General features: G+C 73.7%; 56 protein-coding genes and 1 pseudogene (1 of these 57 only partly in view). 22 read left to right on the top strand and 35 right to left on the bottom strand.

Translation table 11 applies throughout. The features are described 5' to 3' along the window. From ACH54P_RS49060 to ACH54P_RS49040, 5 genes are all read right to left on the bottom strand, one after another. Window positions 1-988: the 5' portion of an FAD/NAD(P)-dependent oxidoreductase gene (locus ACH54P_RS49060; protein ID WP_489910190.1), read on the bottom strand. Its footprint begins 311 nt before the window's first position; the window shows 988 of its 1,299 coding nt (coding positions 1-988); its start codon is at window positions 986-988; the stop codon falls past the left edge of the window. Continuing rightward, window positions 985-1,251 (bottom strand): (2Fe-2S)-binding protein, encoded by a 267-nt coding sequence (locus tag ACH54P_RS49055; RefSeq protein WP_489910189.1) that lies wholly within the window; start codon window positions 1,249-1,251, stop codon window positions 985-987. Before ACH54P_RS49055 ends, ACH54P_RS49060 begins: the two co-directional genes overlap by 4 nt. Beyond that, window positions 1,248-2,399, bottom strand: coding sequence for an NAD(P)/FAD-dependent oxidoreductase (locus ACH54P_RS49050; protein ID WP_489910188.1), 1,152 nt, complete (start codon window positions 2,397-2,399; stop codon window positions 1,248-1,250). The genes ACH54P_RS49055 and ACH54P_RS49050 overlap by 4 nt, the downstream gene beginning before the upstream one ends. 37 nt (window positions 2,400-2,436) lie before the next feature. Further along, the gene (locus tag ACH54P_RS49045; protein WP_489910187.1) at window positions 2,437-3,084 is read right to left on the bottom strand and encodes a helix-turn-helix domain-containing protein; all 648 of its coding nucleotides are present in this window, start codon (window positions 3,082-3,084) and stop codon (window positions 2,437-2,439) included. A gap of 75 nt (window positions 3,085-3,159) precedes the next feature. Beyond that, window positions 3,160-3,936 carry a DUF4097 family beta strand repeat-containing protein gene (locus ACH54P_RS49040; RefSeq protein WP_489910186.1) on the bottom strand — a complete coding sequence of 259 codons (777 nt, stop codon included), beginning with the start codon at window positions 3,934-3,936 and terminating at the stop codon, window positions 3,160-3,162. Between the two features lie 143 nt (window positions 3,937-4,079). Between ACH54P_RS49040 and ACH54P_RS49035 the strand changes: the two genes are divergently transcribed. Continuing rightward, a complete protein-coding gene (locus tag ACH54P_RS49035) occupies window positions 4,080-5,072 on the top strand; it encodes a methyltransferase (RefSeq protein ID WP_489910185.1) in 993 nt (330 codons plus the stop codon). Between the two features lie 91 nt (window positions 5,073-5,163). Here ACH54P_RS49035 and ACH54P_RS49030 read toward each other — a convergent pair whose 3' ends face one another. Then, complete coding sequence (locus tag ACH54P_RS49030; protein WP_489910184.1) at window positions 5,164-5,460, bottom strand: DUF1540 domain-containing protein; 297 nt, start codon at window positions 5,458-5,460, stop codon at window positions 5,164-5,166. A 213-nt stretch (window positions 5,461-5,673) separates the two neighbouring features. Next, entirely contained in the window at window positions 5,674-7,692 is a 2,019-nt protein-coding gene (locus ACH54P_RS49025; protein WP_489910183.1) for a phosphocholine-specific phospholipase C, read from the bottom strand. 165 nt (window positions 7,693-7,857) lie between these two features. On the opposite strand from ACH54P_RS49025, the gene ACH54P_RS49020 reads away from it, so the two are divergent. Next, on the top strand, window positions 7,858-8,385 hold the full coding sequence (locus ACH54P_RS49020; protein ID WP_489910182.1) for a MarR family winged helix-turn-helix transcriptional regulator: 528 nt from the start codon (window positions 7,858-7,860) through the stop codon (window positions 8,383-8,385). Continuing rightward, a complete protein-coding gene (locus ACH54P_RS49015) occupies window positions 8,382-8,780 on the top strand; it encodes a nuclear transport factor 2-like protein (RefSeq protein ID WP_489910181.1) in 399 nt (132 codons plus the stop codon). Before ACH54P_RS49020 ends, ACH54P_RS49015 begins: the two co-directional genes overlap by 4 nt. 63 nt (window positions 8,781-8,843) lie before the next feature. Here ACH54P_RS49015 and ACH54P_RS49010 read toward each other — a convergent pair whose 3' ends face one another. After that, on the bottom strand, window positions 8,844-9,854 hold the full coding sequence (locus tag ACH54P_RS49010) for a Rieske (2Fe-2S) protein (protein ID WP_489910180.1): 1,011 nt from the start codon (window positions 9,852-9,854) through the stop codon (window positions 8,844-8,846). A gap of 176 nt (window positions 9,855-10,030) precedes the next feature. Here ACH54P_RS49010 and ACH54P_RS49005 point away from each other — a divergent pair, with 176 nt between their 5' ends. The 7 genes from ACH54P_RS49005 to ACH54P_RS48975 are packed head-to-tail and all read left to right on the top strand — an operon-like array spanning window position 10,031 to window position 16,407. Then, entirely contained in the window at window positions 10,031-11,113 is a 1,083-nt protein-coding gene (locus ACH54P_RS49005) for a polyprenyl synthetase family protein (protein WP_489910179.1), read from the top strand. Beyond that, window positions 11,110-12,582: a phytoene desaturase family protein gene (gene crtI / locus ACH54P_RS49000; protein WP_489910178.1), complete on the top strand. Its 1,473-nt coding sequence runs from the start codon at window positions 11,110-11,112 to the stop codon at window positions 12,580-12,582. Before ACH54P_RS49005 ends, crtI begins: the two co-directional genes overlap by 4 nt. After that, on the top strand, window positions 12,579-13,523 hold the full coding sequence (locus tag ACH54P_RS48995; RefSeq protein ID WP_489910177.1) for a phytoene/squalene synthase family protein: 945 nt from the start codon (window positions 12,579-12,581) through the stop codon (window positions 13,521-13,523). Before crtI ends, ACH54P_RS48995 begins: the two co-directional genes overlap by 4 nt. Window position 13,524: 1 nt before the next feature. Then, window positions 13,525-13,878 (top strand): lycopene cyclase domain-containing protein, encoded by a 354-nt coding sequence (locus tag ACH54P_RS48990; RefSeq protein ID WP_489910176.1) that lies wholly within the window; start codon window positions 13,525-13,527, stop codon window positions 13,876-13,878. Next, the gene (locus ACH54P_RS48985; RefSeq protein WP_489910175.1) at window positions 13,878-14,195 is read left to right on the top strand and encodes a lycopene cyclase domain-containing protein; all 318 of its coding nucleotides are present in this window, start codon (window positions 13,878-13,880) and stop codon (window positions 14,193-14,195) included. Before ACH54P_RS48990 ends, ACH54P_RS48985 begins: the two co-directional genes overlap by 1 nt. Beyond that, window positions 14,192-14,899: a class I SAM-dependent methyltransferase gene (locus ACH54P_RS48980; protein ID WP_489910174.1), complete on the top strand. Its 708-nt coding sequence runs from the start codon at window positions 14,192-14,194 to the stop codon at window positions 14,897-14,899. Before ACH54P_RS48985 ends, ACH54P_RS48980 begins: the two co-directional genes overlap by 4 nt. Continuing rightward, window positions 14,896-16,407, top strand: a complete 1,512-nt coding sequence (locus ACH54P_RS48975) for an FAD-dependent oxidoreductase (RefSeq protein ID WP_489910173.1) — start codon at window positions 14,896-14,898, stop codon at window positions 16,405-16,407. Before ACH54P_RS48980 ends, ACH54P_RS48975 begins: the two co-directional genes overlap by 4 nt. Before the next feature lie 2 nt (window positions 16,408-16,409). Here the strand turns inward: ACH54P_RS48975 and ACH54P_RS48970 are convergent, their stop codons facing one another. The 3 genes from ACH54P_RS48970 to ACH54P_RS48960 all read right to left on the bottom strand — a co-directional run bounded on the left by ACH54P_RS48970 (window position 16,410) and on the right by ACH54P_RS48960 (window position 19,813). After that, complete coding sequence (locus ACH54P_RS48970) at window positions 16,410-18,647, bottom strand: hypothetical protein (protein WP_489910172.1); 2,238 nt, start codon at window positions 18,645-18,647, stop codon at window positions 16,410-16,412. Window positions 18,648-18,740: 93 nt separating this feature from the next. Next, on the bottom strand, window positions 18,741-19,100 hold the full coding sequence (locus ACH54P_RS48965; protein ID WP_489910171.1) for a YybH family protein: 360 nt from the start codon (window positions 19,098-19,100) through the stop codon (window positions 18,741-18,743). Window positions 19,101-19,105: 5 nt separating this feature from the next. Further along, a complete protein-coding gene (locus tag ACH54P_RS48960) occupies window positions 19,106-19,813 on the bottom strand; it encodes an SDR family NAD(P)-dependent oxidoreductase (RefSeq protein ID WP_489910170.1) in 708 nt (235 codons plus the stop codon). A 120-nt stretch (window positions 19,814-19,933) separates the two neighbouring features. Between ACH54P_RS48960 and ACH54P_RS48955 the strand changes: the two genes are divergently transcribed. Next, window positions 19,934-20,860: a LysR family transcriptional regulator gene (locus ACH54P_RS48955; RefSeq protein ID WP_489910169.1), complete on the top strand. Its 927-nt coding sequence runs from the start codon at window positions 19,934-19,936 to the stop codon at window positions 20,858-20,860. Window positions 20,861-20,862: 2 nt separating this feature from the next. On the opposite strand, the gene ACH54P_RS48950 is transcribed toward ACH54P_RS48955, so the two are convergent. Further along, window positions 20,863-21,306: a DUF4383 domain-containing protein gene (locus tag ACH54P_RS48950; protein ID WP_489910168.1), complete on the bottom strand. Its 444-nt coding sequence runs from the start codon at window positions 21,304-21,306 to the stop codon at window positions 20,863-20,865. A 22-nt stretch (window positions 21,307-21,328) separates the two neighbouring features. Next, window positions 21,329-21,688 (bottom strand): hypothetical protein, encoded by a 360-nt coding sequence (locus ACH54P_RS48945; RefSeq protein WP_489910167.1) that lies wholly within the window; start codon window positions 21,686-21,688, stop codon window positions 21,329-21,331. A gap of 102 nt (window positions 21,689-21,790) precedes the next feature. Between ACH54P_RS48945 and ACH54P_RS48940 the strand changes: the two genes are divergently transcribed. From ACH54P_RS48940 to ACH54P_RS48930, 3 genes are all read left to right on the top strand, one after another. Further along, window positions 21,791-22,333, top strand: coding sequence for a cysteine hydrolase family protein (locus ACH54P_RS48940; protein ID WP_489910166.1), 543 nt, complete (start codon window positions 21,791-21,793; stop codon window positions 22,331-22,333). 198 nt (window positions 22,334-22,531) lie between these two features. Further along, a complete protein-coding gene (locus ACH54P_RS48935; RefSeq protein WP_489910165.1) occupies window positions 22,532-22,792 on the top strand; it encodes a hypothetical protein in 261 nt (86 codons plus the stop codon). Between the two features lie 106 nt (window positions 22,793-22,898). Next, the gene (locus tag ACH54P_RS48930) at window positions 22,899-23,258 is read left to right on the top strand and encodes a DUF305 domain-containing protein (protein WP_489910164.1); all 360 of its coding nucleotides are present in this window, start codon (window positions 22,899-22,901) and stop codon (window positions 23,256-23,258) included. A gap of 105 nt (window positions 23,259-23,363) precedes the next feature. Here the strand turns inward: ACH54P_RS48930 and ACH54P_RS48925 are convergent, their stop codons facing one another. The 6 genes from ACH54P_RS48925 to ACH54P_RS48900 are packed head-to-tail and all read right to left on the bottom strand — an operon-like array spanning window position 23,364 to window position 28,310. Beyond that, window positions 23,364-25,619 carry a heavy metal translocating P-type ATPase gene (locus tag ACH54P_RS48925; protein WP_489910163.1) on the bottom strand — a complete coding sequence of 752 codons (2,256 nt, stop codon included), beginning with the start codon at window positions 25,617-25,619 and terminating at the stop codon, window positions 23,364-23,366. 18 nt (window positions 25,620-25,637) lie between these two features. After that, a complete protein-coding gene (locus tag ACH54P_RS48920) occupies window positions 25,638-26,558 on the bottom strand; it encodes a DUF8832 domain-containing protein (protein ID WP_489910162.1) in 921 nt (306 codons plus the stop codon). A 31-nt stretch (window positions 26,559-26,589) separates the two neighbouring features. After that, entirely contained in the window at window positions 26,590-26,796 is a 207-nt protein-coding gene (locus ACH54P_RS48915; RefSeq protein ID WP_489910161.1) for a heavy-metal-associated domain-containing protein, read from the bottom strand. Window positions 26,797-26,824: 28 nt separating this feature from the next. Then, window positions 26,825-27,106 carry a metal-sensitive transcriptional regulator gene (locus ACH54P_RS48910; protein WP_489910160.1) on the bottom strand — a complete coding sequence of 94 codons (282 nt, stop codon included), beginning with the start codon at window positions 27,104-27,106 and terminating at the stop codon, window positions 26,825-26,827. A gap of 16 nt (window positions 27,107-27,122) precedes the next feature. Then, entirely contained in the window at window positions 27,123-27,695 is a 573-nt protein-coding gene (locus tag ACH54P_RS48905; protein WP_489910159.1) for a DUF2218 domain-containing protein, read from the bottom strand. A 3-nt stretch (window positions 27,696-27,698) separates the two neighbouring features. Beyond that, the gene (locus ACH54P_RS48900) at window positions 27,699-28,310 is read right to left on the bottom strand and encodes a class I SAM-dependent methyltransferase (protein ID WP_489910158.1); all 612 of its coding nucleotides are present in this window, start codon (window positions 28,308-28,310) and stop codon (window positions 27,699-27,701) included. Window positions 28,311-28,386: 76 nt separating this feature from the next. Between ACH54P_RS48900 and ACH54P_RS48895 the strand changes: the two genes are divergently transcribed. Beyond that, window positions 28,387-28,977: a TetR/AcrR family transcriptional regulator gene (locus ACH54P_RS48895; protein ID WP_489910157.1), complete on the top strand. Its 591-nt coding sequence runs from the start codon at window positions 28,387-28,389 to the stop codon at window positions 28,975-28,977. A 15-nt stretch (window positions 28,978-28,992) separates the two neighbouring features. On the opposite strand, the pseudogene ACH54P_RS48890 reads toward ACH54P_RS48895, so the two are convergent. From ACH54P_RS48890 to ACH54P_RS48865, 6 genes and pseudogenes are all read right to left on the bottom strand, one after another. Further along, window positions 28,993-30,310, bottom strand: a pseudogene (locus ACH54P_RS48890) (MFS transporter). Between the two features lie 131 nt (window positions 30,311-30,441). After that, on the bottom strand, window positions 30,442-32,424 hold the full coding sequence (locus ACH54P_RS48885) for an APC family permease (RefSeq protein ID WP_489910156.1): 1,983 nt from the start codon (window positions 32,422-32,424) through the stop codon (window positions 30,442-30,444). Window positions 32,425-32,724: 300 nt separating this feature from the next. Beyond that, complete coding sequence (locus tag ACH54P_RS48880) at window positions 32,725-33,030, bottom strand: DnaJ domain-containing protein (RefSeq protein ID WP_489910155.1); 306 nt, start codon at window positions 33,028-33,030, stop codon at window positions 32,725-32,727. Between the two features lie 5 nt (window positions 33,031-33,035). Next, on the bottom strand, window positions 33,036-33,467 hold the full coding sequence (locus ACH54P_RS48875; protein ID WP_489910154.1) for an STAS domain-containing protein: 432 nt from the start codon (window positions 33,465-33,467) through the stop codon (window positions 33,036-33,038). Between the two features lie 341 nt (window positions 33,468-33,808). Further along, complete coding sequence (locus ACH54P_RS48870) at window positions 33,809-34,657, bottom strand: NAD-dependent epimerase/dehydratase family protein (protein ID WP_489910153.1); 849 nt, start codon at window positions 34,655-34,657, stop codon at window positions 33,809-33,811. Window positions 34,658-34,758: 101 nt separating this feature from the next. Then, a complete protein-coding gene (locus ACH54P_RS48865; RefSeq protein WP_489910152.1) occupies window positions 34,759-35,445 on the bottom strand; it encodes a methyltransferase domain-containing protein in 687 nt (228 codons plus the stop codon). A gap of 28 nt (window positions 35,446-35,473) precedes the next feature. Between ACH54P_RS48865 and ACH54P_RS48860 the strand changes: the two genes are divergently transcribed. Then, window positions 35,474-35,860 (top strand): MerR family transcriptional regulator, encoded by a 387-nt coding sequence (locus ACH54P_RS48860; RefSeq protein ID WP_489910151.1) that lies wholly within the window; start codon window positions 35,474-35,476, stop codon window positions 35,858-35,860. Between the two features lie 142 nt (window positions 35,861-36,002). Continuing rightward, entirely contained in the window at window positions 36,003-36,875 is an 873-nt protein-coding gene (locus ACH54P_RS48855) for a helix-turn-helix domain-containing protein (RefSeq protein ID WP_489910150.1), read from the top strand. Between the two features lie 211 nt (window positions 36,876-37,086). On the opposite strand, the gene ACH54P_RS48850 is transcribed toward ACH54P_RS48855, so the two are convergent. Then, window positions 37,087-37,446, bottom strand: a complete 360-nt coding sequence (locus tag ACH54P_RS48850) for a hypothetical protein (RefSeq protein WP_489910149.1) — start codon at window positions 37,444-37,446, stop codon at window positions 37,087-37,089. A gap of 392 nt (window positions 37,447-37,838) precedes the next feature. Between ACH54P_RS48850 and ACH54P_RS48845 the strand changes: the two genes are divergently transcribed. Continuing rightward, window positions 37,839-39,536, top strand: a complete 1,698-nt coding sequence (locus ACH54P_RS48845) for an alpha/beta fold hydrolase (protein ID WP_489910148.1) — start codon at window positions 37,839-37,841, stop codon at window positions 39,534-39,536. A 45-nt stretch (window positions 39,537-39,581) separates the two neighbouring features. Here ACH54P_RS48845 and ACH54P_RS48840 read toward each other — a convergent pair whose 3' ends face one another. Continuing rightward, window positions 39,582-40,109 (bottom strand): hypothetical protein, encoded by a 528-nt coding sequence (locus ACH54P_RS48840; RefSeq protein WP_489910147.1) that lies wholly within the window; start codon window positions 40,107-40,109, stop codon window positions 39,582-39,584. A 95-nt stretch (window positions 40,110-40,204) separates the two neighbouring features. Continuing rightward, complete coding sequence (locus ACH54P_RS48835) at window positions 40,205-40,807, bottom strand: TetR/AcrR family transcriptional regulator (protein ID WP_489910146.1); 603 nt, start codon at window positions 40,805-40,807, stop codon at window positions 40,205-40,207. 76 nt (window positions 40,808-40,883) lie between these two features. Between ACH54P_RS48835 and ACH54P_RS48830 the strand changes: the two genes are divergently transcribed. After that, window positions 40,884-41,252: a DUF1330 domain-containing protein gene (locus ACH54P_RS48830; protein ID WP_489910145.1), complete on the top strand. Its 369-nt coding sequence runs from the start codon at window positions 40,884-40,886 to the stop codon at window positions 41,250-41,252. Between the two features lie 5 nt (window positions 41,253-41,257). Then, window positions 41,258-42,010, top strand: coding sequence for an alpha/beta fold hydrolase (locus ACH54P_RS48825; protein WP_489910144.1), 753 nt, complete (start codon window positions 41,258-41,260; stop codon window positions 42,008-42,010). A gap of 138 nt (window positions 42,011-42,148) precedes the next feature. On the opposite strand, the gene ACH54P_RS48820 is transcribed toward ACH54P_RS48825, so the two are convergent. Genes ACH54P_RS48820 through ACH54P_RS48810 form a run of 3 tightly spaced genes read right to left on the bottom strand, consistent with a single transcriptional unit; the run spans window position 42,149 to window position 45,515 of the window. Beyond that, the gene (locus tag ACH54P_RS48820; protein ID WP_489910143.1) at window positions 42,149-42,895 is read right to left on the bottom strand and encodes a succinate dehydrogenase/fumarate reductase iron-sulfur subunit; all 747 of its coding nucleotides are present in this window, start codon (window positions 42,893-42,895) and stop codon (window positions 42,149-42,151) included. Beyond that, entirely contained in the window at window positions 42,892-44,820 is a 1,929-nt protein-coding gene (locus ACH54P_RS48815; RefSeq protein ID WP_489910142.1) for a fumarate reductase/succinate dehydrogenase flavoprotein subunit, read from the bottom strand. Before ACH54P_RS48815 ends, ACH54P_RS48820 begins: the two co-directional genes overlap by 4 nt. Then, entirely contained in the window at window positions 44,820-45,515 is a 696-nt protein-coding gene (locus ACH54P_RS48810; RefSeq protein WP_489910141.1) for a succinate dehydrogenase cytochrome b subunit, read from the bottom strand. The genes ACH54P_RS48815 and ACH54P_RS48810 overlap by 1 nt, the downstream gene beginning before the upstream one ends. Before the next feature lie 85 nt (window positions 45,516-45,600). Between ACH54P_RS48810 and ACH54P_RS48805 the strand changes: the two genes are divergently transcribed. Continuing rightward, the gene (locus tag ACH54P_RS48805; protein WP_489910140.1) at window positions 45,601-46,560 is read left to right on the top strand and encodes a LysR family transcriptional regulator; all 960 of its coding nucleotides are present in this window, start codon (window positions 45,601-45,603) and stop codon (window positions 46,558-46,560) included. A gap of 4 nt (window positions 46,561-46,564) precedes the next feature. Here the strand turns inward: ACH54P_RS48805 and ACH54P_RS48800 are convergent, their stop codons facing one another. After that, window positions 46,565-47,596 (bottom strand): ferritin-like domain-containing protein, encoded by a 1,032-nt coding sequence (locus ACH54P_RS48800; protein WP_489910139.1) that lies wholly within the window; start codon window positions 47,594-47,596, stop codon window positions 46,565-46,567. Between the two features lie 459 nt (window positions 47,597-48,055). Between ACH54P_RS48800 and ACH54P_RS48795 the strand changes: the two genes are divergently transcribed. Continuing rightward, entirely contained in the window at window positions 48,056-49,201 is a 1,146-nt protein-coding gene (locus ACH54P_RS48795; RefSeq protein ID WP_489910138.1) for a serine hydrolase domain-containing protein, read from the top strand. 66 nt (window positions 49,202-49,267) lie between these two features. Here the strand turns inward: ACH54P_RS48795 and ACH54P_RS48790 are convergent, their stop codons facing one another. The 3 genes from ACH54P_RS48790 to ACH54P_RS48780 all read right to left on the bottom strand — a co-directional run bounded on the left by ACH54P_RS48790 (window position 49,268) and on the right by ACH54P_RS48780 (window position 54,282). Next, window positions 49,268-50,812 (bottom strand): alpha-L-arabinofuranosidase B, encoded by a 1,545-nt coding sequence (locus tag ACH54P_RS48790; protein WP_489910137.1) that lies wholly within the window; start codon window positions 50,810-50,812, stop codon window positions 49,268-49,270. A gap of 249 nt (window positions 50,813-51,061) precedes the next feature. Next, entirely contained in the window at window positions 51,062-52,810 is a 1,749-nt protein-coding gene (locus ACH54P_RS48785; RefSeq protein ID WP_489910136.1) for an ABC transporter permease subunit, read from the bottom strand. Then, on the bottom strand, window positions 52,807-54,282 hold the full coding sequence (locus tag ACH54P_RS48780) for an ABC transporter substrate-binding protein (RefSeq protein WP_489910135.1): 1,476 nt from the start codon (window positions 54,280-54,282) through the stop codon (window positions 52,807-52,809). Before ACH54P_RS48780 ends, ACH54P_RS48785 begins: the two co-directional genes overlap by 4 nt. Window positions 54,283-54,649: the final 367 nt, after the last annotated feature.

Genomic DNA, 54,649 nt, shown 5'->3' with positions numbered 1-54,649 from the left:
CCCGGGCGCGGTCGCGCTTCTCGAGCAGCGCGCGGCTCGGCGTCCCCCCGGCGGCGACGCACCCGGCGACCGCGCCTTCCGCCGCCGCGGCGACCGCGCCGCCGATCCCGGTGATCTCCCCGGCGGCGAACACGCCGGGAGCGGTGGTGAGCTGGTCGGAGCCGACCCGGACGAACCCGCCGTCGAGCGCGCAGCCGGCCGCGACGGCCAGTTCGGGTTGCGGCACGAAGCCGTGGCTGACGCAGACGGCGTCGACGGCGTGGGTCCGCTCGGTGCCGCCCACGACCGACCAGTCCGCGCGGAGCCGGGCGGTGACGACTTCGCGCACCCGGTCGTCCCCGCGGGCTTCGACGACCGCGCGGCCCAGGTGGTACGGAACGCGGTGGCGGGCCAGGGTGGCGGCGTACCGCACGAGTTCGGTCGTCTTGCCGAGGTCGGCGGCCGCGCGCCATGACCATCCTTTGAGGACGGTCGTCGCCGGGTTCGCCTCCAGGACGGCGGTCACCGCGGCCCCGGCGGTCAAGAGCGCCTGGGCGACCGGCAGCAGGAACGGCCCGGCGCCGGCGACGAGCACCCGGCGTCCGACGGCGACCCGCTCCCCCTTGGCGAGCGCCTGCGCCGCGCCCGCGGTGAAGACGCCGGGCAGCTGCCAGCCGGGGAACGGCAGGGTCCGGTCGTGGGCGCCGGTGGCGAGGACCAGCGCGTCGGGCTCGAGGGTGGGCCGCTCCCGGCCGGCGCCGTCGGCCGGGCCGCGCAGGAGGTGGACCCGCGCGCCTTCGACGGCCCAGACGGTGCTTCCGGGCCACCACGTGCACCGGTCCAGCACCCGCTCGAAGCCGTGCCGTTCCCGCGGCCACGTCCGGTGGTACTGCCCGCCCGGCGCGTCCGCCTGGTCGAGGACGGTGACCTCGGCCCCGCCGGCCAGCGCGTGCTCGGCGGCCGCGAGGCCGGCGGGCCCGGCCCCGACGATCACGACGAACCGTTTCACGCGTCCTCCTGCCGCGACTGGGTGCGGATCTCGTCGCCGTCGGCGGCGCGACGGCGGCAGGCGCGGACGTCCGGCACGCCGTTCACCGTCAGCAGGCAGTCGAAACACGCACCGATCCCGCAGAACACGCCGCGCGGCGCCCCGGACCTCGTGGTGCGCCACGACAGCCGCCCGGCGGCCAGCAGCACCCCGGCCACGGTCTGCCCGGCGATGCCCGCCACCGGCTCGCCGTCGACGGTGATCCCGATGGCCCGCCCGCTCACGCCAGCACCGCCGGGCGGTCCACGGTGAACTCGTCGACCGGCATCGAAGGCTCCGCGCCCGTCAGGAGTTCCCGCAGCAGGGTGGCCGTGCCGACGCTCAACCCGATGCCCGCGCCCTCGTGCCCGGTGGCGTGCCACAGGTTCTCCAGCCGCGGGTCTTCGCCCAGCACCGGGAGGTGGTCGGCCACGTACGGCCGGAACCCGCCGTACGCCCGCATCACCGCCGCGTCGACCAGGGCCGGGAACAGCCGCAGGGCCTTGGCCGCGATGGCGCCCAGCACGTGCGGGCGGATCGTGTCGTCGAAGCCCACCCGGCGGCGGGACGAGCCGATCAGCACCGTGCCGCCCCGCGTCGACTCGACCACCGCGGACGTCTGCAGCTCGCTGCCGCCGTCGCCGACCGCCCCGACGTAGTCCGCGTCGTAGACCTTGTGCCGGACCACGCCGGGCATCGGGGTCGTCACCAGGACCTCGCCGCGCCGGGGCCGGACCGCGATGGGCGCGCCCAAGGCGGCCGAGACGGGCCCGGCCCACGGGCCGGCCGCGTTCACGACGACGTCCGCCTCGATCACCTCGCCGGGCACCCGGACCCCGGTGATCCGCCCGCCGCGGACGGCCGCGCCGGTCACCTCGGTGTCCGTCCGCAGCCGGGCGCCGTGGGCGAGCGCCGCGCCCAGCAGGGCCAGCGCCGCGCCGGCCGGCTGCACCTGCGCGTCCTCCGGGTAGCGGACGGCGGCGGTCACGTCCCGGGTCAGCGCGGGTTCGGCCGCCGCGAGGTCGGCCGCGGACAACGGCTCCGTGCGCACCCCGGCCGCCGACTGGGCCGCGGCGAACGCGGTCAGCGCGCGGGCGCCGGCTTCCGTGGTGGCGACGACGATGCCGCCCTTGGGATCGAACTCGGCGGCGCGCGGGTCCGCGAACTCCGCGACGATCCGCGGCCACAACCGGGCCGAAAGCTGCGCGAGCGCGAGCTCCGCGCCCGGTCCCTTGTCGGAGACGAGGAGGTTGCCTTCGCCGTGCGAGGTGGTGCCGCCCGCGGGCCGGCCGCGGTCGACGACCAGGACGTCGAAGCCGGCCAGGCTCAGCTCCCGAGCGCACGCCGCGCCGACGATGCCGGCGCCGATCACCACCACCCGCGTTCGGTTCATCGACCCTCCAGCGTTCGGTATAGCGAACGATCGAAGGCTAGATCGCCCCGGGGACGGCGTCAATCACGGGATGCGGCCGCCCGTCGAGCCGCTCGTCCGCGCGGTACTGCAGCAGCAGCACCGAGTGCACGGGAGCGGCCATCGCCGTGTAGCTGTGGGGCTCGCGGGCGTCGAACGCGACGTAGTCGCCGGGCCCGAGGTCCACGGTCCGGCCGGCCACCTCGACCCGCAGCTCGCCGGTCTGCACGACCGTGTGCTCGACGCCGACGTGCCCCTGCGAACGCTGCGGCGCGTCCCCGCGGACGACCTGGTCGTAGACCTCGAAGACGCTGTTCTCCGACTCGATCCGGCGCAACGGGCGCAGGTCGACGCCCTCGCCGCGGAGCACCTCGACCTCGGCCGCCCGGACCACGGTCAGGCCGCCGCGCGGCCGGTGGTCGAGCAGGTCGGAGATCGCCACCTCGAGCACCCTCGACAGGCTGAAGACGGTCTCGATCGTCGGGTTGCCGGTGCCGGCTTCCAGCTGCGACAGCGTCGCCTTGCCGATCCCCGAGCGCCGCGCCAGCTCCGACAGCGACAGGCCCCGCGCCGACCTCGCCGCCCGCAGGTTCACCGCCAGCATGTCCCGGATCGACGGCCCGCCGTCTTCGGCCACGTTCGTCCCGCCGTTCGGTAAAGCGTCCATTCGCGCGCTCCTTCGTTCGGCTTGCCGATCGGGCCAGCGCCATGATGCCACGCCGGAGCCGCGGTGGGCGGGGAGTCAGCCGGCCGGGTGGATGACGATGTCGCCGCGCCGGGTGCGGGCGTGCACCTCGACGTGGTCGGCGGAGTCGCCGTCGTGCTCGGGCAGGGAGTTGCGGACCGAGCCCTTCGTGCTGCCGGCGTCCACCCGGGCGGCGGTGCCCTCGCCGACGCCGATCTCGATCCCGCCGGAGGCGTTCGTCAGCGCGGCCCGGCCACGGGTGATCCGGCCGACCCGGATCGGGCAGTCGCCCGCTTCGGCGGTGACCCCGGCGTCGGCCCGGTCGACCGAAAAGCTGCCACCGGAGCTGGTGAAGCCGACGTCCGAGCCGGCGTGGCCGATCCACACCTGCCCGGTCGCGCCCCGGTACCCGAAGGCGCCGTCGACCCGGCCGATCCGCACCCCGGCCGCGCCGCCCTCGACGGTGGCGCGCCCGGTGACGTGGCCGAGCTCGACCTGGCCCGAGGCGACGTTCAGTTCGCAGTCGCCGAGCGGGCCGTCGGCGTGCACGTCCGTCCACGCGGTGTTCAGGACGAGCCGGGAGCCGGCCGGCAGCTCGATCGTGATGGCGACCGAACCGCTCCTGGCCCCGGACTTCATCGTCTTGATCGACAGTTCGCCGTCGGCGAACCCGACCTCGGTGTGCTCGGCGACCTTGACGTCGGTCTGGTCGGCGCGGTCGACGGGTTCGACCCGCACGACCGTGTCCGGCCGTTCGCTCGCGGCGATCCGCACGCGGGCCCCGGCGGTGGTCAGCGTGGCGGTGATCGCGTCCGGCGTGGTGAAGGTGGCCATGATCGGTGCTCCTCGTTCTCGGCGTCCGGTGTGCTGGGAAGACGATCGCGGTCGCACCTGACACGGGGCTGACACGGCTCGGACACGGGCTGTCCCGGGAAAAGCGTTCCCGGGCGCCGGTCCCGGCTGGCTAGCCTGGGCCGGTGACCCCGTCGATCCTCGCCATGGCCGATCTGGCGACCCCCATGGCCATCCGGGTGGCGGCGACGCTCGGCCTCGCGGAACGCGCCGGGAGCGCGGGAGCCACGGCCGGGCAGCTCGCGGCCGCGACCGGCACCTCCGCCCCGGCGCTGGAATACCTGCTGGAGCACCTCGTCGCGACCGGCGTCTTCGCCCACGACCCGGAGTCCGGCCGCTACCGGCCCACCGACCTCGGCGCGCAGATGGGTGAGGACGCCCCCGAAGGCGTCAAGCCCCTGCTGGACATCCACTGCGCCGGCGGGCGGGCGGAACTCGCGTTCACCGAGCTGCTCGGCACGATCACCACCGGCGCGCCCGCCTACGAGCGCCGGTACGGGCGCGGTTTCTGGGCGGACCTCGACGCCGAGCCGGACCTGCGGCGCTCGTTCGACGCCCAGATGAACTGGCGGTTCCGGGTGCAGGCACCGCAGATCGCCGAACGCTTCGCCTGGAGCCGCTTCCCCCGGATCGTCGACGTCGGCGGCGGGGACGGGCTCCTGCTCGCGGCGATCCTGCGCGCCCACCCCGGTGTGCGCGGCGAAGTGCTGGACCTGCCGCCGTCGGCCACCGCCGCGGCCGCCCGGTTCGCGGCCGAGGGGTTCGGCGAGCGCGCCGGCGCCGTCCCCGGCAGCTTCTTCGACCCCCTGCCCGCGGGGGCCGACGCGTACCTGCTGTCGGACATCCTGCACGACTGGGACGACAACCACGCCCGCCGCATCCTGGCCGGCTGCCGCCGGGCGGCCGCGCCGGACGGCACGGTGGTGGTGCTCGAGCCGCTGCGCGGCCAGGGCGCGAACACGGGGATCGCCCTGTTCATGCTGATGTGCTTCGGCGGCCGCGAACGCACGGTCGAGGAGCTGGCCGCCCTGGGCACCGGCTGCGGTCTGGTTTTCCGCGGCGCGAGCCCGGTGGCCGACGGGCGGACCGCACTGGAGTTCGGCGTGGATGCCGCCTGACTCCCCGGACGGGCCGTCGGCGTCGACCCCGCATGACCGGGCGCCCGGGCCCGGTGGCCTGATTCCGCCGGGCGGGCGGCCCCGGACGGGGCTATTTCGTGTAGGTCAGGCAGTTGGCGGCGTGCCCGCCGTCGCCGGGGCCGATGCGGACGCTGGCGGCGGTGCACTCGAGCGCCGAGTTGTGGCGGCAGTCGGTGCGGGAGCAGGCGCCCACCTGGGCGACGACGCGGTCCAGGCCGCCCTTCGTGTTCAGCGGGACGAACGTGCCGCAGTCGGCGGACCCGTTGTCCCCGCCGACGGTGATGGCGAACGCGTGGCAGCCGTCGTGGTTGTAGGAACAGCCGCTGACCGTGCATTCGTGCACGGCGGGCATCTCGGTGGTGGTCATGCGCGGGCTCCTGGTTCCGTGGTGGGAAAACAGTCCGGACCACCCGACGCTCCCACCGGGACCCGCACCCCGCAATTCGCCCGGACGCGGCCGGGTGAATCTCCGTTCCCCGGCCGGGTGAGAAACCCGCTTGGGCAACCCGGTCGGGGGTTCCGGCAAGAAACCCGGCCGGCGAGGCATGCCCCGCCGGCCGGGTTTCTCCAGGAGCAAGGCTCAGTTCACGAGCGTGGCCGGGTCGCTGGTGCTGGGCCGGCCGGTCTCGACGTGGCCCGCCAGGCGGCGCAGGAACCGCGGGTCGTGGTCCGAGACGACCGAGACGTCGTACCAGTGGTTGCTCCGGTTCGTCTCCACCACCTCGACCGTCCGCGCGCCCGGCCGCAACGCGCGCTTCGCCGAGCGCCGTCCGTACGCGTCCGTCACCGTCAGGTGCACCGTCGTGGTGCCGCTGTTGGTCAGGACCAGCTCGACGATCCCGCTGCGGCCGTCCTGGCGGACCGCCACCTCGGGCCCGGCGGTGGCGCCCCGGAACTGCCGGACGAAGCCGTTCGGTCCGTACGCCGTGACGTCGTAGCCGCCGGAGACGGGCAGCGTGGCAGACAGGGACCGCCCGGCGCCGGCCGTGTAGGTGCGCGGCTCACCGCCGGGTGAGGTGACGTAGAACGTCGCGCCCGCGCGGCCGTGGCTGGCGAACGTCAGCGTCAGGTTCCCGCCCTCGACACGGGCGTCGGCCGCCAGGTCGTACGGCAGGGCCCGCGCCGGCCGCAGCCCCGGCTCCTGCTTCGGCAGCACCGGGTGGGCCGGGACCTGCGGCACGTAGTCCGGGTGCCGTTCGCGGTCCGGCGGGAGGTAGCCGGCGGTGTCCGGGAGGGCGGGGACCTTCGTGTCGGTGCGCGCGAAGTCGAACGCCGACGTCAGATCGCCGCACACCGACCGGCGCCACGGCGAGATGTTCGGCTCGTGCACGCCGAAGCGCCGCTCGATGAACCGGATGATCGACGTGTGGTCGAACGTCTCCGAGCACACCCAGCCGCCCTTGCTCCACGGCGAAACCACGATCATCGGGACGCGCTGGCCGAGCCCGTACGGGCCGGCGGGGTTCGACGCCGAGCCCGGGTAGATCTCGCCCGTGGTGTCCACAGTGGACTGACCGGCGACCGCGTACGGCGGGACGACGTGGTCGAAGAAGCCGTCGTTCTCGTCGTAGGTGATGAGCAGCGCGGTCTTGCTCCACACGGCCGGGTTCGCGGTCAGCGCGTCGAGCACCTGCGCGATGTACCAGGCGCCGTAGTTCACCGGCCAGTTCGGGTGCTCGCAGAACGCCTCCGGCGCGGTGATCCACGAAACCTGCGGGAGCGTGCCGGCCTTGACGTCGGCGCGAAGCCGGTCGAAGTACCCCTCGCCCGCCTTCGCGTTCGTCCCGGTGCGCGCCTTGTCGTACAGCGGGTCCCCGGGCTTCGCGTTGCGGTAGGAGTTGAAGTACAGCAGCGAGTTGTCGCCGTAGTTGCCGCGGTAGGCGTCCTCGATCCAGCCCCAGCTCCCGGCCGCGTCGAGGCCGTCGCCGATGTCCTGGTAGATCTTCCACGACACCCCCGCCTTCTCCAGCCGCTCGGGGTAGGTGGTCCAGGAATAGCCCTTTTCGTCGTTGCCCAGGACCGGCCCGCCGCCGGCGCCGTCGTTGCCGGTGTAGCCGGTCCACATGTAGTAGCGGTTCGGGTCGGTCGAGCCCATGAACGAGCAGTGGTAGGCGTCGCAGACGGTGAACGCGTCGGCCAGCGCGTAGTGGAACGGGATGTCCTCGCGCGTCAGGTACGCCATCGTGGTCGAGCCCTTGGCGGGCACCCACTTGTCGTACCGGCCGCCGTTCCACGCCGCGTGCGTGTCCTTCCAGCCGTGCGGGAGGTCCTGGATGAACTGCAGGCCCAGGTTGTCCGCTTCGGGGCGGAACGGCAGGATGTCGCGCTTCCCGTCCGACTGCGCCCACACCGGCTTCCCGGAGGCCAGGGTCGCCGGCCGCGGGTCGCCGAAGCCGCGCACTCCGCGCAGCGTGCCGAAGTAGTGGTCGAACGACCGGTTCTCCTGCATGAGCACCACGATGTGCTCGATGTCCCGCAGCGTCCCGGTCCCGTGGTGGGCGGGGATCTCCGCCGCGCGGGCGATGCTGGTGGAGAGTGCGGAAAGAGCGGCGGTGCCGCCGGCGAGCTGCAGGAAACGCCGTCGATTGACGTCCGTCATGGGGACTCCGGGGGTGTCGTGGTGGAGAGCCGGGTCAGTATGGGTGGCCGAACGAGAACCTGTGCCGGGCCCGAGGCTAACGGCGCGCGAAACCCTGGTTAACGCCTGCGAGCGGACAGGCTGTTGACAGAGATACGGAAGCACGTACTAATGTAGTACTTCACTATGAACGACTTCGCATCCGACCCGGACGGCCTGCTCTACTCCCCCGACGTCCGCAGCGCCCTGGCCGCGTTCACCCTCGGGGAGGACACCGGTGTGCTCGAAGCCGCCGCGGCCGTCCGCACGGCCGCGCGCAGCCTCGATCAGCTGCGGTCACGGGGAACGGACAGCCGCGGCCTCAGCCCCGGCGCCCTCGACCTGCTGATCCGGCTCAGCACCGGCGAAGCGAACGTCAAGGACCTCGCCACGGCCGCCGGGGTGAGCTCCCGGAACGTGACCGGCCTGGTCGACACCCTGGAACGCGCCGGGCTCGCGGCGCGGGTCCCCGACCCGCGGGACCGGCGGGCCGTGCTGGTCCGGATCACCCCGGACGGCCGGACGTGGCTCGACGAGTTCCGGCGGCCGTCGCAGCAGGCGATGGCCGCGCTCTTCCGCGGTTTCACCGCCGCCGAGACGACGCAGCTGCGGCACCTCTGCCTGCGGCTCGCGGAAAACCAGCAGCACCTCACCCGCCACCTGGAGCAACGATGACGAGACAGACCCGCGAGACCGTCCAGGCCTACCACCGGGCCCGCTTCGCCGGCGACGTGCCGGCCGCGGCCGGGCAGCTGGCGGACACGTTCGCCTTCCAGAGCCCGCTGATCAGCTCCGCCGACGCCCGCGGCCACCTCGACGGGCTCGCCGCGTTCGTCGGAGTGGTCAGCGGGGTGGACATGATCAGCGAGCTCTACGGCGACTCGGAGGCGACGCTGGTCTACGACGTGCACACGGCCACCCCGGTCGGCACCCAGCGCACGGCCGAGCACTTCCGGCTCCGCGACGGGAAGATCGAGGCGATCACCCTGATCTTCGACGCGACCCGGTGGCACCCGATCATGGCGGCGGTGACCCGCCCGGGTGCCCGGGTTGCGGAGACCACGGGCTGAGCTCGAACACCGGGCGGGCACCGCCGGGACCGGTGTACCCGGGGGTGCGAGCGGCAAACGCCTTCAGCGGGCGCGAAGGGCGTAACGGCGTTCGGCGTAGGCCAGGTCGTCACGCCACAGGCGGGCCGCCGTGTGGCGCATCAGCGGGCGGATCCCCGGGGCCAGCTTCGCCGCCACGGCGAACCCGCGCCGCTCGGACGCCGCGATCGTCGCCTCGATGACCGCCGTTCGCGGCCTGCCGTCCGGGCCCGGGCCGAGCGGGGTCGCGTGCGTCTCGACGACGCTGCCCGCCCCTTCGCCCTCGACGATGCGCATCACCACCGTGCGCGGCTCCGGGCAGGTGAACTCCGCGAGCACCGGCACGCCCCAGCGCCCGGCGAGCCGGAAGGTGACTTCGACGAGGAACCGGTCCTCCTCGTCCGGGACGTCGATGCCCTGCGGCGCCTCGAGCACCCGCAGCCGGCTGAACGAGTACGGGTGGAACCACGCGCCGTGCCAGGGGTCGAGCCGGTTGGCCACGATGTCCTCGGGCTCGCACGTCCCGGTCAGCGTCGCGACGGCGTCGATGGCGGCCCCGCCCGTGGGCCGCGCCGGCACCACCGGGCGCTCGGCAGGCGGCTCTCCGCCGAGGCGGTCGAGGCGCGCCCAGACGAGCACGCCGTCGTCGTGCGCGGGCACCGGCGACCAGGTTCCCCGGCGGGCCCCGCCGAGCCGCAGGCCGTGCCACCGGCAGACCAGCGCGCCGCGGTCGATCCGCGCGTCGGCCAGCGGCGCGCCCAGGTGCGGACAGGCACCGGGTCCGATCCGGGCCTCGCCGTCGGGCCCGCGCCACGCGACGAGTTCGGTGCCGCCCACGGTGACACCGAACGGCCGGTCGGCACGGACCGACCGGCTCGCCGCGACGACGAACCAGTTGCCGGACGGCCGGGCGGACGCGCGCTTGCCCGCCGCCTCGATCACCGCCGGCGCGCACGCGCCGTAGGTCGGTTCCTGCTTCGCCCACGAGGGTTCGCGGAACGGCTGGACGGGCCATCGCCGCGGCCACCGCCCGGCGATCCGCCGGCTGACGCTCATCGGCCCATCGTGGCCGATCCGCATCGGCTCCGCAACGCCACGGAAGTTCGTCCCCGACAGGCGAATCACGTTTAGGGCCGGCAAGCTCGGGTACCAGCGAAGAGATCCGGTGCGCGCGTGACGCTCGCCGAGTTCGCGCATCGATTGTGCATCGCGAGACGGCGAGAGGAGCCCGGATGACCGTGAGTCCCACGGCCGTCGGCGCGGAAGGGTGGCTCGACGCGGTGCGCCGCCGGTGCGGGACGGACGTCCACGCCTTCGTCTCCGAGCGCGTCCGGGAGCACTTCACCGGGCGCGCGGCGGACACGCCGGCCGCGGCCGCGCTCCCGGAGTTCGTCACCGGCGGGAAGTTCCTGCGCCCGCTGTTCGCCTACACCGGCTGGCGCTGCGGCGGTCCCGAGAACGCCGCGGCCCTGCGCGCCGCCGCCAGTCTCGAACTGCTGCACTGCTTCGCACTGGCCCAGGACGACGTGATGGACGGCTCGGCGCGGCGGCGCGGCCGTCCGGCGTTGCACGTCCGCTTCGCGCGCTGGCACGAGAGCCAGGGGCTCAGCGGGTCGGCGGAGCGGTTCGGCGAGTCGGCCGCGGTGCTGATGGGCGACCTGTTCCTCGTCTGGTCCGAGCAGCTGCTGCACGACAGCGGCCTCGACGCCGCCGCCCTCGCCCGCGGCCGGGCGGTCTTCGACCTGCTGCGGTCCGAACTGGCCGTCGGCCAGCTCGGCGACCTGGTGAACGACGCCCGCGCCCTGCCGGAGTGGGCCGACGTCCTCGACGTGATCCGCCGCAAGTCCGGCAACTACACCGTCCGCCGTCCGCTCGAGTTCGGCGCGGCGCTGTCCGGCTGCGCGGAGGACGTCGTCGCCGCGCTCGGCACGTACGGCGGGCTGCTCGGCGAGGCGTTCCAGTTCCGCGACGACCTGCTGGGGGTGTTCGGCGACCCGGCGGTCACCGGGAAGCCCGCGGGCGACGACCTGCGCGAGCGCAAGGCGTCCAGCGTGGTCGTGCTCGCCGCGGAACTGGCCGACCACCGGCAGCGCGCCGAGCTCACCGGGCTGCTCGCGCTCGACGTCGTCGGCGACGGCGCCGTCCGGCGCGGCCGGGACCTGATCACCGCGACCGGCGCGCGCGACCAGCTGGAGAAGCTCATCGACGACCGCGTCCGCCGCGCGCTCGAGGCGATCGACCTGGTGGACCTGCCGCCACAGCCCGCCTCCGCGCTCACGGTCCTCGCGAGCCGGTGCACCGAGCGGGTCCGATGAGGACGGTCGGCGGGCGCACGGACCGGGTCGTGGTCGTCGGGGCGGGGCTGGCCGGCCTGTCCGCGGCGCTGCACCTGGCCGGCCGGGGCCGGCAGGTCACCGTCGTGGAGCGCGACCCCGGCCCGGGCGGCCGGACGGGCCGCGTCACGCGGGACGGCTACCACCTCGACACCGGGCCGACGGTCCTGACCATGCCGTCGATCCTCGCGGACACGTTCGCCGCGGCGGGCGCCGAAATGACGTCCCGGCTGCGGCTGACGCGGCTCGATCCCGCCTACACCGCGCGCTTCGCCGACGGCTCGGTCCTGCCGGTGCACACCGGCGCCGACCGCATGACCGACGCGGTCCGCGACTTCGCCGGCCCGGACGAGGCGGCCGGTTACCGCCGGCTCCGTGCGTGGCTGACGCGGTTGTACACGGCGGAGTTCGACCGGTTCGTCGGCAGCAACACCGACTCCCCCCTCGGCCTGGTTTCGCGCGACCTCGCCCGGCTGGCCGCGCTCGGCGGGTTCCGGCGCCTGGACCGGAAGATCGGCACGTTCCTGCGCGACGAACGGCTCAAGCGGGTCTTCACCTTCCAGGCGCTGTACGCCGGCGAGTCGCCGATGCGCGCGCTCGCGCTGTACGCGGTCATTTCCTACATGGACACCGTCGGCGGCGTGTACTTCCCCGAGGGCGGGATGGCCGCCGTGCCCCGGGCGCTGGCCCGCGTCGCGGCGGAAGCCGGGGTCGAGTTCCGGTTCGGCGCGGCGGTGACGGCCCTCGAACGCCGGGGCGCGCGGGTGACGGCCGTCGGGTGCGGCGACGAACGCATCGCCTGCGACGCCGTGGTCCTGACCACGGAACCGCACGAGAGCTACCGCCTGCTCGGCCGGGCCCCGCGCCGCCCGGTCCGGTTGCGCCCGGCGCCGTCGGCGCTGGTGCTGCACGCCGGCGGGCCGGGCTCCTGGCCGGTGGGGCACCACACGATCGCGTTCGGCCACGGCTGGGCGTCGACCTTCCGCGAGCTGATCACCGACGGAAGCCTGATGAGCGACCCGTCCCTGCTGATCACCCGCCCGACGGCGACCGACCCCGGGCTGGCCCCGGCCGGGCGGCAGCTGTTCTCCGTCCTGGCGCCGGTGCCCAACCTCGAGCGCGGACCGCGGGACTGGGACCACGAAGCGGAGCCGTACGCCAAGGAGATCCTCGACCGGGTCCGCGCCGACCTGCTGCCGGGCTTCGAGCCGGAGGCGTGGCACGTCCTCAGCCCGGCCGACTGGGCCCGGCAGGGCATGGTCGCGGGCACGCCGTTCAGCTACGCGCACTCGTTCGTCCAAACCGGACCGTTCCGGCCCCGGAACCTCCCGCCCGGCACGGAGAACGTCGTCCTGGCCGGCGGCGGGACCGTCCCCGGCGTCGGCGTCCCCACGGTGCTGCTGTCCGGGCGGCTCGCCGCCGACCGGATCACCGGGGAAGGAGCCCGATGACCCGCCGCGAACTCGACGCCGCCGGCATCACCCGGCCCGAGCTCCGCCGGGCCTACCGGAGCTGCCGCGAGCTCAACGCCCGGCACGGCCGGACCTACTTCCTCGCCACCCGCATGCTCTCCCCCGCCCAGCGGCCCGCGATCCACGCGCTCTACGGGTTCGCCCGGCGGCTGGACGACCTCGTCGACGAACCCGAACCCGGGGCCACCCCGGAGTCGCTCGCCGCCCAGCTGCGCGACGTCGAGGACCGATTCCTCGACGAACTCGCCGCCGGGTACAGCGACGATCCGCTGCGCGCCGCCGTGATCGACACCGTGACCCGGTACGCCATCCCGGAGCCGCACTTCCGCGCGTTCTTCACCTCGATGCGGATGGACCTCACCGTCACCGGCTACCCGACCCGCGCCGCGCTCGACGAGTACGTGCACGGCTCCGCCGAAGTCATCGGGCTGCAGGTGCTGCCCGTGCTCGGCACCGTCGTCCCGCGCGACGAGGCGGCGCCGCGGGCCGCCGCGCTCGGCAAGGCCTTCCAGCTGACCAACTTCCTGCGGGACGTCGCCGAGGACCTGGACCGCGGCCGCGTCTACCTCCCGGCCGACGAGCTCGCCGCCGCCGGGGTCGACCGCGACCGGCTCGGCTGGTGCGCCCGCGCCCGGCGGATCGACCCGCCCGTGCGCCGGGCGCTCGCCGACCAGGTCGCCCGCACCCGCCGGGTCTACGCCGAGGCCCGGCCGGGCCTCGCCATGCTGCACCCGGCGTCGCGGCCCTGCGTCGAAACGGCGTTCGTGCTCTACGGCGGCATCCTCGACCGCATCGAAGCCGCCGGTTACGACGTCTTCGCCGGCCGCGCCCGCGTGCCCCGGCACCGGCGGCTGGTCGCCGCGTGCGACGCCCTCGTCCGGGCGCAGTGGGCCCGGCGCCGCCACCCGGCGGTGACCTGACGTGGGCCGCGCGGAGTACCTCCTCGTGCTCGGCGCCTGCGTCGTGGTGACGCTGCCGCTCGAGCTGGCCGGCGCCCGGGTGTACCGCCGGCCGCGCCGGCTGGCGCGCGCCGTGCTGCCGGTCGCCGTGGTGTTCCTCGTCTGGGACGCCCTGGCCATCGCCGCCGGCGTCTGGGACTTCGACCCGGCCTTCGTCACCGGGCTGCGCATCCCCTTCGGGATCCCGCTCGAGGAAGTCCTCTTCTTCGCCGTGGTCCCGACCTGCGGGGTGCTGACCTACGAAGCGGTCGGCGTGACCGGACGGCTGCTGCGGCGGCTGGTCCGGCCCCGGCTCGACCGGCGGGTGCGTCGCTGATGCCCTGGGGTTACACGGTTCCCGCCGTCGCCGCCGTCCTCGCGGTCGTCGCGGCGGAGCTGTTCGGCTTCCGCACCGGGCTGTTCCGGCGGCCGGCCTACTGGGTCACGATGGCGATCGTGGTGGCCTTCCAGGTGCCGGTGGACGGCTGGCTGACCAAGCTGTCGGCCCCGATCGTCCGGTACGCCCCCGCGGGCATCACCGGCTGGCGGTTCCCGTGGGACATCCCCGTGGAGGACTTCCTGTTCGGCTACGCCCTCGTCACCGCCGTCCTGCTGCTGTGGGAGCGCGGGAAGTCGCGAAAGGACAGTGCGTGAAAGACCATGGCCTGCCCCGTGCCGCGGTGCCCGCCGCGTTCGACACCGGCGCCGAGGCCTACGACCGGCTCGTCGGCGCCAACCCGGGCTACCACCGCCACCTCCGCATCTCCGCGCGGCGGCTCATCCGGCCGGGTCACGTCGGGCGGCGGATCCTCGACGCCGGGTGCGGCACCGGCGCGTCGACGGCCGCGCTGCTCGCCGTCGCCCCGGACGCGCGCGTCACCGCGATCGACGCGTCCGCCGGGATGCTCGCCCAGGCCCGCCGGAAGCCGTGGCCGGACACGGTGGAGTTCGTGCACACCCCGGTCGAGGAGCTGGCCGGCGTGCGCGGGCCGTTCGACGCGATCTTCGCCGCGTACCTGCTGCGCAACCTCGCCGACCCCGATGCCGCGCTGCGCGCGTTGCGGGCGCTGCTGCGCCCCGGCGGGCACCTCGCCGTGCACGAGTACTCGGTGCGCGACTCGCGCCGCGCCCGCTGGGTGTGGAACGCGGTGTGCGGCGCGATCGTCATCCCGGCGGGCAAGCTCGCCACCGGCGACGCCACGCTCTACCGGCACCTGCGCCGCAGCGTCCTCGCCTTCGACGGCGTCGGCGAGCTCTCCGCGCGGCTCACCCGCGCCGGCTTCACCGACGTCCGCACCGGCACGATGCCGGGCTGGCAGCGCGGGATCGTCCACACGGTCCTGGGCACCGCGGCATGATCGCGGGACGCGACCGCCGCATGGAGACCCACCCCGCCCCGGGCGGGCTGCCCGACGCCGGGCTGCTCGGCCGCCGCCCGCGCGCCGCCGTCGTCGGTGGCGGGATCGCCGGGCTGACCGCGGCGACCGGGCTCGCCGAGCGCGGCGTCGAGGTCACGCTGTTCGAGCGCGAAGCCCACCTGGGCGGCCGCGCCGGCGGCTGGCCCGACCGGCTCCCCGACGGCACCGCGGTGACCATGAGCCGCGGCTTCCACGCGTTCTTCCGCCAGTACTACAACCTGCGGGCGCTGCTCGCCCGCACCGACCCTGGCCTGGACCGGCTCACCGCGGTCCCCGACTACCCCCTGATCGACCCGCTCGGCCGCACCGACACGTTCGCCGGGCTGCCGCGGACACCGCCGTGGAACGCGCTCGCGTTCGCCCTGCGCAGCCCGACGTTCAGCGCGCGGGACCTCCTGCGCCTCGACGGACGGCGGGCCCTGCCGCTGGCGACCGTCAGCGTGCCGCGCGTCTACGACCAGCTCGACCACCTCGACGCGGCGACGTTCCTGAGCGCGATCAACTTCCCCGCCGCCGCGCGGCACCTCGCGTTCGAAGTGTTCTCCCGCAGCTTCTTCGCCGACCCGGGCGAGCTTTCGGCCGCCGAACTCGCCACGATGTTCCACCTGTACTTCCTCGGCTCCGCCGAGGGCCTGCTCTTCGACGTGCCCGCCGAGCCGTTCCCGCAGGCGCTGTGGGACCCGCTCGCCGACCACCTCGCCGGGCGGCGCACCGACATCCGCGGCGGGACCGCGGTGACCGAGGTCCACCGGGACGGCGGCGGGTTCCGGGTCGACGGCGAGCGCTTCGACGCCGTCGTCCTCGCCTGCGACGTCCCGGGCCTGCGGAGGATCGTCGCCGCGTCCCCCGGGCTGGGCACGGCGGCGTGGCGCAGCGCGATCGACGGCCTGCGCACGGCGCCGCCGTTCGTGGTCCGCCGGTTGTGGCTCGACCGTCCCGTCGACGCGAGCCGGCCGGCGTTCCTCGGCACCGGCGGCCTTCCGCCGCTGGACAACATCAGCGTCCTCGACCGTTACGAAGGCGAGGCCCGCCGCTGGGCCTCGCGCACCGGTGGCTCGGTCGTCGAGCTGCACGCGTACGCGTCCGACGGCGCCGGCCTCGACAAGCGCCTGCACGAGCTCTACCCCGAGACCGCCGACGCCCGCGTGCTGGGCGAAATCACGTTGGTGCGGCAGGACTGCCCGCTGTTCCCGGTGGGCGGCTTCGCGCACCGGCCGCCGGTCGTCACCCCGGAACCGGGCCTCGTCCTGGCGGGCGACGCGATCCGCGTCGACCTCCCGGTGGCGTTGATGGAACGCGCGGCGACGACGGGCTGGGACGCGGCCAACGCGCTGCTGGGCGGCTGGGGCGTGGCCGGGCACCCGCTGCGCTCGGTGCCCAACCACGGCCGGCTTCCTTTCCTCGCTCGCCTCGGGGCGGGCTCTCGCGATCGGCTCCGGCAGGCCTGAGCTCAGCGGAGGACCTCCGGCGCCAGGTACTGCTGGATGTCCCGGTGACGGAATTGGTAGAAGGGACCGACGGACCGCAGCAAGCCGAAGCGGTGCAGGCGATCGAGGAACTTCACCAACCGGAACGGCAGGATCCTTCCGCGGCGCAGTTGCCACGCCGTCAGCCAGAAGCCGAGCAGGGCCCTGCTGCGCAACACTCCGACCCAAGCGCCGGTCACGCAGCCGGCGGCCAGTCCCGCGATCGCCGCCCGGATACCGGAAATCCCGCAGAGGATCGCGAGCCCGGCCGCGAGGGGAGCACCCCCGAGGACCATCCGGAGCACCATGAGGACGATCTCCGACCGGTGACTCGCGACGGGCGTCGTGATCCGCGGCCGGGGAGCCACGTCAGCCGCTCCCGACACCGCGCGGAGGGAACAGCCGGCGAAGAAGGCCACGGCGGCGATCACGCCGAGCACCGCGAAACCCTCGTGCGCCGTCAGGACCGCCGGGGGCCACCACGTCCCGGCCACCGCCTGCAGCAGTACTCCGGGGAGGAAGAGCAGGACAGCGAACGCGGCCTGCGCCAGCAATTCGAGCAACTCGTCCCTGAAGCCGGTCCCGCCGAGGTGGACGCCCCCGCCCGAGATCCCCGTGTCCACCGGCGGCATCAACCGCGGATCGGCGGCGTCGGGCAAGGCGTCCCGGCAATCCGACAGGGCCATCCACGTGCAAGTCACGGCCACGGGCGCACACAGCAGCCCCACCGCGACCCCCAGGGGGATCCCCACCGAACAAGCCGCCGCGAATCCCGCTGAGGTCGCGACCAGGATTCCCGCCCCGACCGACCCGCACTTCCACCATCGATCCGTCGTCCGATCGAACGCCACGTAGCCGACCAACCGCCACCAAGCGAAATCGACACCACCCGCGCCCACCCGCCGGGCCGCGTTCCACTGTTCCTCATGGGTGAGCCCTTTGTTCTTCTCGAATTCCAGGTATCCGGCCACGAAGCTCAGCCGGCGTCGGACGCAGGCAGGCGACCACTGGGTCCGCCGACCGAACAGCCGGTGCCGCGGCACCGTCCCGTTCGACGCGAGGACCGCCGGAACCAGCTGGTCCAGCAGATGACTGCGAAGCGCGTCCTCAGACGGGAATTCGCGCCGATCGAGCAGGTGAACCACGTCCTGGTCCGGGCCGCCCAGGGCCGCCCGGCCGACATAGGTGACCCGCAGCAGCCACAGGCCGAGCGCGGTCGACGCGACCTTCGCGAGCGCAGCCCCACGACCGGGACGAAGATCTTCGTCCCGGAGCACCCGGAGGAACTCCCGCCAGCGGGGACCGGGGTTGTCGGCCAGGCAACGCGCCAGGTAGTCCGCCGCACTCGCGCCCGTGACCGGATCCGGTTCGATCACCATGGCACCGGTCAACGGCCTGCCGTTCGCTTCGACCGCCGCCACGTACTCATCCGTCCGGCAGGTGACGACGAACCGGAACTTCCCGCCGGCCTCGTTGAGGCGATCCATGGCCGCCGACCGAGCCTGCTCCGGCAGTTCGTCGAGGCCGTCGATGATCGGCAGGACGTTACCGTCGGCGACCGCGACGGGATCTTCGACCGGCAGCCGCGCCAACTGCCGGCGAAGCCACTTCTCGAGGGGAGCCAGCGCCGGACGTCCCGAGCTCCCGGAGTCCCTTTCCCAGCTTGTGGCCGAGAGAAGCATCGGGATCGCCTCGCCTTCGGACCGCGCCCGCAGCATCCGATCGAGCAGGAGCACGGCCAACGTCGTCTTCCCGGCCCCGCCGCCGCCCAGCACCACGAGCCCCCGGCGGCGGCGGAGTTCGTCGGCCAGATCCTCCACCTCGTCGGCGGAAAACACCTTCGCCTCCGCTGCGGCGCGGTCGGTGTCGGGCAGAGCGCTGACGCTGCGGCGCCGACGGGAGACCCGCCAGTGCACCGGGATCGGTGCCGGATCCGCCAGAGACCTCCGCGAAGCTTCGATCTCCCACTGCCGCAGCACGACGCCGGCGAGCTTTTCGAGGTCGTCGGACACGGAGGCGGGGCGGGTCTTGGCTGGCAGTGCCGCGATCCCGCTGAAGAGCAGACCGACCAGTCCCACCGGAAGGGCGATCACGTTGGCGATCTCGGCACCGCGGGTGCCGCCGGCCAGCAACCAGGTCGTCCCGGCCACGAGCACGGCGGCGAAGCCGGCCAAACCGATCAGCCGGCGCGGTGCCGCAGCGACACGGATTCGTTTCACCACACCGGCTCCCGATTGTCGCGCCTGACCGCAAGTCAGTCGTTCGGGGCCGCGGTGGCGTTACCCTCGGGCCGCCACGGCGTTCGCGGCCTCCCTTCAGAGCCGCGAGACCTGGTAGTGCCCGATGAGCCACGCGTCGCCGTCGCGGTGGAGGACCACGCTCAGGTGGACCGGGATCGCCGGCCGGTCGGTGAAGGTGAACTCCACGCTCGCGTAGCCCAGCACCACGTCGTCGGCCAGGCGCCGGGTCTCGGCGATTTCGTACTTCGCCGTCAGGCCCGGCGGCTGGGCGGCGTAGTACTCCGCCACGCCGTCGCGGCCGACGCTGTACGGGTGCAGGCCCTGGAAGATCGCGTCCTCGGTGAAGGACTTCGCGACGCGGTCCGGGTCGTGGGCGTCGACGGCGGACTTCCATTCGTCCAGCACGGCCGTGAGGATTTCCCGTTCGGTGCTCATGACGGTCAGTGCCCCGCGCTCTGGCCGCCGTCGACGTGCAGGATCTCGCCGGTGACGAACGGGGCGCCTTCCAGGTACAGGACCGCGTCGACGATGTCGCTCGGGTCGCCGATGTGGCCGACCGGGTGCAGGCTCGCCAGCGCGGCGTGGGTTTCCTCCGGGTGCATGGGGGTGCGGATGATGCCGGGCGACACGGCGTTCACGCGGACCCCGCGCGTCGCGTACTCGATCGCCAGCGACTTCGTGGCGGAGTTGAGGCCGCCCTTGGTCAGCGCCGCCAGCGCCGCCGGGACCGCGCTGTTCGCGTGGTCGGTCAGGCTGGTCGTGACGTTGACGACGTGCCCGCCCTCGCCGTCGAGCATCGCGGCGATGGCGCGCCGGGTGACCTCGAAGAAGCCGCGCAGGTTGACGCCGGTGACCAGCTCGAAGTCGGCCGCCGTGTAGTCGGTGAACGGCTTCGCGACGAAGACGCCGGCGTTGTTGACCAGCGTGTCGACGCGGCCGAACTTCTCCAGTGCCTGCTCGATCACGCGGGCACCGACGGCCGGATCGGCGATGTCGCCGGCGACGGCCAGGATGCCGGCGTCACCCGACGGGGTGATGGACCGCGAATTCGCGACCACGGCGTAGCCGAGCTTGCGGTACGCCTCGACCAGCGCCGCGCCGATGCCCTGCGATGCCCCGGTGACCACCGCGACCTTCTGGGTCTTCATGATTGTGGACCTCCTTGGTTCGTCGTCCTGAGCCGATGGTGTGCCGGGGCGCGGGCCTTCGCCACGACCGGTTCGCTCTCACGTGGGAGGTGGCATCTCCCACCGCACTAAGCTGCAGGTATGGAGCTACGCCAGCTTCGGTACTTCGTGGCCGTCGCCACAGAGCTGAACTTCGGCCGTGCCGCGGAGCGGCTGCACATCGCCGGCCCGTCGCTGTCGCAGCAGATCAAGGCGCTGGAACGGGATCTCGGCGTCCGCCTCTTCGACCGGGACCGCCGGTCGGTGACGCTCACCGCGTGCGGCGAGGCCCTGCTGCCGCGGGTCGAGGCGCTGCTCGAGCAGGCGGACGAGCTGCGCCGGACGGCGGCGGGGATCGCCGCGCGCGAACCCGTGCGGCTGGGTTACGTCAACTGGCGCCCCGCCGACCTGGCCGAGCGCGTGGCGGGGGTGGCGCAGGTGCACGTCGACACGTGGGTGCTGCCGTCGCACGCCCAGGTGCGCCGGGTCGCCGACCGCAGCATCGACCTGGCGATCTGCTGGGTGCGCGCGGCCGACCTGGCCGAACACGACCTGGAGGCCCACCTGCTCGGCGCGGACCGGCTCTACGCCATCGGCCCGGGCACCGGCGAGGTGAAGGCACGGGACACCGTCGTCCTGGTCGACGCCGACACGGCCAGCTGGGCGTCCTGGAACGTCTTCGCCGAGGAGTTCGCCCGCACGACCGGAGCGCGGGTGGTGCGCACCCAGGACGGCGGCGTCACCGGCTCGGCGTTCTTCGACCACGTCCGACGGCTGCGGCGCCCGGTGCTCAACTCGCCGAAGGGCCAGACGACGCCGATCCCCCCGGACCTGGCGCACCGGCCGGTGGTGGACCCGTCGCCGTTCTGGACGTGGTCGCTGGTGGCCCGCCGGGACGAGACACGCGCCCCGGTGCGGGCCACCATCGCCGCCCTCAGCCGCGACGTCGGCTCACTCGGCCTCGACGCCGCGGCCGCGTGGCTGCCCGCCGACGACCCGCACACCTCCGTGCGGACGACGGCGACCTGAACTCAGGCCCGCACCGAAGCCCGGCCGGTGACGACCCCGAGCACGATCATCCCGATACCCAGGCCGAGGTGCAGCCAGTTGTCGGCCGTGTTGACCGGGACGAAGTTCGCGCTCGAGCCGTGGTCGATGACCAGGCCGTAGAGCCACAGCACGAGGTAGACCGCGCCGCCGCCGATGAGGAAGTTGCGCGCTCCGCCCGGGGTTCGGGCCAGGGCGAGGCCGGCGATGCCGAAGAGCAGGTGCACGATGTTGTGCAGGACCGAGACCATGAACACGCCGAGCAGCATGGCCATCGAGTCGTGTCCGGCGAAGGTGAGCTGGTCGTAGTCCGTCGTCAGGCCGGGGATGAACCCGGCGATGCCGACCAGCAGGAAGACGACCGCCACGACGGCGGCGGCGAGCTGGGCGGGCGTGCGGCGGGTGGTCGTGGCGCGGGTACTGGTCATGGGTGGGTTCCTTCGGGGTGAGTCAGCGGACGAAAGCGGAAGCCGCGCACAGCGCGGCCCACGCCGCGGCGAACGCCGCGACCTTCTTGCGCGCGGCCCGGTCGGGCAGGCCGGTGCCGAACACGAGGGCGTCCGCGGCGTCGGAGGCCACCCGGGCCGCGAGCGCGACCTGCAGCGGCCGCCCCGGCGGGGCGAACACCATCGCGAGCCCGATGGCCGCGTCTCGTGCGCCGATCCCGCCGACGAGCGTGCGGACGCCGGCGGTGACCTCGCCGTCCGGGGTGGTCAGGCCGCACGGCTTGGCCAGCACCCGGGGCGCGGCGATGATCGCGGCGCTGTAGGCGGCCGTCACGGCTCCGAGGACGCGGGTCATCGCCGGCATCGGGCACTTCCTTCGCATCGAACGGGACAGCGTGGGCCCCGTTTACCCCGCCGAAACGATGACAAACCGATGCGCGGATGCCGTCGGTGGAAAGCTGGGTCCATGACCACCGCACTCGTCGTCGGCGACCTCCAGCAGGGCATCACCGAACGCTTCGCGTTCACCCGCCAGGTCGTCCCGCCGTTGACCGGACTCCTGCCGCGGGCCCGCGCGGCCGGCGCGCTCGTGGTGTTCGTGCACACCGCCTTCCGCGTCAACCGCGCCGACCTGCCCCCCGGCAACCCGCTGTTCGACGCCTTCTTCGAAACCGGCGACGTCTTCCACGAGGGATCGCCGGGCATCCGGGTGGCCCTGCCGGTCGAGCCGGCGGACGTCGTCGTGCGCAAGCGCCGCGCGAGCGCCTTCGCCGGCACGGACCTCGACCTCGTGCTCCGGGCCCGCGGGGTGGACTCGCTGGCCGTCGCCGGCGTGGCCACGAGCGCGATGGTGGCCGCGACCTGTTACGACGCGGCCGATCGCGGCTACCGGGTCGCCGTGCTCGCCGACGGCTGCGCCGACGAAGACCCGGACGTGCACGAGTTCTTCGTGCGCAAGGTCTTCCCCGGCCGGGGCTTCGAGGTCACCTCGTGCGCCGGCTGGGCGTGATCCGGGCACAGGGCGGGAGAGACGTCGAACTCGGTCAGGAAGGGCACAGCACGGTCGTGACGGCACCCCGGCTCGGCAAGGTGCGGCAGATCATCCTGCTGTGCGCGCTGGCCGCCGGCGTCGTCGCCATGCACCACGTCGGTCTCGCCTCCGGCATGCCCGCCGCCCACCGGGAGCACCGCGGCGCAGGCGCCCGCGATGCCCACCGCCACCCCCGGGCACGAGAACGAGCACGATCCGGGGCTGCCGGGCGGGACGCACGACATCCTGCACCTCTGCCTGGCCGTGCTGGTCGCGGCCGGCGCGCTCCTGCTCGCCGTGGCCGCCTCCCTGGGTTTCTCCCGGCTCAGCCACGCTTTCCCCCGCCCGGCAGACCTCCGCGGCCCGCCGCGCCGGGGACGTCCGCCCGACCGGACCGGCCGAAGCATCCTCTGCTCTCTGTGTGTCCTGCGCACGTGATCGACCCGGCACGACCGCGGTTTTCGATCACCAGCCCACAGAGAAGGATTCGTCATGCGCCCTGGCCGCCGCCGTGCTCCTCGGCGCCTGTTGCGGCAACGGCTCCATGTCCGGGATGGACCACAGCGCCACTCCGGCCGCCGACGGCCACAACGCCGCCGACGTCACGTTCGCCCAGCAGATGATCCCCCACCACGGCCAGGCGCTCGACATGGCGGAACTCGTCCCGTCGCGCAGCACCGACCCGGAGGTCGCCGACCTCGCGAGCCGGATCGAAAAGGCCCAGGAGCCCGAGATCCGGCAGCTGCGGGACCGGCTGGCCACCTGGGGCGGCATGCCCGGCATGCCCGGCATGACGCACGAGCCGATGCCCGGCATGATGGCCGACGCCGACGCCAAGGCCCTCGCCCGGAAGATCGTCGACGCCCAGCAGGCGGAGATCACCGAGCTGCGCGGCCTGCTCTGAGGCGTGGTCGCCGGGGTGGCCTGCCGCCCCGGCGATCGCGCCGGCCGCGAGCGAGCCGGGCCACCTCCACCGAGCTGGAGGTGGCCCGGCCACGGCCGGACCGGGCTAGCCGGCCGAGCGCGAAGTGAACCTCCGCAGCCGCAGGCTGTTGCCCACCACGAACACCGAACTGAAGGCCATCGCCGCGCCCGCGATCATCGGGTTCAGCAACCCCGCCGCGGCCAGCGGCAGGGCCGCCAGGTTGTAGGCGAACGCCCAGAACAGGTTGCCCTTGATCGTCCGGAGCGTCCGGCGGGACAGCCGGATCGCGTCGGCCACCGCGCGCAGGTCGCCGCGCACGAGGGTGATGTCGCTCGCCTCGATCGCGACGTCGGTGCCCGTGCCCATCGCCAGCCCGAGGTCGGCCTGGGCCAGCGCCGGGGCGTCGTTCACGCCGTCGCCGACCATCGCGACGACCCGGCCCTCGTCCTGCAGCCGCTTCACGACGTCGAGCTTGTCGGCCGGCAGCACCTCGGCGATCACCTCGTCGATGCCGACCTCCGCCGCCACCGCCCGCGCGACGGCCGTGTGGTCGCCGGTCAGCAGCACCGGGGTCAGGCCCAGCTCGCGCAGCTGGGCGACCGCCTCGGCCGACGTCGGCTTGACCGTGTCGGCGACCAGCAGCACCCCGCGGGCCGCTCCGTCCCAGGCCACCGCCACCGCGGTGTGGCCCCGTTGTTCCGCCGCCGACTTCGCGGCCGCGAGCCCGTCCGGCAGCGGCTGGCTCCAGTCCGCCAGCAACGCCGTGCGCCCGGCCAGCACCGCGTGGCCGTCGACGACGCCCCGCACCCCGAGTCCTTCCACGTTCGCGAAGTCCTCGACCGCGGGCAGGTCGCCGACCCGGTCCCGGGCGCCCCGGGCGATCGCCGCGGCGATCGGGTGCTCGGACGCGTCCTCCAGGGCACCCGCCAGCCGCAGCAGTTCGGCCTCGTCGACGCCGTCGGCGACGTGCACGCCGGTGAGCGTCATCCGCCCGGCGGTCACGGTGCCGGTCTTGTCGAGCACGACCGTGTCGACGCGGCGGGTCGACTCCAGGACCTCCGGTCCCTTGATCAGCACCCCCAGCTGGGCGCCGCGGCCGGTGCCGACGAGCAGCGCCGTCGGCGTGGCCAGGCCGAGCGCGCACGGGCAGGCGATGATCAGCACCGCGACCGCCGCGGTGAACGCGGCCGCCGTGCCGACGCCGCTGCCGAGCCAGAACCCGAGCGTGGCGACCGCCAGCCCGATCACGATCGGCACGAACACCCCGGAGACGCGGTCGGCCAGGCGCTGGACCTCGGCCTTGCCGCTCTGGGCGTCCTCGACCAGCTTGGCCATCTGCGCCAGCTGGGTGTCGCCGCCGACGCGGGTGGCCCGCACGACCAGCCGGCCGCCGGCGTTGACGGTCGCGCCCGTGACGGTGTCGCCTTCGCCGACCTCGACCGGCACGGATTCGCCGGTGAGCATCGAGGCGTCGACCGCGGACCGGCCGTCCTCGACCACGCCGTCGGTGGCGATCTTCTCGCCCGGCCGCACGACGAACCGGTCCCCCACGGCCAGGTCGGCGGTCGGGATGCGGACCTCGGCGCCGTCGCGCAGAACCGCGACCTCCTTGGCGCCCAGCTCCAGCAAGGCCCGCAGGGCGGCCCCGGCGCGGCGCTTGGACCGCGCCTCGAAGTAGCGGCCGGCGAGGATGAACGTCGTGACGCCGGCGGCGACCTCGAGGTAGATGTTGCCCGCGCCGTCGGACGGCGCGATCGTCAGCTCGAACGGGTGCACCATGCCCGGCGTGCCCGCCGTGCCGAACAGCAGCGCCCACAGCGACCACGCGAACGCCGCGAGCACACCCATCGACACCAATGTGTCCATCGTGGCCGCGCCGTGGCGCAGGTTCGTCCACGCCGCCCGGTGGAACGGCCAGGCGCCCCAGGTGACGACCGGCGCCGCCAGCGTCAGCGAAATCCACTGCCAGTACGTGAACTGCAGCGCGGGCACCATGGCCAGCAGGATCACCGGCACCGCGAGCACCGCGCCGGTGACCAGGCGCTGCCGCAGCGGGCGCGTGGGGTCGTCGTCCTGCGCGCTCTCCTCGGGCTTCTCCGGCTGTGGCAGCGTCGCGCGGTAACCCGCGGCCTCGACCTGGGCGACGAGCGTGGCCGGGTCGACGCCCTCGGGCGCGTGCACCCGCGCCTTCTCCGTGGCGTAGTTGACCGACGCGGTGACGCCGTCGAGCTTGTTCAGCTTGCGCTCGACGCGGTTGGCGCACGAAGCGCAGGTCATGCCGCCGATCGCGAGTTCGATCTCGGTCACCGGTCCGCCGGTCGCGGCGGTGGTGCTGGTCATGATCGTCTCCGTTCGCGTTCAGTGGCCGTGCCCGGCGGCGGGCGCCGGTGCCGGTGCCGGTGCCGCGGGTGTCCCGGCGGTCGAGAGGGTGAACTCGGCCGTCCGCACGACGCCGCCGTGCCGGAAGTCGAGGAACAGCCGGTAGGTCCCCGCGCTGGGTACCTCGGCGGCGAACTTCACCTGCGGCCCGGCCGCGGTCTTCCCGTCGCCGGGTTCGCCCTCGGGGTGGACGTGCAGGTAGGCGAGGTCGCCGCCGCGCAGTGCGACCAGGTGACCGTACGCCCCGAGGTAGGGCTGCAGGTCGGTGACCGGGACGCCGTCGCGGCCGACGGTCAGCGTGAGCGGTGACGTCTTCCCCGCGGTCAGGTCGCCGTCGAGCTCGACGGTGTAGCCGTCGACGTGGGCGGTGCGGCTGGTCGCGTAGGTGGCCGGCTGGTAGTCCCCCGCGACGGAGAAGTCGGCGCCGAGGGTCAGCGGCTTGCCGCCCGTGGGCGCGAAGTCGGCGAACGCGCGGTAGGAGCCGGCGGCGGGCAGGGTGAGCGGGACGCTCCAGGTGCCGTCCGGCGCCAGGTCCGGGTGGACGTGCCGGAAGCCGGCGGTGTCCCGGCGCACCACGATCAGGTGCAGCTTCTTCTCGTGCTCGACGTCGTAGGCGGTGACGGGCCGGCCGTCCGGCCCGGTGATCGTGAACGAGAACCGGCCGGGTTCCGGGGTGGGGTCGGCGATGCTGAAGGTGTAGCCGTCCTTGCTCGTGGCGAGCCCGCCCGGCAGGTCGTCCGCCGCGGCCATGGCCGCGTGGTCCGGCATGGCGCCTTCGTGACCGGTGTTTTCGCCGGTCGCGGCGGACACCGGGCCGAAAGCGTCGCCGACGGCGAAGCCCCCGGCGGCGAGGAGGACGAGCGCTCCGCCGAACACGGCGAGCCGTGCAGTGGTGTTCATGGCACTTCCCTCGGTTCTGGTCGCCGGCGGCTCAGCCGGCGAGGGTGTACCCGGCTTCCTCGACGGCCGCGCGGACCCGCGCGTCGTCGATCGCCTGGTCGCTGGTGACGGTGACGGCCCCGGTGGGCAGGTCGACGGCGACGCCGGTGACGCCGTCGAGGGCGCCGACCTCTTCGCTGACCGAAGCCACGCAGTGCGAGCAGGTCATGCCGGTCACGGTGAACGTGGTCGTGGTCATGGTGGTCTCCTCCGTGTTCAGGGGTCGATCAGGACTTGACGAGCCGGGCGATGGCCGCGCTCGCTTCGGCGACCTTCGTGGCGGCGAGGTCACCGCCTTCCGCGGCCGCTTCGGCGACGCAGTGGCGCAGGTGATCGTCGAGCAGCCCCAGCGCGACGGCCTCCAGGGCCTTCGTCGCGGCCGAAACCTGCGTCAGCACGTCGATGCAGTACTTGTCGTCCTCGATCATCTTGGCGATACCGCGGACCTGTCCCTCGACCCGTCGCATGCGCTGCAGGAAGGCTTCCTTGTCGCCGCTGTATCCGTTCACACCCCTCACGGTACCCCTAGGGGGTATTGGTATCAAGTGACCTGCGTCTCCCGGCGCGGTGGCGGGCGAACAGCGCGACGCCGGCGATCTTGAGGACCACCAGCCCGAGGAGGACGTCGGCGGCCACGCTCGTCCAGCGCCAAGCCGCCAGGGCGGCGCCACCGGCCACGGCGTGCGCGGCGACGGCGAGCACCGCGGCCCCGGCGAGCGCGATCGTCGTGCCGCGGGACCGGCGGACGGCACGGGCGGGCGCGCCCCGCCAGCTCACCTCCAGCCCGTCGCGCCGGCCGAAGCGTTCGAGGTCCGCCGTGAGAATGCCTTGCAGCCGCGCCAACCGGTCCGCGTCGGCGGCCTCGACCCGGACCGTCAAGGTGTCCGATGTGGACCGGAGCACGCAGTGCCCCCAGCTGAACGTGATGCGTCCTTCGGTGTCGGTGTACTCGACGTCCACCACCTCCGGACGCGCGTGTCCGGCACCGCCGCCGTGCAGGTGCCGCGCCTTTCCGCCCATGGCCCCGGCGTGGCGGCACAGCTGCACGAGGAACCGCCCGGCTCGCGGGGTGCGGATCTCCGCTTCGGCGACCGGCACGGCTCAGCTCCTCGTCGAGGCGGCGAGCCACGCGCGGACGCCGTCCGGGTCGGTGGTGATCTCGATGGTGGCGGGCTCGATCGAGTCGACGCGCCAGCCGTCGGCGAAGGCGGCGGTGATCTCCGCCCGCGTCACGCGGTGCACCCAGGGCCAGTCGCCGGCCCGCTGGCGGTCGCTGAAGCAGAGGAGGAAACAGCGGCCACCGGGGTTCAGCACGGCCCGCACGCTCCGGACGTAGGCGGCGCGGCCCGCCGCGTCGAAGGCGTGGAACAGGCCGCAGTCGAGGACGGTGTCGAACGACTCCCCCAGTTCTCCCAGCTCGCGGGCGTCCTGACGGAGGAACCGCGCGGTCCGCCCTCGCTCGCGCGCCTTCTCCCCGGCCCGGCTCAGGGCCGCGGCCGCCAGGTCGACCCCCGTGGCGTCGAGCCCGAGCCCGGCGCACATCAGCACGTGTTCCCCGGTGCCGCACCCGGCGTCGAGGACGCGGCCCCGGATCGCGCCCGCGTCGGCGAGGGCGCGGAACACCCCCTGGGGCCGGCCGATGTCCCACGGTGGCGGGCTGCGGTACAGGTTGTCGGGGCCGCTTGGGCGGTGCGCATGCGGGGAAGTCGTCATCGGCCCAGTTTTATCGAGACACTCTGTCGCTGTCAATTCTCACTGTATTGACAACGCCGCTGTGTATGCTCAGCGTGTGCCGAAGCTGTGGAACGACACGATCGAGGCGCACCGGGAGGCGGTGCGCGAGGCGACCCTGGACGCCGCCGCGGCGCTGGTGGCCGAACACGGCCTGACCGGCGTGAAGATGGCGCAGATCGCCGCGAAGGCCGGCATCGGGCGGGCGACCCTGTACAAGTACTTCCCCGACGTCGAAGCGATCCTGTCCGCCTGGCACGAGCGCCGGATCCAGGGTCACCTGGCCCTGCTCGCCGAGATCCGCGACCGGGACGGCGACGCCGGCGAACGGCTCGAGAACGTGCTGAACGCCTACGCGGAGATCCAGTACGAGCGGGCGCAGCACCACCGGCGCGAACCCCACGGCACCGAACTGGCGGCGCTGCTGCACCCCGGCGAGCACGTCGCCGAGGCCCAGCAGCACCTCCACACGATGGTCCGAGACCTGCTCACCGAAGCCGCGAAGGCCGGCGCCGTCCGCGACGACGTGGCCGCCGGCGAACTGGCGAGCTACTGCCTCCACGCCCTGACCGCGGCCGGCGCCCTGCCGTCCCGCGCCGCCGCCCACCGGCTGGTGGCGGTGACCCTGACCGGCCTGCGACGCGCCTGACCGGGTTCCCGGGCGTCAGCGCACGACGGCGGCCGGGGCCTTCGCCGCGGGCACCGTGGCCATGGCGAGGAAGCCGCCGGCCAGGGCGACCCCGGCCGCCCCGAGGAACGCCGCCGAGAAGCCGCCGGTCACGGCGACCGCGTCGGCGTGGCGGCCGGCGCCGAACGACAGCCCGACCGCCGTCATCGCGGCCAGCCCCAGCGCGGAACCCCACCTGGTAGGCCGTGTTGACGATCCCGGCCGCCAGGCCGCCTTCCTCGGGCTTCGCACTGGAGATCGCCATGCCGAGCGACGGGATGAAGGCCAGGGCCTGACCGAGGGTGGCGACCAGCGAAGCGGGCAGGACGTCGACGACGAAGTTCCCGGTGGGACGGGCGAACGACAAAGGGCCGCGCCGCTCGCGAAGGCGCCGTAGCCGAGCACCTGCTGCAGGTACAGGTTGAGGAAGTACCACATCGGGATCCACGCGGCCCGAGCAGGAACTGGGCGAGGTTCGCGCCGCCGAGGCCCGGCGTGCGGAAGATGCCCAGCCGGACCAGCGGCACCCGCCGGACGCGCTGGACCGTCACGAACAGCGCGAGCAGGACCAGGCCGGCGGCGAGCGGCCCGAGCGTTCCGGCCGCGCCCCAGCCCACCTGCGGGGCCCGGACCACGGCGAACACCGTCACCGCGAGCCCGGCCGTCACGGTGGCGGCCCCCAGAACGTCGACCGACCCGCGCTGGGCCGGCAGCGACGGCATGAGCCGGCCCGTCGCCACGATCGCGGCCAGGGAAATCGGCACGTACAGCCAGAAGATCCACGGCCACGAGAGCCACTCCGTGATCACGCCGCCGAGGAACACCCCGGCGGTCCCCCCGGCCGGCGCGGCCGCGCCGTAGAGCGCGAGCGCCTTGGCCAGCTCGCGCGGCCGCGCCCCGAACAGCGTCATCAGCAGGGTGAGCGCGGACGGCGCGATGAGGGCCGCGCCCGCGCCTTGGAGCACCCGGCCCAGCAGCTCCACCGCGGCGGTGCCGGCGAGCGCGGCGACCACCGAGCCGCCGAGCGTGATCACCCAGCCCGCGGTGAAGAGCCGCCGAGCGTGATCACCCAGCCCGCGGTGAAGAGCCGCCGGGCGCCGAACAGGTCGGAGAGCCGCCCGCCGAGCAGCAGGAGCCCGCCGAGCGCGATGACGTAGGCGTTGAACACCCACGACAGGCCCCCGGGCGAGAACCCGAGATCCTCCTGCATTTCGGGGAGCGCGACCCCGATGATCGACGTGTCCATGATGACCACGAACTGGGCGAGCGCGATCAGCCCGAGAGCCCGCCACCGCTGCGAACCGGTGTCCGTCATGACTGCCCGTCCCTCCAGAAATTACCCCTAGGGGGTATCCGATGGGGCCGAGATCAGGCGTCGCGCGAGCCGACGCGCAACTACCCCCAGGGGGTATCTACGTCTCGTGCGTCACAGCGGCGGGCTCCGGGTCAGCCGCCCACGTGGATCCCGGGGCGGCGGGCCGGGTCCTTCTCGCTCTTGCGGATGATTTCGCGGACGACGGGCGCGGTGTCGCCGCGGCCGAGGATGAGGTAGCGGAACAGGTGCCCGAGGGGGTTGCCTTCCGACCACTCGAAGTGGCACTGGGGGCGGACGCCGGTCACGTCGCGCAGCGCGAGCAGGATCGCGGCGATCGCGTTCGGCGCGGCCGGGCTCTCCGCGCGCAGGATCCGGTGCCCGTCGACGTCGACGCCGCGGACCTGGAGCACGTTGCTGAACTCCGACGGGTCCACGACGTCGATCTCGAGGAAGAGGACGTCGGCCGCGCCGGGGACGGGGTTCATCGAGCGCTGTTCGGCTTCCTTGGCGGAGTACTCCGCGTCGTCCCCGCCCTGGCGCCGGTTGGCGATGATGTGCAGGGCACCGTCGTAGGCCAGCGAGTCGGCGACGAACCGGCGGGCCTCCTCGTCGAACTCGATGCGCTCGGCGCGCAGCTCCGTCGTCCGGGACACCCGGGAAACCAGGGAGACGACGATGATCCCGAGGATGAACAGCGCCGAGATGGCGATCCCGTCCGGCTTTTCGATGACGTTTTCGACGAGGGCGTACAGCAGGACCAGGGTGAGCACGACGAAGCCCGCCGCGGCGCCGCGCTGGCGCCGCCGGATCGCCGAGATGCTCACCGCGACCGCGCCGGAGACCATCATCGCCAGGATCCCGGTCGCGTAGGCGCCGGCCTGGGCGTTGACGTCGGCGCCGAACGCGACGGTGATGAGGATGCTGATCACCGTGTAGACGATCACGACCGGCCGCACGGCGCGGCCCCACTCCGGCGCCATGCCGTAGGAGGGCAGGTAGCGCGGGACGATGTTGATCAGCCCGGCCATCGCCGAGGCGCCGGCGAACCAGAGGATGAGGACGCTGCTGATGTCGTAGGCGGTCCCGAAGATCTCCCCCAGCTCGTGGTGGGCGAGGTAGGCCATGGCGCGGCCGTTGGCCTCGCCGCCTTCCTTGAACGCGTCGGCCGGGATGAGCACGGTGGTGATGAAGCTGGTCGCGATCAGGAACACGGACATGACGAGCGCGGCGGCCGTCAGCAGCTTCCGCGTGTTCCGGATCCGGGATTCCAGCCGCTCCTCGGCGGTTTCGCCCTTGGCGGCGACCAGCGGCATCATGCTGACGCCGGTTTCGAACCCGGAGAGCCCGAGCACCAGCAACGGGAACGCGATCACGGCCGGGCCGATCACGCCGGTGAACCCGCCACCGCCGGCCGTCAGGGCGTCGGTCCAGCGGGAGAGGTCCGCGGAGTCGCCGAACATGTCGATCCCGCCGGCGACCACGACCACGGCGTTGAGCACCAGGAAGACCGCGACGAGCGGGATGGCGACGCCGACGGCCTCGCTGAAGCCGAGCAGGAACACCCCGCCGAGGATCAGCAGCAGCACGACGGTGATGAGCACGGCGTGGCCGTGCAGGAAGCCCGGCAGGTACGGGTTTTCGAGCATGTGCACGGTGGCGTCCGCCGAGGACAGGGTGATCGTGATGATCCACGAGGTGGCGACGAACCCCAGCAGCGTGAGGACGAAGAGCTTGCCCCGCCAGAACGGCAGCAGGTTCTCGAGCATCGCGACCGAGCCTTGGCCGTGCGGGCTCTCGCGGGCCACGCGGCGGTACATCGGCAGCATGCCGAGCAGCGTGAGCGCGACGATCAGCAGGGTCGCCAGCGGCGACAGCGCCCCGGCGGCGAGCGCGGCGATGCCGGGGAGGTAGGAGAGGGTGGAGAAGTAGTCGACGCCCGTCAGGCACATGACCTTCCACCAGGCCTGCGGAGTGCCGTGGTCTTCACCCCCGGCGCGCCCGACCGGCGCGACCCGGTGTTCCAGCAGCCACCGGGCCAGTGCGTGCCCCGGTGGCTTCGGCGGTACCGGGCTCTCGACGCTCGCCGGCACGGTCACCTCGGGTGTAGCACCCATCGTTCGTTCCCTCTCGTCCCTGATCACTGCGGCCCCCAGGATGCCCGACCCGATCGGGGGCTTCGTCGGAGGCTCGCGGCAGGAGGAGCAGGTCGGGGGTCGATCCGGGCGAATCGGGCGCGCCTGGGGCGGGGTGCTCCGCGGAGGGTGGACCGGTTGGTCGCGGGGTTCCGGCGAGGTAGGAGGACGGCGGAACTCAGCGGCGGTGACCGGCCGGGGCGGGTTCCGGCCCACCGCGCGGCACGCCGACTGCGTAACTCGGCGGCGCGAATCCGGCCCGCCCGCGGCACACCGGCGCGCTCAGCGGTGGTGGCGCACCGGCCCCACTCGGAGGTCCGGTCCGTCCACGTCAGGCCGGGCGGGGTGACGGCGCACCGGCACCGAAACGCCGCGGCCACGCCGTCCGTCGAACTCGGCGCGCCGGCGGGTGTCGCGCAGCAGGTTGTAGGCCGCCACCACGGCGGCGAAGCGGGCGTCGTCGCCGCCGGGGGCGTCGGGGTGTTCCTCGCGGGCGCGGCGCCGGAAGGCGGCGGCGATTTCCCGGTCGGTCGCGGTGGCGGGTACTCCCAGCACCGCGTACGGGTCACCGCGGTCGTGCCCGGCCACGGCCCTCAGTCCTCTCCCGCCGGGCGGCCGCCGGAACGCGGGTGGGGCAGGACGGCCAGCCGAGCGAGGGCGTCGGCGACACTGGGCCGGATCGGCAGGACCTCGTCCAGCCCCAGGATCGTCAGCGGGCGCACGACCGCCCGCTGGTCGGCGACGATCGCGAACGGCACCCCGCTGACGTGGGCTTCGGACGCCGCCACGAGCAGCTCCGTGATGCCACCCGCGCCGCAGAACCCCACCCCGGTGAGGTCGAGGATCAGCGCCCGCGGCGCGAGGTCGATTTCTTCGGCCAGCCGGCTCCTGAGCCGGCCGAGGACCGCCAGGTCGATTTCACCCCCGACGGTCACGACGGCGGCCTCCGCCGTGGCGGTCACCCCCACGGTCAGGACGGAGGGAACGCTCACCCGGGAGCGGGAAACGGTGATCTGATCAAGCACACAGGCCTCCTCGAAGCGAGGTGGACGGCTGCTCGGCTGAACCGCGACGCCTTCACCGTACGCCCGTACGCGCCCGTGGCAAGCCGGACCTCCCGCAGCCCGCCACCCGGGTGGGTGACCTTGCCGCGACGGGTTCGGGCGCGGCCGCTCGGCCATGGGCGAACTCGCGCAGGGATCCGTGTGCTGCGACCGCCACCCGGGTGGGAATCCCGGCCATTTCAGCCCGGGCGGCTGACCCCAGCGCGGCCGATCCCGGCTCAGCCCATCGGCCCTCGCCGAGCTCGCGCAACGGATCGGTGTGCCCCGGCGGCCACCCGGACCGGTGCCCCCAGCGCCGCCCCTCAGCCCTCGGCGAGCTCGCGCAGCGGATCCGTGTGCCGCGGCCGCCAATCCAGCTCCCGCTGCGCCTTCGCCGGGGTGAACTGCTGGTCCAGCGCGAAGGCGTCGGCGATCGGGCCCATCTCGGCGCGCGCCTGCTCGAGCGTGATCGACGTCGTCTTCCCCTCCAGGCCCGCGGCTTGCGCGCACGCCTCGGCCACCTGCCTGGCCGTCGGGTCGACCCCGCTCACGCCCACGTAGACCGACCCCGGCTCGGCGGACAGGGCGGCCGCGTACAGCGCGGCGAGGTTGTCGACGTGGATCAGCGCCCAGTGGTTGCTCCCCTCGCCGATGCAGGGGATCGCGCCCGCCTTCTTGCCGGGCTGGACGAAGAACGCGTCGATCAGGCGGTTCTCCCCGCCGTAGAGCAGGCCGGGCCGCACGATCACCGGGCGGCCCGCCGCCGCCAGGACGGCGTCCTCCACCGGCTTGCGCCAGGCCACCACCGCCGGCGGGTTCCACGGCGCGGTCTCGTCCCGCACTCCCCCGGTGTCGCCGTACACCCAGGTCCCGCCCGTGTGCACGTAGGTTCCGCCGCCGACGCCGGTCTGCATCGCCGTCGCCGCCGCGAGGTCTTCGTCCCCCGTGGTGGCCTGCGCGAGGTGGATCACCGCCTCCGCCCGGGCCGCGGCCCGGCCGAGCACCGTCAGGTCGGTGAGACCGCCGCGGACCGCGGTGGCGCCGGCCGCCACGACGGCCGCTTCGGCGCGTTCGCTGCGCGCCAGCGCCTCCACGGCGTGCCCCCGCTTCACCAGTTCGGCGATCGTGGCCCGGCCGATGTAGCCGGAACCCCCGGTCAGAAAGACCTTCATGACAAACTCCCTTGCCCGCTGCGGATTACCCAACCACCCTCCCTCCGGCCGAGGGCTTCCGTCCAAGACCTCTTCCGTCGCCGCGTGATACCCGCCGGGCATCACGCGGCGCGTGTCCCGGCGGCGACGAAGATCGGGATGGCGACGAACAGCCGGTCTTCGCGCGCCCGGGCGGCCTGCTCGTCGAGCCAGGCACCTTCGCCCAGGTCGGCGAGCACCGGCAGGACCGAGGCGTCGGTCCACACGATGGTGTGGACTTCGACGGTGACGTCGGTGAAGCCGTGGTCCAGCAGGAGGTTCCGGTACCGGCGGGCGATCCGCGGGTGGGGCACGCGGCCGGCGCGGGCGTGGACGAGCTCGCGGACGGCTGCGGGCTCGGCGGAGTCGATCACGATGGTGTCCCAGTCCTGGCCGGCGAGCACCGCGCGGCCGTTCCGGGCGAGGACCCGGCGGGCTTCGGCGACGGCCCGCTCGGGCTCGGCGAGCGCGTGCAGGACCTTGTCGGCGCGGTAGCCGGTGACCGAGCCGTCGTCGAGGGGCAGCGCGGTCGCGTCGGCGACGAGGAACTCCCCCGCGGGCCAGCGTCGCGCGGCCGCTTCGATCATGACGGGGTTGAGGTCGACGCCCTGGGCGCGCACCCCGCGGGCGGCCAGCTCGCCGACGGCGCGCCCGCCACCGCAGCCGACGTCGACGACCGTGTCGCCCAGCCCTTCGTAGGTGCGTTTCCGCAGGTCACGAGACTGCGGCAGGTCGTCAAAGGCGTCGAGGAGAGCGAGCAACGTGGACATGGCCGTCATTCTGCGACTTAATGTCGACATGAAGTCAATCGGCGAGGTGGCGGCCCGGTTCGGGCTGCCGACCCACGTGCTGCGGTACTGGGAGGCGGAAGGCCTGCTGGCCCCGGCCCGCACGGGCGGCCGCCGCCGCTACACCGACGCGGACCTGCACCGGGTGGCGGCGATCCTGATCTCGAAGGAGGCGGGCTTCGAACTCGCGGACATCCGCACGATGCTGGCCGCGCGCTCCGCGGCGGCCCGCCGGACGGCGACGGCCCGCCAGCGGGAGAGGCTGCGGGACCGGATCGCCCGGGCCCAGGCCGCGCTCGACCTGCTCGAGGGCGACTGCCCGCACGACGACATCATGACCTGCCCGCACTTCCAGGACCTCCTGGCCGAACGGCTGCGCCACGCTCCCGCCGGGTGACCCGGCGTCCACCCATGACGTGCCCGCACTGCCCCGGGGTGACCCGGCGTCCACTTCGGACCACACCGTCGGGTCCCGGCGGAGGAACGGGGGAAGAAACCCGCCCACCCTCGAAGGCGGCCTTCCGGGGCACAATCGAGGCATGCACCCGACCGGTCGGCCCCAGGAGCTCGGAGACTTCCTCAAGGCGCGCCGCGCCCGGCTGAACCCGCACGACGTCGGCCTGCCGGACCCCGGCACGCGCCGCCGCGTTGCCGGGCTGCGGCGGGAAGAGGTGGCCCAGCTCGCCGCGATCAGCGTCGACTACCTGACGCGGCTCGAGCAAGGGCGGGTGCGGGCCTCGTCGGCCGTGCTCGCCACCCTTTCCCGGGCCCTCCGGCTGAGCGAGGACGAGCAGTCCTATGTGTACGAACTGGCGGGCAAGCCCTTCCGGCGCCCGCGGCGCCGCGCCGCGGAAAAGGTGCGGCCCGCCATGAAACGGCTGCTGGACCAGCTGGCGGAAACGCCCGCGCTGGTGCTCGGCCACCGCATGGACATCGTCGCGTGGAACGACGCGGCCGCGGCGCTGTTCACCGATTTCGCGCGCTACCCGGCGAACCGCCGCAACTACGTTCACCTGCTCTTCGCGGACCCGCAGGTGCGCGCTCTCCACGTCGACTGGGAAGAAGCCGCGCGTACGGCGGTGGCCGCGCTGCACCTGGAGGCCGCGCGCGACCCCGACGCGCCGGAGCTGACGGACCTCGTCGGCGACCTCGCCGTCCACCACCCCGAATTCCGCACGTGGTGGGCCGCCCACCACGTGACCGCGGCCGGCTACGGGGTCAAGCGCTACCGCCACCCCGTCGTCGGCGAGCTCACGCTCGACTGCGACGTGTGGGAAAGCCCCGACGGCAGCGGGCAGCGCCTCATGGTCCTCACCGCCGAAGCGGGCTCACCGGCCCACGAAGCGCTGCGCATCCTGGCTTCGTGGGCCGCCGAACCCGCTTCCGGTGACCCGGCGCACCGGTCACCCTGATGCCGGTCACGCGGAAGCGGGTGGGACCGGCTCCGTGACCCGGTCCCACCCGTGCCGGCGTCGCTCCCGGGTCGTGTCGTGCCCGGGACGCGGTACCGGAGTGTGCAGCTCGCTCCGTGTTCCGGGCACGCTCACGTCCTCGACGCGACCGCCGGATGTCCGTGCCCCGGCCGGCTTCCGCACACACAACGGGAGGCCCGGGCACAGTGGATCAGTTGCCCTGGCTCGTGCCGCCGTCGGCGATGCCACCCGAAGCGCAGTTGTACGGGGACTCGCCGCTGGCCTCGTGCTCGCCCGGCGAGAGGATCGGCACGCCGATGCCGTTGAGCGAGTGGCGGATCGGCACCTGGACACCGAGCACGTTGACGTCGTTGTCGCACACGCCGAGCGTGCCGTTGACGTTGTGGAGCACGTCGGTGTTGTTCAGGTTGAGCAGGCCGAGCTGGCCCATGTGGTCGTAGCCACCGTGGTGGTGGTCGTGGCCGTCCGGGGTCCCGGCGGCGGCGACGCCACCGGCCAGGAACGCGCCGGCGGCCATGGCGGCCGTGACGAAACCGATCTTCTTCAGCATGATTCTCCTCGGTGATTGCGTCGGACGGGACGGCTGTGCATGGTGTGTTCTCCGTCCCGCGTGAGGAAAATTACTGAGGGACCTCGAACGGTGGCCACCTCGTTCCACCATCGAGTGGCCCCCGCAGGCCTCCGACCGCGCGAAGGTTGGCTCGATCGGGTCAGAATCCGAAAAGGACCGGCGCACGCGAACCGGGTCCGGTTCTTTTCGCCGAACCGGTGACGACACGCGGAAAACGGGTCGCACTTCACCGGATCGAGGGACTCCGTAACGCGATCGCGGTGCTCGTGCTGCCTTCGCCCGCCCTGCCGTGCTTGGGTATTCCCGGCTGATGGTTCGGCCGGGGCCCGTGCCGCGGCACGCCGGCCGGTGTTCGAGGAAGGAAAACTGCGGTGCGAACGTCCAAGGCAGCGTTGGCGGTGGCCGTCTCGGTCCTGGCGGTGGCCACCGCGCCGGCCGCGGCGACCACGCCCGATCCGCTGGCGCCCTACCTGGACCAGAAGATCACCTGGGGCGCCTGCCCCTTCGCCAAGAAGAAGACCCAGGCGCACCCTTCGCAGTGCGCGCGGATCACCGTCCCGCGGGACTGGTCGGCCTCGGCCGCCGGCACCGACCTGCAGGTGGCGATCAGCCGCGCGCCGGCCACCGGAGCCCGGCGCGGCGCGATCCTGGTGAACCCCGGCGGCCCCGGCGGCCAGGGCACCTCGCTCGCCGGCGCGCTGGCCGGCCTGGAGCCGGCGGTGAACGAGCACTACGACTTCGTGGGCATGGACCCGCGCGGCACCGGCCAGGAAGGCGGCGACGACCCGGGGTTCGTCTGCCGGGTGCCGATCGGGCGCCTGCCGCAGGACGACGTCCTCGACGCCCGCGACCGTTCGCCCCGCAGCATCGCGCTGCACCAGCGGACGCCGCGAGCGGTGGCCGAGGCCTGCCAGAGCGACGCGCTCGCGCCGTTCATCACCACCTGGCAGACCACCCACGACATGGACCTCATCCGCGCGCTGCTGGGCGACGAGAAGCTGAACTACCTCGGCTACTCCTACGGAACCTGGCTCGGCGCGAAGTACGCGTCCCTGTTCCCCGACCGCGCCGGCCGGATGGTCCTCGACTCCAGCGTGAACTTCGAGGGGCGCCTGCAGGCCGCGTTCGAGGCGTTCCCGGCGATCGACCAGCGGCACTTCGACCGCGTCTACGCGCCCTGGCTGGCGCGCCGGTTCCCCGAGCAGCTGGGCAAGACCGCCGCGGAGGTCCGGAAGACGCGGGAGCGGCTGCGCGCCTACTTCGGGGAGCAGGGGGTGCCGCCGGACGCCTTCGACCACATCTTCGTCGGCAACGGCAGCACCCGGCAGTGGATGATCGGCGCGCTGGTCATGACCAAGGGCGCGGCGGCGCTCGCCGGCACGGCCGCACCGCCGCCCCCCGCCGCGCTGAAGGACGACCTCGACCGCGCCGCACGCGCGGTGTTCGGCCGCCCGGCGGCCGAGCTGACCGCGGCGGACGTGGTGGCCGAGCCGCCGGAACCGGACTACGCCGACGTACCCGGTACCCGGCTGGCCGTGGCGTGCGGCGACCAGCCGGCCCGGGCGGCGAACTGGTACAAGCTGCTCAGCGACCTGCAGGGGCCGACGTACCCGCTGTTCGGCTGGGCGTACGGCCTGAGCGAACCGTGCGGCTACTGGTCGGAGCTCCCCCGGCACCCGCTGCCGACGCTCCCGGCGAGGGCCGCGAAGAACGTCCTCGTCGTCCAGGGCGAGTTCGATCCGCAGACCGGTTACGAACAGGCGGAGGCCGCGGCGAGGGCCGCCGGCATCCCGATGATCTCGGTGGCGGATTCGCCGTTCCACGGCCAGTACGCGGTCAGCGGCAATTCCTGTGTGGACGAACTGGTGACGGGCTACTTCCTCGGGAGCGCCCGCCCCGCGGCCACCATCTGCCCCGGCGTCCCCCTGCCCGGCGAGAAGACGGTCTTCCCGGTGCGGGGGCCCGCGGGCGAGGCGACGGAGCTGTCGCTCCCGGCACCGCGGGACGCGCATTCGGGCGCACGGCAACGGCTCCAGGACTCCATCAGCGCGCTCAACCGCCGGAACTGAGGGCTGAACCGGGCGTCGGTGACGCCCGGTTCAGCACCGTCCGGGTCAGGTCTCCTCGATGTGCAGCGCCGCCTGCTCCGGTCCGGCGGCCGGCGCCGGGCCGGCGTCCACGGCCACTTCGTCGGGCTCGGTGTCGCGGGGCGGGCCGTCGCCCTCGGCCGGTTCCAGCTGGGTCGCCTGCCGCGATGCCGAATCGGCCTCGGGGTCCCCGGTGCGGGGCGGCGCGCGGAACTCGGCGGCCATCGACCCGCCGGCGACGTCGGCGGCGATGCCCGTGTCGTCGGCGTATTCCCTGGCCGTCGCGTCCTCTTCGGACAGTCCGGCCGCCGGTACCTCGGCGGCCGGGTCCGGGCGTTCCTCGGCGAGCCGCTCCCCCAGCGGCCGGGGGTGCGCCTGCTCCCACGGCGTCATGCCGTACTTCGTGACGCCCGACCAGTGCTCGGGCGGATCCATGCCCTGCTCGAGCGGGTCGACGCGGAGCCGGTCCTCGTCGAGGTCCTCCGCGCCGCTCAGCGCGGCCGGGTCGGTCTCGACGGCGTCAGGCGGGTCGGCGGGCTGGTTCGGGTCGGTCATCGGGCTCCTTCGTCCGGGGTGTCCCCGCGGGCTTCCCGCTCCCGCGGCGGCGAAACACCGGCGGCGGCAGGGCGGGCTGACGGCTCCGGACGCCTTCACCGGACGCTCAGCGCCCGCCGCCAGTGGTCGGTGACGCTGCGGCGCAGCTTGCCGGTGTCGACCGCTTCCGGGGCCAGCAGCCGTTGCAGGCCGATGCCGCGGAGCTGCCCGACGACGGCGACGGCGGTTTCGCCCGGATCGACGTCCGGGCGGATCTCGCCGCCGCCGATGCCCGCGGTGACGTCCTCGCGCAGGTCGGCCCGGAAGGCTTCGTCGCGCTCACGGAACAGGGGCGCCAGTTCCGACGCCGTGGCGGCCTCCGCCCACAGCAGCAGGAACGCCCGGTTCAGCACGCCGACGTCGCCGAGGGCCCCGAGGTAGCCGTCGATGAGCCGCAGCAACCGGTCCAGGCCGGGCGCCAGCTCGCCGAGGCCCGGTACGAACCCCGTCTGCGTGGTCAGGGCCAGGCGTTCCAGCAACGCCTGCTTCGCGCCGAAGTGGTGGGTGACGATCCCCCGGCTGTACCCCGCGCGTTCGCCGACCCGGGCCAGGGTCAGCGACCGCACGCCCTGCTCGACGACCAGCTCCGCGGCGGCGTTCAGCAGCGCGGCTTCGGCTTGCTCACGACGCTCTTGCTGCGTCCGGCGGGGGGTGGCCATGCGAGCGACCCTACCAAACAAACTTGCGTGTTGGCTGACAAGTATGTCACCGTGGGCGGCGAACCCTGGAGGTCGGATGATCGAGATAGCGGACCACGCGCTGGACACCATGCTGGCGGAGGACCCGGGTGGCCCGGTGGTGATGCTGAACCTGCTGCGCTTCCGCCCGGACGGCGGCCGCGAGAGCTACCAGCGCTACGCCGAGGCGCTCGGCGGCGGGATCAGCGCGCGGTACGGCGTGCGGGTGGAGTACCTGGGCGACGGCGGCCGCGCGCTGGTCGCCGAAGACGGTCAGGCGTGGGACATGGTCCTGCTCGTGCGCTACCCGGACCGGCAGGCGTTCGTGAACATGATCCGGGACCCCGAATACCAGGCGGTCGCTCCCCTGCGCACCGCGGCGCTGGTGGAGTCGGTGCTGCAGCCGACCGTGCCGATGGGCGGGTGAGGCGGGTGCCCGCGGTGTTCGTGCACGGCAACCCGGAGACGGCCGCGGTGTGGCGGCCCCTGCTCGCCGAGCTGCCGCGCACCGACACGATCTGCCTTTCCCCGCCGGGGTTCGGCGCTCCCCTGCCGGACGGGTTCGACGCGACGGTCACCGGCTACCGGGAGTGGCTCGCCGGCGAGCTGGAGGCGGTGGGCGAGCCGGTGGACCTCGTCGGCCACGACTGGGGCGGCGGGCACGTCGTGAACCTCGCGATGCACCGCCCGGACCTGCTGCGCAGCTGGGCGAGCGACGTGCTCGGGATCTTCGACCCGGCGTACGTCTGGCACGAGGCGGCCCGGCGCTGGCAGGGCCCGGACGGGGAGAGCGCCGTGGCCGGGTTGTTCGGCGCGGTTTTCGAGAGGCGCGTGGACTTCCTCGCCGGGCGGGGCATGAGCCGGCCGGTGGCCGAGGAGGTGGCCCGCGGCCAGGACGAGGACATGGGCCGCGCGGTGCTCGCGCTCTACCGGTCGGCGGCCCAGCCGGTGGTGGCCGAGCTCGGCGGCACCCTCGAGCGCGCGGCCCGCCGCCCGGGATTGGCCCTCCTCGCGACGGAGGACCACCTGGTGGGCGACGACGAGCAGCGGCGGCGAACCGCTCGTCGCGCGGGAGCCGGTATCGCCCGGCTGGAGGGCCTCGGGCACTGGTGGCTGACCGAGGATCCGGCCGCGGGGGCCCGGGTTCTCACGGAGTTCTGGGGATCGCTTCCTTCGCCGGGGTGAGGTTCACCGGGTGGCCGGCGCCCGCCACCGGTGGCGGGCGCCGACGTCGAGCAGGCAGGCCGCGATGCCGTCCAGCCGGGTCGCCGACGGGCAGGGCGGCGGCCGGCGATCGTCGGGAGCACCGGGCCGGCATGGCACTCACCGGCGCCCGGAGCGGCTCGCGGCGAGGAACTCGCGGTTGAGCGCCGCGATGCTCGCGAACGGGATCCCCTTCGGGCAGGACGCGACGCATTCGCCGGTGTTGGTGCAGCCGCCGAAGCCCTCGGCGTCCATCGTGTCGACCATGTCCAGCACCCGCTGGGCGCGTTCGGGCTGCCCCTGCGGCAGCAGGCTCAGGTGGGTCACCTTCGCCGCCGTGAACAGCGTCGCGGAGCCGTTCGGGCAGGCCGCCACGCACGCGCCGCAGCCGATGCAGGTCGCGTTGTCGAAGGCCAGGTCCGCGTCCGGCTTCGGCACCGGCGTCGCGTGGGCGTCCGGGGCGCTGCCGGTCGGCGCGCTGACGTACCCGCCGGCCTGGACGATCCGGTCGAGCGCCGACCGGTCCACGACCAGGTCCTTGATCACCGGGAAACCCTTGGCGCGCCACGGTTCCACGTCGACGACGTCGCCGTCGGCGAACGAGCGCAGGTGCAGCTGGCAGGACGTCGTCCGCTCGGGCCCGTGGGCCTGGCCGTTGATCACGACGCCGCAGGACCCGCAGATGCCTTCCCGGCAGTCGTGGTCGAACGCGACCGGCTCTTCGCCGTCGGCGATCAGCTCCTGGTTCAGCACGTCGAGCAGTTCGAGGAAGGACATGTCCGGGCTGAGCCCGTCGACGGGGTAGGTGACCAGCCGGCCTTCGGCCGCCGGGCCGGCTTGCCGCCAGACGCGGACGGTGAGTTTCACGTGTAGCTCCGCTGGGTCGGGTGAACGTGTTCGAAGGTGAGTTCCTCGCGGTGCAGCACCGGCGGGGTGCCGTGCTCCCACGCGGCGACGTAGGCGAAGTTTTCGTCGTCCCGCAGCGCTTCGCCGTCCGGGGTCTGGTGTTCCTCGCGGAAGTGGCCGCCGCACGACTCCTCGCGCGCGAGCGCGTCGATGAGCAGCAGTTCGGCCAGCTCGAGGAAGTCGGCCACCCGGTTCGCCTTCTCCAGCTCCTGGTTGAGCTCGGCGCCGCCGCCGGGGATCCGCACCGAGCGCCAGAACTCGGCACGCAGCTCGGGAACCCGCTCGAGGGCCTTGCGCAGGCCTTCCCGGCTCCGGGACATCCCGCAGTGGTCCCACAGCAGTAGGCCGAGCTCGCGGTGGAACGAGTCGACCGACCGCGTGCCCCGCACCGCGAGGAGCCGCGAAATCCGTTCGCGCACCTCGTCTTCGACGCGCACGACCTCTTCGTGCCCGGCGTCGACCTCGTCGAGCCGGGTGCCGCCGAGGTAGTCGTTCACCGTCGCCGGGAGCACGAAGTAGCCGTCGGCGAGGCCCTGCATGAGCGCGGACGCGCCGAGCCGGTTGGCGCCGTGGTCGGAGAAGTTCGCCTCCCCGATCACGAACAGGCCGGGGATCGTGCTCTGCAGGTCGTAGTCCACCCACAGCCCGCCCATCGTGTAGTGGATGGCCGGGTAGATCCGCATCGGCGTCCGGTAGGGGTCCTCGGCCGTGATGCGCTGGTACATGTCGAAGAGGTTGCCGTAGCGGGCTTCGATCGCCGGACGGCCCAGGCGCGCGATCGCGTCGGCGAAGTCCAGGTAGACGCCGAGGCCGCCGGGGCCGACGCCGAACCCGGCGTCGCAGACGTTCTTCGCCGCGCGCGAGGCGATGTCCCGCGGCACCAGGTTGCCGAAGCTGGGGTACAGCCGCTCGAGGTAGTAGTCGCGCTCGTCCTCCGGGATCTCCTCCGGCGGCCGCGCGTCGCCCTTCACCTTGGGCACCCAGATCCGGCCGTCGTTGCGCAGCGACTCGCTCATCAGCGTCAGCTTCGACTGGTGCTCGCCCGAGCGCGGGATGCACGTCGGGTGGATCTGGGTGAAGCACGGGTTCGCGAAGTACGCCCCGCGTTTGTGCGCCCGCCAGATCGCGGTGGCGTTGGAGCCCTTCGCGTTGGTCGAGAGGTAGAAGACGTTGCCGTAGCCGCCGGTGGCGAGCACGACGGCGTCGGCGAGGTGCGTGGTGACCTCGCCGGTCACCAGGTCGCGGGCGACGATGCCGCGCGCCCGGCCGTCGACGACGACGAGGTCGAGCATCTCGGTCCGCGCGTGCAGCTCGACGTTGCCCGCGTCGATCTGGCGCGACAACGCCTGGTACGCGCCGATCAGCAGCTGCTGGCCGGTCTGGCCGCGCGCGTAGAACGTGCGCTGCACCTGGACGCCGCCGAAGGAGCGCGTGTCGAGCAGACCGCCGTACTCGCGGGCGAAGGGCACGCCCTGGGCCACGGCCTGGTCGATGATCTGCGCCGAGGTCTGGGCGAGCCGGTACACATTGGACTCCCGCGACCGGAAGTCACCGCCCTTGACCGTGTCGTAGAACAGCCGGTACACCGAATCGCCGTCGTTGCGGTAGTTCTTGGCCGCGTTGATCCCGCCCTGGGCCGCGACCGAGTGCGCGCGCCGGGGCGAATCCTGGAAGCAGAACTGGACGACGTGGTAGCCCTGCTCGGCGAGCGTCGCGCCGGCGGAGCCGCCCGCCAGGCCGGTGCCCACGACGATCACGCGGTGCTTGCGCCGGTTCGCCGGGTTCACCAGCTTCGCGGCGAACTTCCGTTCGTCCCACCGGTTTTCCAGGGGGACGGCGGGGGCCTTGGTGTCGGCGATCGGGTCGCCCGTCCGGTAGTCGGCCATCAGTGCACCAGTCCCGTCATGATCGCGACCGGGACGAGGGCGTAGCCGCCCGCGATCACGATCGCCGTCGTGCTGCCGAAGAGCTTGATCGCGCGTTCGCGCTTCGCGCTGGTGATGCCGAGTGTGCGCGCGGCGCTGGCGAAGCCGTGGTGGATGTGCAGGCCCAGCATGGCCAGGGCCACGAGGTAGACCACGTTCACCCACCAGACCTGGAAGTCCGCGACGAGGTTGTGGTACGGGTCGCCGGGCACGAAGTCCCGGTTCACCGTGCCGACGGTGAAGTCGAGGATGTGCCAGACGACGAACACGGCCAGCGTCGCGCCGCCCCAGCGCATGGTGCGCACGGCGAAGGTGGCGCGCGCCGGCGGCCGGTGGACGTAGCGGACCGGCCGCGCCCGGCGGTCGCGCCGGACCAGCTGCACGGCCGCCGTGACGTGCAGGACCAGCGCGGCGAGCAGGACCACGCGCTGGATCCAGAGGAACCAGGAGTAACCGAGGACCGGATCGCCGATGGTGCGCAGCCAGTGGGCGTAGTGGTTGAGGTCGGTGGCGCCGAGGAAGGTCTTGAGGTTGCCGACCATGTGCGCGAACACGAAGGCGAGCAGGAGCACGCCGCTCACCGCCATGACGGCCTTCTTGCCGATCGTCGAGGCCCAGAACCGCCGGACGGCCGAGCGGCTTGCGAGTGCGTTCACCACCCGGTCGACGTTAGGAGGCTCCCCACCAGAGGTCAAAGACATGATTACTCTCTTCTCCATAGGGATCGTCTATCGTGAGGTCATGCAGTTCCAGCAGCTCGCCTACTTCGTCGCGGTCGCCGAAGACCGGCACTTCACCCGCGCCGCCGAGCGGATGCGGGTCGCCCAGCCGTCGCTGTCGCAGCAGATCCGCGCGCTCGAACACGACCTGGGCGCGCCGCTGTTCCACCGCATCCGCGGCAACGTCTCCCTCACCGAAGCCGGCGAGACGCTGCTGCCGATCGCGCGGCGGATCCTCGCGGACACCGAAAGCGCCCAGCGCGCGATCCGCGAGCTGGACGAGCTCGGCCGCGGCCGCGTCCGCCTCGGCGCGCCCCCGAGCCTGTGCACGGGCCTGCTGCCCGCGATGCTGTCGGCGTTCCGCCGCCGGTACCCGGGGATCCAGCTGGAGCTGCACGAAAGCGGCTCGGGCGACCTGCGGCAGCGGCTGTCCGAAGGCGCACTGGACCTGGCGCTGCTGGCCGGTGCCCGGACGCAGGGCGACCCGCAGCTGTCCGCGACGCCGTTGCTGCTGGAGGAACTGGTGGTGATCGCCCCCGCGGACGCGCCGGTGGCCCGCGCGGGCGAGCGCCTCGACATCCGCGAGCTCGCCGACGTCCCGCTGGTGATGTTCCGCCGCGGCTACGACGTCCGGGAGGCCGCGGTCAACGCGTGCCGCACCGCGGGCTTCGAGCCGACCTTCGCGATCGAAGGCGGCGAGATGGACGCGGTGCTGGAACTGGTCCGCGCGGGCATGGGCGCGGCGGTGGTCCCGAGCACGGTCGCGGGCGACCGGTTCCTGATGACGCGGTTCGCCCCGGAGGCGGGCATGACCCGGGTGGTGCAGCTGGCCCACCGCAAGGACGTGGAGCCGCCCCGCGCGGTCCGCGCCCTGCGCGCGGCGATCATCGGCTTCGTGGCCGACCCGGCCCACCGGGCGAACCTCCCGGCGGGGATCGAGTCTCTTGTGGACGGAGAAGCCGGGATGCCGCCGGCGCGCTGAGGCTTCAGTTCCGCAGCTCCGGCGGGACGTACTCGAAGGTCGGCCCCGCGGTCGTCCGGCCGTCCCCCGTCGGCAGCTTCATCAACGCCAACGCCTGTCCCCGCAACGCGTACATCGTGCCGACCGCGTCCTTCAGCTGGTCCGGGCTGCCCGTGAACGCCTGCTCCAGCTGGTACAGCAGCAGGCTGTACGTCTGGTTGAACCCCTCCTGCGCGACGCGGATCGGGCTGCCCTCCGGGTAGTCCGCCGTCCGCGGGTCGGGCCGCATCGGGAGGACGCCGTCGAAGTCGACCTCGATCTCTTCGCCCGTCGGGCCGGACTGCGGGGTGTCGCCCGTGCGGTAGCGGCGGCCGAGGCGGAGCTCCTGGAAGCGGTAGAAGTGCGCCACCTCCTCGCGCTCGGGGTGGAACACGTCGCGGTCGCCGTCCCACACCGCGGTGCGGGCCGCGCCCTCGCCCTGCTCGACGACCTCCGCCAGGGCGGCCAGTGCGGACTTCAGGTCGTGGACGGCGAGCACCTCGCCGCCTCCGCCGCGGAGGTGGAACTCGCCGATCTGGCGGCCCGGGTCGCCGGTGAAGAGCGCGGGCTCCCCCAGCTCGTCGCACAGCTTGCGGAAGCCGGCCTCGATGGCGGCGTAGAACTGACCGATCGTCCGGTACTCGTCGGCCTGGGGCGGGGCGTCCGCCGACGCGGGCTGCTCGATGCGCAGGAACAGCTCGAGGGCCTCGGGACCGAACGGGGCCAGGTGCACCTGCACGGACCGGTCGCCGTGGGGCAGCGGGTGCGGGTAGGCCGGCAGGAGCTCGGGCGTGTCGAGCCGGGGCGAGCCGCCGACGGCGTTGAGGAGGTTCGCGGCCAGGGCCAGGTGCAGCATCTCCTCGGCGAGGACCGTGCCGACCACCTGCACGGCCTCGGGGTTGCGGGCGGGGTCCAGCGAGTACAGCGCGCACAGGTAAGGCGGAATGGTCGCGTGCTCGAGCTCGATCGCCCACTGCAGGTGGCGGCGGAGATCGTCCACGGTGGTGATGGCGTCCATCGTCGTCCTCGGTTAGTCGGGTCGGGTCGGCAGCTGAGACAAGACACCGCCCCGGTTTGTGACACGCGCGAAGACGGGCGCCCGCCTTGCCCGGCCTCCTGGCCAGGGTGCGCGGGCGTTCGGGTTGTCGAAGCGACCCGGCGTGGCCGGGAACGCCGGCGTCGGCGAGCACCTCCAGCAACGCGAACGCACCGGCCAGGACACGCCGTCCCGGGGACCGCCCGGCCTCCCCCCGGCCCGGCGCAGGTCAGCCCCGTCCGTGGGCATCCGCGCCCGGCGTATCGGGCCGGATGGCGCCGCCGGGGGCAAGACGCACGACGTCGGCAGGTCGTCACGAGACGCCGGACGCCCGGGTGAGGTAGCGCCCGCACCACCCCGGATCCGGTGGTCCGCGCTACTGATCCCGGCGCCCGGTTCGACCAGCATGGCGGTATCGATCCAGCCGGAGAAGGAGAACCGATGCCGAGCAGAACCACCTCGACGATGCGCACGAGCGCCGTGGTCCTGACCGTGACGGGCCTGCTGGGCGCCGGCGTGACCGGCGCCGCGGCGGCGGGACGGCCCGCCCTGCAGGACAGCCTGGACTCGCTGGTGCGGCAGGAGAAGTTCCCCGCCGCCCTGGCCTGGGTGAGCGACGGCGGCCGCACGAGGTCACTGGTCGCCGGGTCCGCCCGGCTCGGCCGGCAGGTGCCGGTCCCGCCCGACGGCCAGGTCCGGGCGGGCAGCAACACGAAGACGTTCACCGCGGTCGTGGTCCTCCAGCTCGTCGCCGAGGGCCGGGTCGGGCTGGACACCCCCATCGAGGAGTACCTGCCCGGGCTGGTGCGCGGCGAGGGCATCGACGCGACCAAGATCACCGTGCGGCAGCTGCTGCAGCACACCAGCGGGCTGCCCAACTACACCCAGTACCTCGGGCTCGAGAACTTCGAGGCGATCCGGCACAAGTTCTTCCAGCCCCACGACCTGCTCGCCGCGGCACTGGCGCACCCGGCCGAGTTCGCGCCCGGCGCCCGGTGGGAGTACAGCAACACGAACTACCTGCTGGCCGGCCTGCTGATCGAGCACGTGACCGGACGCCCGGTGCAGGAACAGATCACCGAGCGCGTCATCCGGAAAGCCGGGCTGCGCCACACCTACTGGCCGCAACCCGGCGACGAGACGATCCAGGGCCCGCACCCGCACGGCTACGCCATCGGCACCGCGGCCGCCGGCAACGTCGTCGACGCCACCGAGATGGACCCGTCGTGGGGCGGCGCCGCCGGTCAGCTGATCTCGACGCCGAGCGACCTGGCGCAGGTCGCCCGCGCGCTGCTCGACGGCAAGCTGCTCGCGCCCGCCCAGCTGGCCGAGATGCGCAAGACCGTCGACGCCCCGCTGCTGCCGGGGTGGCGCTACGGCCTGGGCGTGTTCAGCGTCCCGCTCAGCTGCGGCGGCGTGTTCTGGGGCCACGGCGGCGACATCGACGGCTTCGAAACCCGCGGCGGCGCCACCGAGGACGGCCGTTCGGTCGGGCTCGCGGTGACCGCGCTGCCGGGCACCTTCGGCGACGCCGAGAAGGCCGCGAAAGCCGTCATGGCCACTGTGGACACCGCGTTCTGCCGGTGAGCTCCGGGGATCGGTGCCCGGGCCGGATCCCGGCCCGGGCACCGACGCCCGCGTGGCGCGCGCGGGTCAGGACGCCCAGGGAGCGCTGACGAGCCAGCTGACGTCGTCGGCGTAGGCGTTGGCGTTGTCGAACGTGTTGGACCCGCCGTTGGCGGCGATGTAGACGAGGTTGGCGTAGTGGCGGACGTACCGGTCGGAGAAGTTGAGCGCCCTGAGCGAGGCGCCCTGCCCGTTGCGGCCGGCTTCGGGGCAGAACGTCGCGTCCTGGGCGAACAGCGAGCTGCCGTCGTTCGCCTGCAGGGACACCCGGTAGTTCTGGTGCCGCAGGTACTGCCCGGCGGTGTTCCTGGACTCGAACGACACGCAGGAACTGTTGCCCAGCCCCGTCCGCACGGTCCAGGACGCGTTGCCCTTTTCGGTGGCGGAGCTGCCGCTGGTGACGACCGCGGTGTCCACTGTGGAGCCGTTGTGGTGGATGTAGCGGTCGGTGCAGCAGGCGGTGGTGGCGCGCAGCGAGACGGTCGAGCCGGGCGTCAGGCCGGTGCCCCCGGAACCGGTCGCGTAGCCGGCCGCGGTGATGTTGGCCTGCACCGCGTTCTCGGTGGCGTCCGACGGGTAGCCGGAGGTCATCACGCCTTCGTAGAAGGTGCCGCGGGCGCCGACGCTGTTGTCCCCGCCGATCCCCAGGATGATGGCTCCTTCCTTCTTCATCGGGTTGTAGCCCGCGACGTTGGGGCGCACTCCGTCGTAGAAGGTCGACACGCCGCCGGACTGGGCGTTGCCGCCGCGGATCGCCCACCGGTTCGGGCCGCCCTTGACGATGGCGGTCAGGAAGCGGTGGCTGATGCTCGGGTCGTTGGCGTTGTAGTGCTGGTTGACCCCGGAGAACAGCCCGTTTTCGAGGTCGGCCATGATCCACGGGCCGTTTCCGCTGCCGTAGCCCCAGACCTTGATGTTGCCGAAGTAGATGGCCTCCATCGTGCCGTTGCCGTTGTCCCGGCTGTTGCGCTCGGCGTTGCCGTAGTCGAAGCAGCAACCGCCGTTGTAGTGCGTGCCGTCGAAGATCGCGTACATGCCCTCGGGCTGGTCACCGGTGGCGATGCCGTTGGTGTTGTTGTTGCGGTAACCGGTGCCGGGGGCCACGTAGACGCCGTAGGCCTTGTGGCCGCCGACGGTGATCGGCGCCGCGGTGGCGTTCGCGAGGTTGTCGTACCCGCCCGCGGCCGGGCCGCTGAAGCCGCCGGGCGGCGCCTGCGTGAGGCGGTTGTTCCGGCCGGACTGGTCGTAGATGACCGTGATCAGGCACGTGGTGCCCGCGCAGAACGAATCCTGGACCGAGGCGTCGGCGACCCCGCCCGCGCCCAGCGGGCCGACGTCGCGGGTGGCGCTGTCGGACGCGCGCCTGACCTGGTACAGCGGGCCGGTGTAGGCCCCGTACAACGCCCTGGTGGTGCTGTGCGCGGCCACGCACGGCGTGCCGCCTGCCGTGTAGATGTCGCACGGTCCCTGGGTGGCGGCCTGCGACGTGCCGCCGCCGGCCAGCATGCTCGCGACGAGCGCGCCGGCGGCGATGATCGCCTTGGGGTGGGAAAACCTCGACTGTCGTGCCATTGTTGATCTCTCCCGTTGCGTCCGGGTGCCACCGCCGATTCCTCGGCCGGGCGTGACTCACCGACACGCCGTCGCACGGAACCCGCGGCGTGGTCGAGGAGTCCTGCTGATCAATGAGTGCGCGGGCCGGCGACGGTGCCAACCTCCTCCTTCGATCACCGACACGCTGGGACGGCACAAAGCGGAGCGATTGTGAGCGCTAACATAGCGCCCGGGTGCGCAGAGTGCAACGGTCGTCACCTTCGCCGATCACCGGCCGATGTCGTTCAGCGGCCGGGAGAAACCCGCCGGCCGGGCGCGAGCGCGGCGCCGCACCCGGGTCGTCCGGGCCAGTGAGACGGCGAGAGCCCCGAGGAGGCCGAGCGCGAGCGCGGGGGCGAGCGCCGCCCACGGGGCGCGTTCCACGTACGGCATCGCCTCGGCGAGGACGAGCCCCCATTCCGGCGACGGCGGCGGGGCGCCGAGGCCGAGGAAACCCAGGGACGCCAACGCCAGCGCGACCCCGGGCAGCCGCAAGGCCGCGTGGCGCACCAGTCCCGGCAGGATCGCGGGCACGATGTGCCGGCGCAGCAGCCACCACCGGGCCGCACCCGCCGCGACCGCGGCTTCGACGTACGTCGAGGCCCCTTCCTGCCGGGCCTGCGAAACCGCGTGCTCGGCCAGCGGGGCCCAGGCGACGACGAGCACCGCCAGCGCGGCCCCGGTGCGGCTCGGGCCGGTGGCCGCGGCGACCAGCAGCCCGGCCAGCACCGCGGGAACCGCGTTGGCGACCTCGGCGGCGCCGGTCGCGAACCGGGGCAGCGAGGAGACCAGCACCGCGAGCACGAGCGCGGCGGCGGAGACCAGGACCGCGGAGCCCGCGGTGGCGAACGCGCCGTGGGCCAGGCGGGCGAGGACGTCACGGCCCAGGGAGTCGGCCCCCAGCGGCAGGTGGCGGGACGGCGGGGCGAGCCGGGAAGCGCCGTCGACCGTCACCGGGTCGCGGCCGAGCCCCGCGAGCACCAGCCCGGCCAGGACGCCCGCCGGCACGGCCGGCACCAGCCACGCCCGGCGACGCGGCCGTGGCTCCGGCGGGGTCGCGCCGAACGCGCCGGCCCGCGCCGCCGGGCCGAGCAGGGCGCGCCGGGCGAGGTCGGCGAGCGCGCCCGCCGTCACGGCGAGCAGCACCAGCGCGAGCACGCCCGCCTGCAGCACGGGCAGGTCCTGGGCCAGGACGGCGCTGTGGGTGAGCCGGCCCAGACCCGGTACGGCGAACAGGGTTTCGACGGTGATGGCGCCGCCGGCGAGCCCGACGAGCACGAGCCCGAGCTGGGGCGCCAGCGGCGGCAGGGCCCGCCGGGCCACCCCCCGGCCGAGCACCGCGGGACGCAGGCCCGCGGCCTCCCACGTCCGGACCCACGGTTCGCCGTACCCGGCCGCCACCGCGTCCCGCGCCAGCCGGCCGAGCAGGCCACCGGCCGGGATCCCCAGCGCGAGCGCGGGAAGCAGCAGGTGCCGCGGCCCGGTCCAGCCGTACGGCGGCAGCCAGCCCAGCCAGGTCGCCAGCACGATCAGCAGCAGCGAGCCGAGCAGGAACTCGGGGACGGCCGTGAGCATCGCTGCCGTCACGCCGTGACCACGCGTGCGGGCACCGGCCAGCAGCGGCAGGTTGACCAGCGCGCCCACGACGAGCGCGACCGCCGCCGCCGCGGCCACGAGGGTCGCCGAAACTCCCACGGCCGCCACCACCCCCGGCAGCACCGGCGCCCCGGACACCCACGACGTGCCGGCGTCGCCGCGGACCAGACCGGAAAGCCAGCCGCCGAACACGGCGAGCGGGCCGTCGGCCAGGCCCAGATCCGCCCGGATCCCCGCCAGCACCCGGGGATCCGGGTCGCGTTCGGCCGAGCGGGCCCGCAGGACCGTCAGCGCCGGGTCCCTTGTGGACAGCCACGGCAGCAGGCCGACCACGGTCAGCAGCGCACCGGCGGCCAGCAGCCGGGAAAGGGCGGTCCTCATCGCTTGTGCGTCTTGACGGTCACCAGTTCCCGTTCGCGCGGGTCGAAGGCGGCGTCGGTGACGCCGGGCGCGTTGCCCTGCACAACCCGTTCGTGCAGCAGGGGAACCGCGGCGTCGGTCCCGAGCACGGCCGCCTCCGCACCCAGGATCGCGGCCTGGCGTGGCCCCGGGTCGCCGAGCGCCGCCGCCTCCGCGATCGCCTCGTCGACGCCCGCGTCGCAGAGCCCGGCGAGGTTGAAGCCGCCCGTGCAGGTGAAGTCGCTCGTCAGGTAGGCGACCGGGTCGCCGGAGTCGAGCAAGGTCGCGCGCGAGAGGACGAACGCGTCGAACGCGCCCGCCAGCGCGTCGGCTTCGATGGCGGCGTACTCGCGCACCACCTGCTCGACCACGAACCCGCGCCGCTCGAGCTGCTGCGCCACGGTCGTGGCCACTTCGGGCAGTTCGGCACGGTCGCTGAAGGTGGCCAGCACGACCTTCCGGCCGTGTGCCGGGCCCGCCGGCCGGGCCGGCCGCGGCGGGCGCTGCGCCGCCCACGGGATCGCCGGGCCGAGCAGTCCGTGCGCCTGGTCGGCCCGGCCTTCGTAGATGTCGCGGACCAGCGCGGCCGGGTCGAGGGCTTCCCGCGCGGCGGCGCGCGACGCCGGATCGGCGAACGTCCCCCGCCGGGTGTTCAGGTACAGGGTGTTGGTGCGGGGCATGGGAACTTCGCGGTAGGTGCCTTCGTCGAGCAGGGGCGCCTGCAAAGCCGGGATGGCCTCGACGATGTCCGCGGTGCCCGAGCGCAGGGCGGACGCGCGCGCCGAGCCGTCCGGCACGAACGCCGCGTCGATGCCGCTCGCGAGCGCCTTGCCGCCCCAGTAGTGGTCGTTGCGGTCCGCGGTGGCCCCCGAACTGCCGTTGACGGCCGTGAGGACGAACGGGCCGGTGCCGGTCCGGACGGGATCGACGCGGCCGTCGCCGGTGTAGGCGGCCTCGGCGAACACCGCCAGCTGCGGGCTCGACAAGCGGTGCGGCACCAGGGGATCCGGCACCGCGGTGCGCACGGTCACGCTGGTGCCCGCCGCCTGGACGTCGAGCTCGACGCCATCCAGGATCCGGGGCGGCGGGCTCGCTCGCACCGCCTGGTCCAGCGACGCGGCCACCCGCTGCGCGGTCAGCTCGGTGCCGTCGTGGAACCGCGCGCCGGCCCGGATGTCGAACCGCCAGGAACGCTCGTCGAGCCGGGCCCACGCGGTGGCCAGCAACGGCCGCGGCGCGCCGTCGCGGTCCAGCGTCACCAGCGGCTCGGCCACCCCGAGCCGCGACAGCTTGAAGGCGTCGTCGCTCAACGGCGACAAGCCGGTGCGCGGCGGCTGGAGGAACGCGACCCGCAACCGCTGCCCGCCGCCCGCCGCCGGGTCCGGGCCGCCCGCGAAGCACCCCGACGCGGCGAACACCACCCCGGCGACCACAAGACCCCGCGCTACCCGCATGCCCGATCCCTTCACTCGATCCAGCGAATACGATATCGATAGTCGTTTTCATCTGGCGCACCGGGAGAGGATCCGACCACGGACGTGGTGACCGAGCTGAGGCCTCCACCCGGTCAACGGCGCTCCGCGACGGTCGAGGTGCCGGTCGGCCGGACGACGCTCGACATCCCCGCGACCCTGATCACCGGCCGGCGGCCCGGTCCCACGGTGGTGGGCCGCTTCCCCGCTCGACGGTGTCAACCTGAACCGGGTGTTCCCGGGTGCAGCGCACGGAAGCCCGACCGAACGGCTGGCGCACTGGGTGTGCACGGACCTGCTGCCGGCGCGGACGCCTACCTCGACCGTCGTGACGGCCGTGCGCCGCGCG

This window comes from Amycolatopsis sp. N2S4-7 (assembly GCF_058119595.1).
This window is presented reverse-complemented; position numbering and strand designations above follow the sequence as displayed.

Excerpts from the sequence above, each read along its gene's own strand:
- ACH54P_RS49025 (WP_489910183.1), bottom strand. The coding sequence starts at position 7,692 with ATGACGGACGTCAATCGACGGCGTTTCCTGCAGCTCGCCGGCGGCACC.
- ACH54P_RS48790 (WP_489910137.1), bottom strand. The coding sequence starts at position 50,812 with ATGGCACGACAGTCGAGGTTTTCCCACCCCAAGGCGATCATCGCCGCC.
- ACH54P_RS49015 (WP_489910181.1), top strand. The coding sequence starts at position 8,382 with ATGACGAGACAGACCCGCGAGACCGTCCAGGCCTACCACCGGGCCCGC.
- ACH54P_RS48815 (WP_489910142.1), bottom strand. The coding sequence starts at position 44,820 with ATGGCCGACTACCGGACGGGCGACCCGATCGCCGACACCAAGGCCCCC.
- ACH54P_RS48835 (WP_489910146.1), bottom strand. The coding sequence starts at position 40,807 with ATGGCCACCCCCCGCCGGACGCAGCAAGAGCGTCGTGAGCAAGCCGAA.
- crtI (WP_489910178.1), top strand. The coding sequence starts at position 11,110 with ATGAGGACGGTCGGCGGGCGCACGGACCGGGTCGTGGTCGTCGGGGCG.
- ACH54P_RS48785 (WP_489910136.1), bottom strand. The coding sequence starts at position 52,810 with ATGAGGACCGCCCTTTCCCGGCTGCTGGCCGCCGGTGCGCTGCTGACC.
- ACH54P_RS48860 (WP_489910151.1), top strand. The coding sequence starts at position 35,474 with ATGAAGTCAATCGGCGAGGTGGCGGCCCGGTTCGGGCTGCCGACCCAC.
- ACH54P_RS49045 (WP_489910187.1), bottom strand. The coding sequence starts at position 3,084 with ATGGACGCTTTACCGAACGGCGGGACGAACGTGGCCGAAGACGGCGGG.
- ACH54P_RS48855 (WP_489910150.1), top strand. The coding sequence starts at position 36,003 with ATGCACCCGACCGGTCGGCCCCAGGAGCTCGGAGACTTCCTCAAGGCG.
- ACH54P_RS49040 (WP_489910186.1), bottom strand. The coding sequence starts at position 3,936 with ATGGCCACCTTCACCACGCCGGACGCGATCACCGCCACGCTGACCACC.
- ACH54P_RS48965 (WP_489910171.1), bottom strand. The coding sequence starts at position 19,100 with ATGAGCACCGAACGGGAAATCCTCACGGCCGTGCTGGACGAATGGAAG.
- ACH54P_RS48805 (WP_489910140.1), top strand. The coding sequence starts at position 45,601 with ATGCAGTTCCAGCAGCTCGCCTACTTCGTCGCGGTCGCCGAAGACCGG.
- ACH54P_RS48840 (WP_489910147.1), bottom strand. The coding sequence starts at position 40,109 with ATGACCGACCCGAACCAGCCCGCCGACCCGCCTGACGCCGTCGAGACC.
- ACH54P_RS48930 (WP_489910164.1), top strand. The coding sequence starts at position 22,899 with ATGTCCGGGATGGACCACAGCGCCACTCCGGCCGCCGACGGCCACAAC.
- ACH54P_RS48955 (WP_489910169.1), top strand. The coding sequence starts at position 19,934 with ATGGAGCTACGCCAGCTTCGGTACTTCGTGGCCGTCGCCACAGAGCTG.
- ACH54P_RS48950 (WP_489910168.1), bottom strand. The coding sequence starts at position 21,306 with ATGACCAGTACCCGCGCCACGACCACCCGCCGCACGCCCGCCCAGCTC.
- ACH54P_RS48935 (WP_489910165.1), top strand. The coding sequence starts at position 22,532 with ATGCCCACCGCCACCCCCGGGCACGAGAACGAGCACGATCCGGGGCTG.
- ACH54P_RS49010 (WP_489910180.1), bottom strand. The coding sequence starts at position 9,854 with ATGAGCGTCAGCCGGCGGATCGCCGGGCGGTGGCCGCGGCGATGGCCC.
- ACH54P_RS48830 (WP_489910145.1), top strand. The coding sequence starts at position 40,884 with ATGATCGAGATAGCGGACCACGCGCTGGACACCATGCTGGCGGAGGAC.
- ACH54P_RS48920 (WP_489910162.1), bottom strand. The coding sequence starts at position 26,558 with ATGAACACCACTGCACGGCTCGCCGTGTTCGGCGGAGCGCTCGTCCTC.
- ACH54P_RS48865 (WP_489910152.1), bottom strand. The coding sequence starts at position 35,445 with ATGTCCACGTTGCTCGCTCTCCTCGACGCCTTTGACGACCTGCCGCAG.
- ACH54P_RS49030 (WP_489910184.1), bottom strand. The coding sequence starts at position 5,460 with ATGACCACCACCGAGATGCCCGCCGTGCACGAATGCACGGTCAGCGGC.
- ACH54P_RS48780 (WP_489910135.1), bottom strand. The coding sequence starts at position 54,282 with ATGCGGGTAGCGCGGGGTCTTGTGGTCGCCGGGGTGGTGTTCGCCGCG.
- ACH54P_RS49005 (WP_489910179.1), top strand. The coding sequence starts at position 10,031 with ATGACCGTGAGTCCCACGGCCGTCGGCGCGGAAGGGTGGCTCGACGCG.
- ACH54P_RS48850 (WP_489910149.1), bottom strand. The coding sequence starts at position 37,446 with ATGCTGAAGAAGATCGGTTTCGTCACGGCCGCCATGGCCGCCGGCGCG.
- ACH54P_RS48800 (WP_489910139.1), bottom strand. The coding sequence starts at position 47,596 with ATGGACGCCATCACCACCGTGGACGATCTCCGCCGCCACCTGCAGTGG.
- ACH54P_RS48995 (WP_489910177.1), top strand. The coding sequence starts at position 12,579 with ATGACCCGCCGCGAACTCGACGCCGCCGGCATCACCCGGCCCGAGCTC.
- ACH54P_RS48900 (WP_489910158.1), bottom strand. The coding sequence starts at position 28,310 with ATGACGACTTCCCCGCATGCGCACCGCCCAAGCGGCCCCGACAACCTG.
- ACH54P_RS48940 (WP_489910166.1), top strand. The coding sequence starts at position 21,791 with ATGACCACCGCACTCGTCGTCGGCGACCTCCAGCAGGGCATCACCGAA.
- ACH54P_RS49050 (WP_489910188.1), bottom strand. The coding sequence starts at position 2,399 with ATGAACCGAACGCGGGTGGTGGTGATCGGCGCCGGCATCGTCGGCGCG.
- ACH54P_RS49020 (WP_489910182.1), top strand. The coding sequence starts at position 7,858 with ATGAACGACTTCGCATCCGACCCGGACGGCCTGCTCTACTCCCCCGAC.
- ACH54P_RS48925 (WP_489910163.1), bottom strand. The coding sequence starts at position 25,619 with ATGACCAGCACCACCGCCGCGACCGGCGGACCGGTGACCGAGATCGAA.
- ACH54P_RS48915 (WP_489910161.1), bottom strand. The coding sequence starts at position 26,796 with ATGACCACGACCACGTTCACCGTGACCGGCATGACCTGCTCGCACTGC.
- ACH54P_RS48945 (WP_489910167.1), bottom strand. The coding sequence starts at position 21,688 with ATGCCGGCGATGACCCGCGTCCTCGGAGCCGTGACGGCCGCCTACAGC.
- ACH54P_RS48870 (WP_489910153.1), bottom strand. The coding sequence starts at position 34,657 with ATGAAGGTCTTTCTGACCGGGGGTTCCGGCTACATCGGCCGGGCCACG.
- ACH54P_RS48885 (WP_489910156.1), bottom strand. The coding sequence starts at position 32,424 with ATGGGTGCTACACCCGAGGTGACCGTGCCGGCGAGCGTCGAGAGCCCG.
- ACH54P_RS48975 (WP_489910173.1), top strand. The coding sequence starts at position 14,896 with ATGATCGCGGGACGCGACCGCCGCATGGAGACCCACCCCGCCCCGGGC.
- ACH54P_RS48795 (WP_489910138.1), top strand. The coding sequence starts at position 48,056 with ATGCCGAGCAGAACCACCTCGACGATGCGCACGAGCGCCGTGGTCCTG.
- ACH54P_RS48960 (WP_489910170.1), bottom strand. The coding sequence starts at position 19,813 with ATGAAGACCCAGAAGGTCGCGGTGGTCACCGGGGCATCGCAGGGCATC.
- ACH54P_RS48985 (WP_489910175.1), top strand. The coding sequence starts at position 13,878 with ATGCCCTGGGGTTACACGGTTCCCGCCGTCGCCGCCGTCCTCGCGGTC.